We start from the raw sequence: 57,671 nt of genomic DNA, 5'->3' as shown, positions 1-57,671 counted from the left end.
TGCGGAAAATTCTTCCCTTATCTTAAGCATCATCAAATCATTACCAGGAAGCATTTATTGGAAAGACAAAAATGGAGTTTATTTAGGCGGTAATGATGCGATGCTGGAAATGACCGGGATGAAATCCATAATTGGAAAAACAGATTTTGAAATGCCTTGGGCTGCCTCTGCAGAAACAATTCGTAATAATGATTTAAGGGTAATGGCACTTAATTCTCCATTGGAGTTGGAAGAAATTGGGACCATAGCGACTGGAGAACAAGTGGTCGTATTAACCCGTAAAACGCCCCTACACGATGAAAAAGGCAATGTCGCGGGCATTATTGGCATATCATTAAATATAACCAATCGGAAAAAACAAGAGGCAGATCTCTGTTCAAGCCAAGAAAAAACACAATCCACCTTAGAAAACATTTTGGCCAATATGCCTGGGCACGTTTATTGGAAAGACAAAAACGGAGTGTATTTAGGATGCAATAACCTACAAGCTCAAAGTGCGGGGTTTCAATTTGGCTATGAAATCGTAGGAAAAACCGATTTTGATTTACCTTGGGGTAAGAATCAAGCCGAATTATTTCGCCAAAATGATCTTCATATCATGCAAACTGGTGAAACTGAAATTATTGAAGAAAAAGCGCTAGTAGCGGGTAAAGATGCCATTTTTTTAAGTCATAAATCGCCAATGCGCAATAGAAAAGGGGAAATTACCGGAGTATTAGGGATTTCCATTGACATCACCGACAGAAAAAAAATTGAAGCGGAGCTCAAGATTGCAAAAGAAAAAGCAGAAGCAGCCAGTCTGGCAAAAACAGAGTTTCTTGAGAATATGCGTCACGACATTCGCACACCACTCACCGGCATCGTTGGATTTGCAGACATCATCAAATCTGAAGCAGAAAATCCTCGTATTAAGGAATACTCGGAGAATCTGGTCGCATCAGGCCATGCCCTGCTTGATTTTATGGATGATGTACTTGAAGCGATTCATGTAAGTTCTGGTGAAATACCCAAAGTAAGGAAAAAATTTGTTTTACAAAAAATAGCGCAACATGTGATTGAGCTGAATAAAGCCAAAGCATCCTCTAAACGTCTGACTTTATCTCTGGAATTTGATCCCGATATTCCCAGATTCTTTATCGGAGATCCTATTCGCATCCATAGAATTTTACTGGAACTGATTTCTAATTCATTGAATTTTACAGATGTTGGGTTTGTGAAACTAACAGCCAAACTGGCGAAACGAGAAAACCGTGACGTGGTTATCAAATTTGTCGTGGAAGATAGTGGCATGGGAATTCCCCAAGACAAGCAACAGGAAATTTTTCTGCAATTCAAGCGCTTAACACCTTCGTATAAAGGAATTTATAAAGGAGCAGGTTTAGGCCTTGCTGTAATCAAACAGTTTATTGATGAATTAGATGGAGAAATATATGTCGAGAGTACTGTTGCCAAAGGAACAACGTTCACTTGTATCATTCCCTTAAAAACCGCACTTTTGGAAGACGAAACCGGCATTGATAAAGATTTTGGACTCAATATATCAAGTCTTGAACAAAACACTGCAACGAACATCCCTTCTCCAGACTCATCGATAAAATCATTCAAACATCGTATCTTGCTCGTTGAAGACAATACTGTGGCGCAAACCATAGCAAAAGCGATGTTGAATCAGTGCGCCTGCCAAGTCGATCTGGCGGTTGATGGACAATCTGCTTTACAACTTTGGAAGAAAAACAGGTACGATTTGATTTTTATGGATATTGGTTTACCTGATTTGGATGGTTATCAAGTAACTCACTACATTCGTGTACATGAAGTTGCCAAAAAATATCATACCCCTATCATCGCGCTTACCGCCCATGTGGGGGATGAAAACAAACAACGATGTATTGAATCAGGTATCAATGCCGTGATCAGTAAACCGCTAACTCAAGAAAAATGTTGTGATATTTTGAACTCGTTTATTCCTTCCATACAAAAAGAAAAAGGAATCCCCCCTATCCAAGGTGTTTTTGATTTACCTACAGCAGAAGAACAGCTTTTTGATCTTTCTAAATTCCCGCTGTTTGATGTTGAAGAAGGAATTAAAACTACGGGTACAGAAGATACACTCTATGACATACTTAACCTCATGATCAATCACTCTCTTGTGGAAGATATTGCTCTGCTAAAAAAAGCACATGATCAAGGCGACTGGGAACAAACCCAAAAACTGACACATAAAATTAAGGGAGGCGTAGTGTACGTTGGTGCCACTCGGATAAAAACAGCATGCCAATATCTTGAAAACTATTGGAAATCAGGACAACGTGATTTACTGGAACAATTGTATCAGCAAGTTCTTAGAGTAATTGATGAAACGACATCTGAAATTAAAAAATGGATCAAAGTTAAAACACCTCATTAATCCGATATTTTGTAGCCTGGGTGCAGCAAAGCGGAACCCGGGGTTTTCTGGAAATAAATGAATTCTTGATCCCGGGTTCCGCTTTGCTGCACCCAGGCTACGCCACTACGCCACCGATTCACTTATCTGAGCAATTTCTTGGAGCATACTCAAATTCTCTCCTGTTGTTTTCGCAGGATACTTCTTAAATCGGAGTGCAACCGGTCTTAAATAGTTTGGATAGTGAGGTTTTATTAAATATTCATAAGTAGCCGCCATCGCTTTGTTTCGACCACTGGGATAAACTTCGAAATCATATGCCTTTTCTGTCCACAGACACATCACAGAACATTCTTCAATCAAATAATCAAGACAAAGCCGAAATGCCCGTTCAGAGTCTACATCTTCTCTAGAAAATCGACTCAGATATCGTGTTAAAAAATCATCAATGTTGGCATGAATTGCATGACGAAACGATTCATTGGAAGCATATTCCTTTTGAACACGTACATGACTGTTAATGTAATTCTGACTGTTGTACCAATCATCCCAACGCATGATCTCAAAAGGGATGGTTAATTGATTGTAAGCCATTTCATTTCGCTTTAACCAATCATCACCTTCTTTGACAGCGAGTTGATGTAATTCATCCGAAGTCGCATGATTCATAATGCCCATTGTATGACGTTGCACACTATCATCAACAAGGATGGTACACTGTTGAAATGAGGCATTAATCAGTTTAATAACCGCTGCAAATTTTTCACCCTCATGAATGGATTGTCCAACACTAATTGGCATAAGGCATGAGGATTGAGGAAACAATTTTCTTTCCTCTACTGGGTTTTCTCTAAAGGAAGCTTTTACAATCCTGTTATCAACTAGACTCATCTTCCTAACCTCCTTTGCGTCGCTCACCACTATTTTTGCATAAAAAGAAGTCATATTTTATTTTATTAAAATCATCCTGTCCATTAATAAATCATTGCATCATCATTGTCATATTACTGTACGTTAACCCTCTATGATGCTATAAAATTCTTATGGCGCTTTAAATTAAGGTACTTTCTGATGAGCACTATTCAACGCTTTATCAAGGCCCAACAAGGCCAAGAAATGTATACTTCATTCCTGCAGGCTTATAATGAGCTCAAAGCAGGACGCAAACAAAGTCATTGGATATGGTATATCTTTCCTCAACTCAAACTGATTGGATTCAGTTCAACAGCCCAATATTTTGGGATTGTTGATTTCAAAGAAGCATGCGACTATTTGCAAAACGAAGAACTTTTTCAAAATTATTACGCGATCGCAAAACTAGTAGAACAACAAATAAAAAGAAAAATTCCTGTTGAGACTCTCATGAGTGGACAAATTGATGCCAAGAAACTGGTCTCAAGCCTGACCTTATTTCGAGCTTCGGCTTCATTTCTTTTGCATCAAGGGGATAACTCTCAGGATTTTGCCGCACTCGTAAATTGCTGTGATCAGATTCTTGTGGAGACTTCAAAACAAGGTTATGTTCCCTGCACGCTAACTCTTGAATTTTTAGCATCAGAAAAATGAATTATTAAATTTCATAACTTTTAGGGTCTGTTGTTCAAAGCAGTGTATGATTGCTCCCAAGTCAATAATTTACATATTGGGAATCTATAATGAGAAGGCTCGGCTGTATTTTTTTTCTATTCCTCAACCAAATCGCAAACGCGGATAATCTCACTCCAGTAGAAAAAAATATAACTCAATACACTACGACCAAATCTCAAGAGCAACTTTCCTTATTGGAGCAATTAGTTAATATCAACAGCGGCGCGACAAACCTTAAAGGAATTAATCAAGTAGGGAACATTCTACGCAAAAAATTTGATCAACTTGGCTTTAAAACCTATTGGGTTAATGAACCACCCGCGCTGCATCGAGCAGGAACCTTGATTGCGCAACACAGTGGAAATAAAGGCAAAAAACTACTTTTAATTGGACATCTGGATACTGTATTTCCTGCAAAAAGCCCGTTTCAACATTTTGAACATAAAGGTTCGGTTGCAACAGGTCCAGGAGTTATCGATGATAAAGGGGGTATAGTTGTTATTCTCTATGCATTAAAAGCGTTGCACGAAGCAAAAGCGCTAGATAATGCGAATATAACAGTTATCCTAACCGGTGATGAAGAAGATTCTGGGAAGCCTACCTCAATTTCAAGAAAGCCTTTAATTGATGCAGCAAAAAAATGTGATGTTGCCTTAGATTTTGAGTGGTCAATTACACCAGATACCGCAACCGTTGCGCGCAGAGGCATAGCCCACTGGACATTGGAAGCCCACGGCAATGAGGCACATTCATCAGAGATTTTTCAAAAAAAAGCAGGTTATGGTGCTGTTTTTGAGTTAACACGGATCTTAAATACGATGCGTACCCAGCTGAGTAAAGAACAATTTTTAACATTTAGTCCCGGACTAATTTTAGGTGGCACCACGATTAACAATAAAAATAACAGCCAAGGAGAGGCCTTTGGCAAAGGAAATGTCATTGCCAAAAGTGCCTTAGCAAACGGAGACTTACGCTTTATTACCGAAGATCAAAAAAATGACGCCGAGAAAAAAATAACCGACATTGTTGCCAATCATCTGCCTGGAACTACAGCCTCCATCAAATTCCAAGATGGGATTCCAAGCATGCCACCTACTGTCACTAATGAATCACTATTAAGACAATACAGCATGGTCAGTGAAAACCTAGGACAAGGAATGGTACTTCCTCTTGATCCAGGAATCAGAGGTGCAGGTGATATTTCCCATATTGCTTCCATAGTCAATGGGGCCTTGGCTGGTTTAGGTCCTGTAGGTACAGGGGCACATTCGGTGAGTGAAACGTTAGACATTCCTTCACTTACAACTCAAACTCAACGCGCAGCTTTATTGATTTATCGGTTAATCAATAAATCAAAATGAAGTGAATTTTGATGTGTTATTGACAAGGTATAAACGATTTAAGTGGTATATACTTATGTAAACTATGATCCATCTTCGAGAAACTTATGCAATCAAAAATAGATGAAGAAAAGAAAGCTGCAAAAGAACGATATGAAGAACTGTTAGCAGCATTGGCTGTGACGAATAAGGCACACCCCAACTTATTATTTGAAATTCAGCCTAATAAAATTTTTTTTGAAAAAATGTATGATAAAGGCAAGGTTACGCCACTACATGTTGATTTTGTATCTAAAAAATCGGGCGCCAAATTTTCGGTAGAGAATAAATTTTATCCCGATAGTTGGGTCATCAAAATACCAGAAAATGCAACCAAAGAAGAAATGAATTGTATAAGGGATGTGACTCTCGAAGCAATTGCTCATCCTACAAATGCAGCTCCTGGTTATACACCTAAACTTGTTGCGTTTTTCCCTGATAATACTCCAGAACAAGAAATCATTGAATTTGTTAAAGCAGCCGAAGAAAAAGGAATAGGAGTAAATTTATTCATTGGCAAAAGGGAAGAATTTGACAAAATAAGTGAGGCTCATGAAAAAAAGACAAAAGAGATTATTGCGTCAGGAAATCTCGATAAACTTCCAGGGTGGGATGGTTATATGAACAAAATTCAACGAAGTGATGGAGGAAAGAAAGGTGAGGAATTTCTAAGCAAATATCACTCTGAACCTACAAGCGCATTGAGTAATAATTAAAATTTATTATTCTCCCAATTTGAGTAGCTCTTAATATAGACACTATAATATGATCAAGAGCTTCCTTTTAATTCGGCAATCGTTCCCGCCAAAATGGGTAGATAGTTATTTAGCTTCCTTAAAATTCTAATTGCTATTTAAATTGAAGGATTTTTTTTAAACATTTTAATATACATTTTTATGGATTGGCTCAACTTGATTCCTTATATTCATCGCAGTTCTTACTTAAAATTACCCCCTAATTTTTATGAAGTGATCGCTCCAACTCCGATCGCAAATCCTTATTTCGTCAAATACAACCATGAATTAGCTGCTTTTCTTTGTGCTCCAGATTCCTTTTCCGCTCATGAAGAAGAGCTCTTATCTTTTTATGCGGGAAACTCTGTTCCCTCGCACCTTAAAAGTATTGCCTTAGCTTATGCAGGGCATCAATTCGGATACTATGTTCCTCTTTTAGGGGATGGTCGCGCTGTATTACTTGGCGAAATACGTAGTCACGATGGAGCACGATGGGATATTCAGCTCAAAGGTTCTGGAAAAACAATGTTTTCCCGGATGGGCGATGGTAGAGCACCGCTTTCTGCTGTATTAAGAGAATACCTAATCAGCGAAGCGATGTATGGGCTAAACATTCCAACCACCCGTTGTTTGGCCGCAATTGCAAGTAAAGAAACAATTTATCGACAAAATGGACCTGTCCCTTTAGGTGTATTAACTCGGGTTGCATCCAGTAGTTTACGAGTGGGTTCGTTTGAATATGCTGTGGCGCAAAAAGAGAACCACTTACTAAAATCTCTAGCGAATTATGCTCTTGAAAGACACTATCCTGAACTTTTATCCTGCGAAAGTCCTTATCTTGAATTATTTAAAAAGGTTGTGGACCGCCAGGCACATCTTATTGCTGAATGGATGGGTGTAGGTTTTATTCATGGAGTCATGAATACGGATAATATGACGATCTCCGGCGAAACGATTGATTATGGACCCTGTGCGTTTATGGATGAATTTGATTTTGGTACCGTATTTAGCTCCATTGATGTCGCTGGCCGTTATGCATTTGGAAATCAAGCCTCTATCGCTAAATGGAATTTAGCGCAGTTTGGTAAGACTTTATTGCCTTTATTTGAAGAAGACAAAGCACCACAACAATTGCAAGAAATTCTCGACTCATTTAACGCGCTTTTTTCTCAATACTGGAACAAAAAAATAAGAGAAAAATTAGGTTTGCCCGATGCAAATACGAACTCCACGGAACTTATTAAAAATTTCTTTGGATTATTACAAGAACATAAACCGGATTTTACAAATACCTTTCGTCTTATGAGTCAATCCATTGATTGTGGACGCTCTCAGAACGATTTAGTCAAAGCCTTAGGAAATCAGCCTTATAGTGAGCAGTGGGTTTCTGACTGGTTAAATTGCCTGAAACAACAAAACGTTGATCTCCTGACAATAAAAACTAAAATGAATCAGGTGAATCCCGCTTATATCCCAAGAAATCACTTAGTTGAAAATGCAATTAACGCATTTATTGAAGACAATGACAGTACCTTATTGGATGCTCTTTTGGCAGTATTAAAAAACCCTTTTCAGCAACAAAAAAATACCGAGAACTTACAGTGTTTGCCGTTGCCTCACGAACGAGTACATCAAACGTTTTGCGGAACATAAGTGGGGGACGGTCCGGGACGGACTCTGCTAATTATTAGTCAACTTGTTCAAACACATTGGTATCCGTCCCCATTGGTATACTTGCGTATGATTCAATAGATTGCCGGGCTTTTTAGCCCGGACCACGAATCAACAACTTAAATGACTTTCTGGTAAAGAACCTCTTTTAGCAAAGCCCCGCCCTCATAAAACTCTTCTAACTTGGTTGAACTTGTGGCTTCAAAACCTAAAGCATCATAGAATTTGCGTGCTTGAATGTTGTCTTCAAATACCCACAAAAGTATCTTTTTGTATCCTTGGTTCGCGAGTTCAGAAATTGCAGCCATACATAATTGAGTACCCAAACCTATTCGCCAATAATCCGGGTGCAAATAAATTGCACTGATTTCGCCCATTGTTTGGTCTGCGTTAAAATCACGAAAAGGACAAATACTCGCAAAACCTATGATTTGATTGTTTACTTCGATGACTAGCACTTTAACTTCCTGGTTTATCAAATCATACCATTGCTGAGTTCGCTCTTTTAAAGATAAGTTTTGTAATATAATTTCTGGAATGAAATCTCGATACATTTTTTGCCAGGAACAGATATGGATCTGTGCTATAGCCTCCGCATCTTCTAATGTCGCTGTTCTGATATTAGGTGTAGGATAATTTTTAATCATAATAACAAACCTTTAACGTGATTCATTTCAATAACTATTCACGTTTTTAAAATTCAATATTTAGATAATGCATTGCTAATATGCTATGTTAGAATAGAAAAATTGTCACGAAAAAGGATTAAGCCATGAAGAAAAACAAACAAAAAGAACAAATTATCATGGGTGCTTTAGCCTTATTTATTGCATCAATAGCCGCTGCAGACACACTAACAAGTGATGTCGCTACCGCTGATGGAGCTTCAATAGGAAAAGTCACTTTTGAAGACAGCAAATATGGTTTGCTGATTAAACCTCAATTAACGGGGCTTCCTGCAGGCATTCACGGTTTTCATATCCATCAACATCCTGACTGCGGTGATCATGCTAAAAATGCAGGCGCTCATTTAGACCCAGCAAACACCAATAAGCATCTTGGCCCATATGGCGAAGGTCATTTGGGTGATTTGCCTGTACTCGTTGTTGACAGTAATGGAATGGCAAATATTCCCACACTGGCACCCCGTTTAAAAACTACAGATATTAAGGGACATGCCATTATGGTTCATGCAGGTGGGGATAATTATAGTGATAATCCTCCCTTGGGTGGCGGTGGCGATCGTATTGCTTGTGGAAAAATTCCTTCATAGGAACAAGGTCCGTTTACATACCTGGAATCCGGGTCCAGACTTAGTCTAATCCGGATTAAGACTATCCCTTTCAAAAGCCAACTAATTTTTTAATCGAAGTATTTTCTTTTTTTTTATTAATTGGCATGATACGCCCCTAAAAAATAATAAAAAAGGATAATGTGTCATGGCCAGTTTTTTTTCAAAAGTAGAATCACATTGGAGTGCTCACTCCAGCCTAAGAGATAAATACAGTAGGTTAATTCCGATTCCAAATCCATCCTATTTTCGCCCTATTCATGAGCTAAGTGAGTTCACCGACTTACTCGTTCGTCCACTCCATAACCCCATTTGGTTAGGCGTAAATGCATTGTTGCTCTTTTTGAAAGCTTTTCTTTATTTGGCGGCTACTTTATTACTCCTTGTACCAGCTTTGTTATTAGCCGTTTTTGCCCCCGGGTCTGTGGCCAGTTCGAGTACGTGTTCCTCATTTAAATCATGTGCAGCCCATACGGTCGTCGATGCTACTATGGGAATTATTGCAACTTGTGCCGCTGTTGCAGCAATTGTTTTTAATCCAATATATTTACTGACTCGATGCCTAAGCAGTGTTGTGGAGCATCTCAATAACGTAACTGAAGAATGTTGTGGTTTATCCATTGCCCGATTTTAATTAGGCAAGATGCTTTGTAATTTTTGTAGCCTGGGTGTAGCGAAGCGAAATCCGGGATTAAGAAGCGTATAAAACTCCGGGTTTCGCTTCGCTACACCCAGGCTACAAATTTATTAAAGAATCCCCCTTTAAGACGATTGACTGTATCTTCCAATTAATTCAGTCTGCTCAATAATATGATTTTGCATCGCGGTTTCTATCTCTTTTTTCGTCGCATCTTCGCCTAAATTTAAAAAGGTATCTAAAGCATAAAGCTTGAAAAAATAACGGTGAGTACCACTTGGGGGGCAAGGACCACCATAGCCAGTTTTATTCCAACTATTTCGTGCACTAATTGCTTGGGATGGAATGCCAGATCCTGTTTTAAGTTCATGACAATTAGAAGGTAAATTAAGTAAAATCCAGTGCACCCATAATCCCATTGGTGCATCAGGATCATCCATAATCAAAACAAAAGATTGGGTATTCTTTGGTGCATTTTTCCACACTAATGGGGGTGAATGGTTAGCACCATTACAAGTATATTCTTGAGGAATATAAGCATTATGGGTGAATGCAGGACTCTCAAGTATCATGGCACACTCCTTATGCGAAAGATTTAATTGCAATTTAGACTAATTTTGCTCAAAAATACAGAAATATATTTAGTCTCCAGAATTAGAACTTTAATTTTCTACTTAAAATCTGCCATAGCATGACAAAATCCCCCATTAAGCTGTATAGCGGATAATGAAATGTTGCCGGTTTATTTTTTTCATAGGCATAATGCCCAATCCAAGCAAACCCATATCCCGTTACCAGCATCAGAATAAGCCATAACCAATGCCAGGTAATAAGGAAAAAAAGGAAACACAAGCAGGCCAGAGAAGTTCCAATAACATGCAGACGGCGGCACATTATTGTTTTATGCTCATTGAGATAAAAAGGATAGAACTCATCAAAGTTCGCAAATTTCTTATCGTTCATAACTGTATGGAAAATAACCCTAATTTTTAAAGTATAGTTTAAAAGCTCATTCAGATGTTATTATTATAATAAAGATGCTTTTTTATTCATCAACGTGGCGCATTGCAAATAATGAACGAAATCGATATAGAGCAATTAAAAAAATTACTGGATGAAGCGACAAAATGTATTGAATCATCAAAAAATCTTCTCCATGAAGTACTGAGCGCTCCTACAGAAGAAGACTCTTCTATGGAAGATACCATTTATTCAATCCAATTAGTTCTCCAGTATCGTTTAAGTTGTCAGGATGCTCTGGCTATTCTGCTAAGCATTGATCAAAACGTGCTTTTCCTTTTAGGCATTCAACCCCGACATTCACCTAAAATGAACTTTGATCGACTTGCATTTGCTTTAGGGAATGAAGATTTGAAGCAATTACTCCATGCGCTTTCTCTACTTGTTAATTCCTTATTAAAGATCGCCCACCGATATCAAAAAGACCATTTAACTTTTGAGTTAAATCACCAAAGAAAACACCTCAAGCAGAATATGCTAATTAAAGGAATGCAAAAACTGATTTCGCAACACAATCACTTTTTAAATTTGATAAAGAAACTTGAAGAAAATGTAACACTGCTTCTAGAATATCAGTCCATTGGTCCCATTTTTGATCATATAGCCGCACTTAGGGGACCAATTTCTCAATTTTACCAAGCGATACTGAATGGTATTGGTGAGGCCAAACTACTTTATGAAAAAATTAATAAAACTGAGTTGGTAGAACAAAAAGTAGAACTTCTTTTAAAGCAGGCTGAAGAAGTTCTCAATATAATGCCTTCCATTTATAAACCTCACCCTTCTTACATTGTACCGCAACCAAGCAAGATTTCTTCTGAACAATTGGAGCAACGTGCCACTGCGAAACGTTTACGCCCTTTTTTCTAGTGCCTATGGGGACGGTCCGGGACGAACCCCATTGGGGACGGTCCGGGACGGACCCCATTAATTATTAGTCAACTTGTTCAAAACACATTGGGGTCCGTCCCGGACCGTCCCCATGAAGCTATAAATAACAACCCACTCCATCATAACCAATGACATGGCATGATTTGTAAGCACTTTGATCCAATCGATAGCTTACAGAACCATAATGGGCAGTAATCGTTCCATTTTTATCTTGCTCTATGTATGGCTTCTGGAAGCTCTCTACAACATCACAATTGGTATGATTTTGTATCCAAATACTATCTTCTGAAACAATGCGCGTTTTACTAGGAGCCAGTGTGTTCTTTCCGCAATCTTTAATTGCCAAACGTTCTATTTTGGGGGCAGAAAAGACGAGATCATAGCCTGCCGCAGCTGCTTTAACTGCGTTTTCAGCATCCAGAATGCCATGCCCACAAGGCTTTTTACCCACGCACGATTTATTTGGATCAGTGCTTAATCCAAAATCATGTGTTGTTGTATACAGTATTTGTTCCACTTGTTCTGAACTGAGTACTTTTTCACTCGCGGCAAAAATTAATCCAGCAACACCAGCAACATGTGGCGTAGCCATGCTGGTTCCTTGATAAAAATCAAAACCCGAGCCATTATAGCCACCACCAGGATTTACTGTAGATAAAATTCCTCCCCAAATGCCATAGCGCTTGTCCCCACCCGGGGCAGCTAAGGTAACACTTGGACCATAGTTGGAAAAATAGGACCTAAGTCCTTCGGGGCCTGTGGACGCGACTTTAATGGTTCCATTACAGATTGCAGGCGCATTAAAATGCTCCCAAACGTTGTCATTTCCCGCAGCAACTGCCAATACCGCACCTTTCTTGCGCGCAAAAAAGACTGCCTCCTGTAAAGCCTGGTCACAATAATCAATTTCGTCTTTAGGCCCTCTATCCACGCCAAAGCTCATATTCAATATTTTTGCTGGATGAATATTAGTCGGAATTCCAGGAACTTCGCCACCTACAGCCCAATAAATGGCATTAATGACGGAACTTTCATAAAACATGCCATTAGCCGCGGGGATTTTTAAAGGAAGAATTTTTAGATCTTCGCCCATACCGTTCATGACGCTTCCATAACCCGCAATGGTTCCAGCAACATGAGTGCCATGGTAAGAGCGGGTTTCATCGATTAAGTTATTATTATTTCCTGCAAAATTCCAACCCCATAAATTACCGGCATTATCTTTAACCAAGTTATTGATCAAACTATCATTTAAAGCAATTCCAGTATCTAAAACAGCAACTACTATTGGCTTTTTAGAAAAGCCCGTAGTATAAGCCCAAGCCCCATCTCTAAATCCGGGCTTAGATTCCAACATAATTCCTGCAGGACGAGTAAATTCATCCCATTGGCTTTCATGGGATAATAAATCACCTGTACCTAGAATTTCAGGATCAGGAACTGGCTTAAAGTAACTCACCCTGTCTTTAACTGCATATAAAACTTGAGGATTTGTGCGTAGACGTTCCAAAATCAGGGATGTTTCATCCTCATCATTTCCTTTTGCCAAGGAGCTGTTTGTTGCATCTAAAATCAATAAAAAAGCACCATTTGCCATTGGATTAAATTCTTTTACGGGTAATTGGGTCACTTGTTTTATTTGTGACTTTAAAGATGAAATGCTGGTTATTTGTTCTTTATATTTGATTATCACTCGAACTGTATTTTGCTCTGGTGAAGCGAAAACGCTATGAACTATAGATAAAAGACCTAAACCTAAAATCCCTGATTTAAACATGCGAAAATCTCCTTATAAAATACATCGCAATTCAGTATGCTATAAGATATAGGGCAAAACAAGATTAAACTTATCCCAAAATGTTACACTCCTATACGTAATGTATTAATCTTAAAAAATGGCGGTTGAAATTCCTGAGATGCTCTATATACTGAATCTATCTATTTGTTTGTGTTAAAAAATTTTTCATGGACTTGCGAACACTTTTTTATAAATCAGCCACACGTTGCATCCGCAAATTACAATCTTTGTTTGGTTTAATAACCCTAGGTTCTCGCGCCATTATTTTGAATCATGACAATCGAATCCTTTTGGTAAAACACACTTATCAACCGCATTGGTATTTACCAGGTGGTGGCGTAAAAAAAGGGGAGTCAGTAAAAGAAGCGTTATTGCGTGAATTAAAAGAGGAAGTCGGAATAATTCCCGCGGAAGAGCCTCACTTATTTGGGATTTATTTTCATACCTATCTGGGAGTAAATGACTATCCTGTGATCTTCATCATTAAAAATTTTACCTCTGTGGAAGCCTATTCCCACGAAATTGAGCAAATGGCCTGGTATGAGTATGATAATTTACCTGAGATGGTGAGTCCTGGAACGAAACGCAGGCTTGCTGAGTATTTTACTCAAAGTACGCAATCAGAAAGATGGTAGCGGCGTAGCCTGGGTGGGTGATAGGTTTGGCCTTGGCTCAACAAATGAGTGCAGTCATGTTGGGCACCAAGGCCCAACCTACTGTCGAATCTTGAGGAACAGCTGGATTTGAGTGCAGGTGCGAGAAATACAGCCGTTCCCTTACCGCAATCAATAACGATATTGATCTGATTTATAAGGACCATTGATCGCCACACCTAAATAGTCTGCTTGCTCCTTAGTAAGTTGTGTCAATTTTGCTCCTATTCGTCCCAGATGCAAACGAGCTACTTTTTCATCTAATACTTTAGGAAGAACGTAAACCTGTCGGTCATATTGAGCAGCATTCTTAAATAATTCAATTTGCGCCAAAATTTGGTTAGAAAAAGATGCCGACATCACAAAACTTGGGTGACCTGTAGCACAACCTAAATTGACCAAACGTCCTTCTGCTAAAAGAATGATGCGCTTACCATCAGGAAAAATGACATGATCAACTTGTGGCTTAATATTTTCCCATTGGTATTTCTTTAAACTGTGTACATCAATTTCAGAATCAAAATGACCAATGTTGCATAAAATCGCCTGATTACGCATACGCCTCATATGCTCATGAGTCACTACATGATAATTACCTGTAGCAGTAACAACGATGTCCACTTGCTCGGCAACATCATCCAGAGTTACAACACGATACCCTTCCATTGCAGCTTGAAGCGCACAAATGGGATCAATTTCTGCAATTAAAACAATCGCACCCTGGCCACGTAATGCTTGCGCACAGCCCTTACCTACATCTCCATAACCTAAAATTAGAGCAACTTTCCCTGCAATCATCACATCAGTAGCCCGTTTTATCCCATCCAGCAAGGATTCACGGCAGCCGTACATGTTATCAAATTTGGATTTAGTGACTGAATCATTCACATTTATCGCAGGGATTTTTAGATCACCGTTTCTGGCCATTTCATACAGTCGTGCAACGCCAGTAGTTGTTTCTTCAGAAACCCCTTTAATGCCTGAGAGTAACTCTGGAAACTTTTGATGTATGATTTGCGTTAAATCACCACCATCATCCAGCAATAAATTAGGAGTCCAATGATTCGGTCCAGCTAGAGTTTGCTCAACACACCACCAATATTCTTCCTCAGTTTCACCTTTCCAAGCAAAGACTGGGATACCCTTGGCAGCTATGGCTGCAGCAGCATGATCTTGAGTAGAAAATATATTACAAGAAGACCAACGAACCTCAGCACCTAAAGCAATTAACGTTTCGATGAGCACTGCGGTTTGGATGGTCATATGCAAACAACCTGCTATACGGGCACCTTTTAACGGCTTGCTTGCAGCAAACTCTTCACGCAAAGCCATTAATCCAGGCATTTCAGTTTCAGCAATCGCGATTTCCTTGCGTCCCCAAGATGCCAGCGAGATATCAGCTATTTTATAATCTTTTGTCATAGTGCTTCCTACTCCTGCTTTACTGACTAGCTCCATTAGAATCTCCTTATAAGGCTTTACGTAACTCCGTCACTTTATCCAATCGTTCCCATGGAAAATTCTCACGCCCATAATGGCCATAAGTTGCTGTTTGTCTGTAGATTGGACGAAGCAAATCATGATTTTCAATAATGCCCTGTGGCGTTAAATCAAAATGAGTATTAATTAATTCGATGATTTCACTATCTTTTAAACGACCTGTACCAAAAGTTTCAACAAAAATTGAGGTAGGTTCAGCCACACCAATTGCATAAGAAATTTGCAGTTCGCACTTATCAGCTAATCCTGCAGCAACTATGTTTTTTGCCACGTGTCGCGCCGCATAAGCTGCAGATCGATCCACTTTAGAAGGATCCTTACCAGAGAAACATCCACCCCCATGTCGCGCCATACCTCCATAAGTATCTACGATGATTTTGCGACCAGTAAGTCCACAATCTCCTAAAGGGCCACCAATAACAAAACGACCTGTTGGATTGATAAAATATCGTGTCTTGGGAGTCAACCATTCGGAAGGTAGCGTTGTTTTAATAATTTCTTCACGTACCGCCTCAACTAAATCACTATATCCAATTTCAGCTGCATGCTGTGTAGAAAACACGACGGTGTCCACTTCAACCGGTATTCCCTTTTCATACTTTAAGGTTAATTGACATTTGGCATCTGGACGTAACCAGGGTAATGCGCCTGATTTACGTAAATGAGCTTGTTTTTCCATCAAACGATGTGCATAAGCAATAGGAGCAGGCATATAGACATCAGTCTCACGACTGGCATAACCAAACATTAAACCTTGATCTCCAGCACCAAGAATTTTTGTTTCTTTATTATCCACACCCTGAGCAATATCAGGAGATTGTTTGCCTATGGCAGAAAGTACTGCGCAAGACTCCCAGTCAAATCCCATTTGCGAACTGTTATAACCTATATCTTTAACTACTTGTCTCGTAACTGCTTCCACGTCCACCCAGGCTTTGGTAGTAATTTCCCCACCAACTAACACCATACCCGTTTTAACGAACACCTCACACGCAACACGCGCAGCGGGATCTTGCATTAAAATAGCATCTAAAATGGCATCAGAAATTTGATCCGCGATTTTGTCAGGATGTCCTTCAGAAACCGATTCTGAAGTAAAGACGTGACTTTCATTCATTAGTTAATCCTCTTTATAATTTATATATCCTATTTCATCAATTGTATAAATTCATTAAATATTATTTCTATATCATGGGGGCCAGGGCTGGCTTCAGGATGTCCTTGAAAGCCAAATGCTGGTTTTTCCTTATGTCTGATACCTTGTAAGGTATTATCAAATAAAGAACGATGCGTGATCGCGAGACAATCAGGCAAACTCTCTTCATCCACAGAAAATCCATGGTTCTGACTGGTTATAAATACACGTTTTTTTCCTTCAGTTTCAATTACTGGATGATTTGCTCCATGATGACCAAATTTCATTTTTTTGGTCACTCCGCCACAGGCTAAAGCTAAAATCTGAAAACCCAGGCAAATGCCAAATAGAGGAATATTATGTGCCAAAAACTCTTGGGTGGCGCGAATGGCATAATCACAAGCCTGTGGATCCCCTGGGCCATTTGATAAAAATACCCCATCAGGATTCAGTGCTAAAACTTCTGCCGCTGATGTTTTCGCTGGAACTAAGGTTAAGTGACACCCTTTGTCATGTAAAATTCGTAAAATATTGTGCTTTACCCCAAAATCATAAGCAACAACGTGGAATTGTTGAGGCTGCGAGCCTTTTCCCCATTCCCCTTGGCCATCATGCCATCGTTCCATTGTTTTTCTAGAAACTTCTAAAGCCAAATCAACGCCTTGCAATCCAGAAAAGGAGCGTGCTTTTGCTAAAACCAACTCAGGGTTCTCGACATGAGTACTGATGCAAGCACCCAAAGCACCATGCTCTCGCAGACGTAAGGTCAAATCTCGAGTATCAATTCCGGCAATGGCTACTACACCATTTTTTTTGAGCCAATCAGGAAGAGACTGCTCAGCACGATAATTACTATGGATAATTGAAGAGTTACGAAGCACCAAACCCGCTGCCCAAATTTTATTTGATTCCATATCCTCATGAGTGCATCCAGTATTCCCTACATGAGCTGTTGTTAACGTAATAATTTGTCGTGCATAAGAGGGATCCGTGAGCATTTCCTGATAACCGGTTAAAGAAGTATTAAAAACCAACTCGCCGACACAATCGCCTGTTGCTCCTACCGAAATACCTTCGTAAATGGTGCCATCGGCTAATACTAAAATTGCTGGTTGGTTCATCATGGATCTACTCTACTTAGTTATTCAATGTGTTTTTTTAGGCTTGGCGAATCTGTAGCCTGGGTGCAGCGAAGCGTAACCCGGAGAACTTTTTTCAGAAAACCCGGGTTCCACTTTGCTTCACCCAGGCTACAAAACGATTACAAATCCTTTAGCCATTAAGCACAAAAAATGCACATTTGGGTAAATTTGAGCAATTGTAACTTACTTGGCTCAAAATTTCATGTCTTCAAAGAATTTTTTCACACCTGCAAACCACGAATTGGAGCGCGGAGAATGTTTTCCTTTAGCATTTTCCAGTGATTCCTGAAATTTAGTTAATAATTCTTTTTGCTCTCGTGATAAATTCACAGGGGTTTCTACTACTACCTTACATAATAAATCACCCTGACCATGCCCACGAACGGATTTCATTCCCTTCCCTCTTAAACGAAACACTTTACCGGTTTGTGTTTCTTCAGGGATCTTTAAAGTAACTCGTCCTTCAAGAGTTGGTACTTCTATAGAGCCACCCATGGCTGCGATAATAAAACTTATAGGGACTTCACAATGCAAGTCATTTTCATAGCGTTCGAATATGGCATGTTTTTTTACACTGACCTGTACATAAAGATCGCCTGGGCCACCTCCATGCATGCCGGCCTCTCCTTCTCCGCTTAAACGAACTCGATCGCCGTTATCCACCCCAGCAGGAATTTTGACTGTAAGTTTTTTGCTTTCACGTACCCGGCCTTGACCATGACAATCTGGGCAAGGATCGGAAATAATTGTTCCTTCACCATGGCAACTAGGGCAAGTTTGCTGAATGGAGAAAAAGCCTTGTTGGATTCTGACTTGTCCCATCCCATTACAGGTTTCACATGATTTTGGTTGTGTTCCTTTTTTAGCACCACTGCCACTACATGTAGAACACGCACCATGTCTGGGAACAGTAATTTGTACTTCTTTACCAAGAGCAGCCTCTTCAAGCGTTAATTGGACGTTGAATTGCAAATCAGCACCGCGTTGACCACGAGATTGTCGTCCTGCGCCGCGTCCGCCCGAAAAAATATTTTCAAAAATATCCTCAAAAACATCGCCAAAACCACCAAAACCACCAAAACCTCCAGGCCCTCCTCTCATGGAAGGATCAACACCCGCATGTCCATATTGATCATAGGCCGCACGCTTTTGTGGGTCAGAAAGAATGCTGTAAGCGTATTGAACTTCTTTAAATTTTTCTTCAGCAGCAGAATCGTCAGGATTACGATCAGGATGATACTTCATTGCCAATCTTCGATATGCTTTTTTAATTTCGGCATCACTTGCAGTTCGACTTACTTCTAAAAGTTCATAATAATCCCGCTGTTCCATAACTACTCACATATTAAAATTAAAAAGGACAATGTAGCCTGGGTGCAGCGAAGCGGAACCCGGGATTTCTGAAGATGAACGAACTTCTTAATCCCGGGTTCCGCTTCGCTGCACCCAGGCTACAAAGCACCTAGGCAACTAAGTCACGATATAACCCATTATTTCTTATCGTCTTTAACTTCCTCGAATTCAGCATCCACAACACCCTCATCCGCTTTAGCCGATTCTTGAGCTTGAGCTTGTTCTTGCTGCGCCTGACCTTGTCCTGCTTGACCTTCAGATGCTTTTTTAGCATAAACTCGTTCGGCCATTTTTGAGGAAACATCGCTTAGCACTTTTAACTTGTCTTCAATTTGTGCTTTGTCGTTGCCTTGGATTGCTTCTTTTAATTCAGCAACGGCTTTTTCTATACCTTGTTTCTCATCTTCAGAAAGCTCGGCTGCTAAATCTTTCATAGACTTTTCACAGCTGTGGATCAAACTGTCTGCCTGGTTGCGTAGCTCTGCCATTTCCTTAAACTTCTTATCTTCTTCGGCATGAGACTTGGCATCTTTAACCATTGCTTCCACTTCTTCATCACTCAAACCACTGGATGCTTTAATCACAATTGATTGTGCCTTACCTGTAGCCTTATCTTTAGCAGAAACATTAAGAATACCATTCGCATCAATATCAAAGGTTACTTCAATTTGCGGTACGCCACGTGGTGCAGGAGGAATATCACCCAAATCGAATCGACCTAAAGATTTATTCGCTGAGGCCTGCTCTCTTTCACCTTGCAATACATGCACAGTAACTGCTGTTTGATTATCATCTGCTGTAGAGAATACTTGATTGGCTTTAGTTGGGATTGTGGTATTTTTCTCGATGAGCTTTGTCATTACCCCACCCATAGTTTCGATACCTAAAGACAAAGGAGTTACGTCAAGGAGCAGAATATCTTTCACTTCACCAGATAAAACTGCAGCTTGAATGGCAGCACCAACAGCAACTGCTTCATCAGGGTTAACGTCTTTCCGTGGTTCTTTACCAAAAAATTCTTCTACTGTTTTTTGTACCAAAGGCATACGGGTTTGACCACCCACCAAAATGACTTCATTAATTTGTGATACAGTCAATCCAGCATCTTTCAACGCGATTTTACAAGGCTCAACAGTACGCTCAACCAGTTTCTCAACTAAAGACTCCAGTTTGGCGCGAGTCAATTTAATATTTAAATGTTTTGGTCCTGTCGCATCAGCTGTAATATAAGGCAGGTTAACATCTGTTTGTTGTGCTGAGGAAAGTTCTATTTTCGCTTTTTCAGCTGCATCTTTCAGGCGTTGTAATGCCAATGGATCATTATGTAAATCAATACCATTATCTTTTTTGAATTCAGAAGCCAGATAATCAATTAAAGCCAAGTCGAAGTCTTCTCCTCCCAAGAATGTATCACCATTCGTTGCGAGTACTTCAAATTGGTGTTCTCCATCAACTTCTGCAATTTCAATAATTGAGATATCAAAAGTACCACCACCCAGGTCATATACAGCAATAACTGAATCACCGCGCTTTTTATCCATTCCGTAGGCAAGCGCTGCAGCAGTAGGCTCGTTAATGATACGTTTTACTTCAAGACCTGCAATACGACCCGCATCTTTGGTTGCCTGACGTTGAGAATCGTTGAAATAAGCAGGTACAGTAATTACCGCCTCTTTCACTTCTTCACCAAGATAGTCTTCTGCAGTTTTTTTCATCTTACGTAATACTTCAGCCGAAATTTGTGGTGGCGCTTTATCTTGGCTTTTAACACGAACCCAGGCATCACCATTGTCTGCTTTAATGATTTTGTAAGGAACCATTTTGATATCTTTTTGCACAACCGCATCATCAAAACGACGACCAATTAATCGCTTAATGGCGAATAAAGTATTATCTGGGTTGGTTACTGCTTGACGTTTTGCGGATTGTCCAACCAATACCTCGCCGTCATCTGTATAAGCAACAATTGAAGGTGTAGTGCGGTGACCTTCACTGTTTTCAATTACTTTAGGTTTATCACCTTCCATTACCGCAACACATGAGTTGGTGGTACCTAAGTCGATTCCTATGATTTTAGCCATTCTATTCTTGCTCCAAATTTAGTAATTTCTAATGCAATGATTCATATATGGGGCATAACCTGTCAATTTCAACCCATAAATCTCACATTTTTATTTTTTTGATACGACAACTCGCGCCGGTCTAATCACTCGATCACTCAATTTATATCCTTTTTGGAATACCGCGAGCACCGTATTAGGTTCAGCATCAGGCGCATCTTGCATCGACATGGCTTCGTGAAGTTGTGGATCAAAGGGGGCGCCAGTTGGATCAATTTGCTGCACCTCAAATTTCTTCAATACATCCATAAAAAGCTTCAAAGTTAATTCTAAACCTTCTTTCATCGATGCATCTTCTGCTTTAACAGCCAATTGTAAAGCCTGCTCTAGACTGTCGATTACCGGTAGCAAATCAGAAATCAATTTTTCAACGCCATAACGATGAGCATTAGCTACCTCGCGCTCGGTACGACGACGTACGTTATCCAACTCCGCTTGAGCACGAACTGCTTTTTCCCAATTTTCATGAGCTTGCTGCTCTGCAAGAGTTAGTTTCTCACTCAATTCAATATAACTTGGATGATCTAAGGAGGGTTCAGGGTGTGCTATTTCTTCAGGTAAGTCCAAAACTTCTTCATGTCCCTCACTTGTCTCTTTAGATTGATGTTCTTCATTTTGATGTTGTTCTTTAAACTGATGCCAATTTTTTTTATCTTGTTTACTCATGAAAATTACTCCTTTCCACAGCCTAGCAATGTGAAAACCAGAGATGGGGGCAGCTCATAATATTTCAAGTCCTTAAATTTTTTTATTTACACATGGATGCGTAAACCAAAATGATAATTACAACGATAATAAGCGATTAGCTTGCAGTATGTGTTCATTTATTCCATACTTAGACTCAAAAAAGTTACATGGGTTTTTTATGCAAAAATGGTCGCCTACCTCTTGGCTCCAATATTCTTATTTACAAGCTGCAACTTACGCTGATGACGAACAGTTAAATAAAATTGTAGAACAATTGAGTCTTTTACCTCCGCTAGTTACCAGTAGCGAAGTAAAAAATTTGAAAAAAGAAATTGCACGTGCCGGACGTGGAGAAGCGTTTATTCTTCAAGGTGGTGACTGTGCTGAATCATTTAATGATTGCCGATCAGAAATCATCAGCAATAAATTAAAAATCATCTTACAAATGAGTTTAATTTTGTTGCATGGTTTGAGAAAACCCATTATTCGTGTGGGACGAATCGCTGGGCAATATGCAAAGCCACGTTCTTCAGATTATGAAACAATCGAGGGCGTTACTTTACCTAGTTATCGCGGTGATCTGGTTAACTCTCCAGAGTTTACTCTAGAAGCACGCGAACCTAACCCTAAATTATTGTTGCAAGCCTACAACTGTTCAGCCATCACCTTAAATTTCATTCGTAGTTTGCTCGACAGTGGTTTTGCTAGCCTTAACCATCCCCAACAGTGGGATTTAGGTTTTGTTGAACATTCAAAGCAAAAAGAAGAGTACCAAACGTTGGTTAAATCAATCGCTGATGCTTTAGACTTTTTAGATACTATTGGTGGAATACAATCTAGTAATCTGGCCAAAGTAGATTTTTATACCTCTCACGAAGCATTGCATTTGCACTATGAGCAAGCATTGACCCGTCAAATGGAAGACGGCTTATGGTATAACCTCTCTACTCATCTACCCTGGATTGGTATGCGTACGGCACAAATTGACAGCGCTCATTTGGAGTTTTTAAGGGGTGTAGAAAATCCTATTGGTATTAAAGTTGGACCAGGAGCTACTACAGAGTGGTTGGAAGAAGTATTACACAGAGCCAATCCTAAGCGTGAAGAAGGACGTCTTCTGTTATTCACGCGTCTAGGAGCAAAACACATCGATAAGTTACTGCCCCCGCTTATCGAAACGGTGAGAAAAACAGGAATTCCAGTGACCTGGTCTTGTGATCCCATGCATGGCAATACAGAGACAACATTAGATGGTATTAAGACCCGTCATTTTGATAACATCCTTTTAGAGCTGAAACAAGCTTTGGAAATTCATCGCAATATGGGCAGTTATCTAGGCGGCGTTCATTTTGAGCTAACAGGTGATAACGTCACTGAGTGTATTGGTGGTGCTCGCGGTTTATCAGCAGATGATTTAAAAAAAGCGTATCATAGCCTGGTTGATCCTCGACTAAACTATGAGCAATCAATAGAAATGGCCATTCAATTGAGTCGACAATTTAGGAACGAATAACTCTAGATGAATCGTGGAAAGTTTCGTTCCTACAAATTATATCGTTCTTGTTACTAATTATAAATTGGTTTAGCCCAGTCATCTTCCTCACAAGTGGTGCTCACCTTAGTTCTGTAGATATAAGAGGTATCAATCGCTTTCGTATAAAGATGTTCTTCAAATAAGTTCTCAGATGAACTCAGAATAAGCTCGTTGAGCAAATCTACTTTTGATGTTATACGATTCGCTTGTAAAAAATTCTCTACAAATTCCGGGTAGTGCTCAAATAGTTCTGAAAGGCTTTTATTAAAAGGATTATCACTACCACTGAATTGAGTATAAAATTTTAAATAGGCTTCAGTATAAGCACGTAAGGCAGTTTTCTCTTCTTTCTCATCTACTTCCTGAGTGTATTTTTTTCTTAAAAGTGAAACTAATTGGCCATAAAGCGTATCAAACGCTATTATTGCTTCCTGATTATCGGCAGATATTTTGAGATAAAAGGGGTTAACGAATTCTTTATTGTGAATCGTTATTTTTTTTATACTGCAAAAGGGTACAACTAACGCTATGTGCTCTTTTTCTCGTTCCATTCGAGCGGGGAAATTGAGCTGATTTTTATGATAAGTTGCATGAACATCGACAATATAATTAGAAAATAAAATAGGGTCGATGGTAATAAAGCTTCCACTTCCCCAATTTAATGCAACTTGAGAATCTTCTGACATACTCACCATATGAAAATCATTAGATAAGTTTGTTAATTTGTGCAATCTTATTTGCTCCATATCAATTACTTCAGGGAAGCTCTGACAAAAAACCCCTGTAAGTAGGGTCGGCATGAGAAAAATTACTGCGGGAAGATGATCATCGCCTCGATATAATGATTCGATTGCAGAGGAAGTTTTTACAACATTTGAAAACTGTACACCTGAAAACGATTTTATCGTGTTACTTGGAAAAAATGCTGGATATTTACTTTGCATAAGCTGTTTGATGGCAGGACAATATTGATCAATAATATACCATATTGATCAAAAAATTAAAACAACCATGAGTAAGCAATGTTTTTTGCTTACAAAACATAGAGCAATACCTCATTTATCATCCTCACTCAAAAAACTTCTTTTAAATTCATCATTTATTTCCACTAGTATTATTTTTATTTCTCATAGAAAATTGTTCTACCCTTAATGAGCATTTCCTTGACATGTAACTATTGCAATAAAGCAGGATCAATCCCGTAGTTTTCTGCCAAGATTAAATAAGTACTGCTGAGCGAATCAAAAGCGATGGAAAGTTGAATGTTTGTGTCACGTTGGCAAGCAAGGGCTCACCTGCAAAAAGCGCGGCGACTAATGCCGCAGCAGGTGAATACTCCAACTGTGAAACGCCAAAACAATCAGTAATAATAATCCAAGTAAAATCCCAAGGATTCCCATGAATTAAACTCCCTCAAGCAATACATCAAGATCAAGTGATGAACGTTGGCCGAGGTCATGCGTATGCTCCGTCAGAAAGGCTTCAGCAGCTCTTCGTCCTTCATCGCGTAGCATGAGCAAAAAGTCCCATTCTGCATTGAGCTTGGAGGAGTAACCAAGCTCGATCATCATGTCGCTGCTAACTCGGTGTATTCTCATGCCTGCCCATTTTGCGCCTTCGGAATCACCTGGATGTACTAATTGCCGTAATAAAGCAATCATGCGAAGTTCCTTAAGTAACACAGCATTGAATGAAACTTCATTCAGGCGGTTGAGGATATCTCGTGCAGACCGAGGAAAACCTGGTCTTGTTACTGGATTAATTTGCACTAAAATCGTATCTTGCGATTTACATTCTCGAACAAGCGGTGTAATTGTGGGATTTCCTGAATACCCACCGTCCCAATAGTGTTCTCCATCGATCTCAACTGCCTTGAAAATAATGGGTAGGCATGCCGATGCAAGAAGTACCTCAGGAGTAATTTCGTTATTACGAAATACTCTTCCTCTGCCAGTACTCACGTTGGTCGCAGTAACGAATAATTTAATTGAACTTTGTGGCAATCGTTTGAAATCAATGAGTTCCGCTAAAATATTGTGGAGAGGATTAACCCCAAATGGGTCAAGATCGTATGGGGAAAACAATCGAGACAAAACGTCCATGGTAATGAAAAAAGGAGAATGATCAAGCGACCATTGTCCAAGCATAATATCAAGTGGACTGCGTTGTAAGGGACTAAAGCGTGCTGCATCAGAAACACTCTTCCAGAACAATTCGAGCGAATTGCGAGCCCCTTGAGAACCACCTTTGATGTATCCATCAGCCAAAACTACAGCATTCATAGCACCTGCAGATGTACCCGAAATACCGTCAATTCGTAGCTTTTTTTCTTCTAAAAGACGGTCCAATACGCCCCATGTAAAAGCACCATGAGCACCACCCCCTTGTAGCGCTAAATCGATAAGAATTTCATCAGCTGTTTTTTTTGAGTGCGTCATAATGAGTGACATCCGTTTCTTTGGTTATAAGTAGTGAAATTTCCCCTCTCCCTCTTGTGGGAAAGGGGATTTCTTTTCAGGACTGCTCAAGCATTAAAAGTCATTTGATTGCAAACCATTATCACATAAACTGTTCCGTTGAACATAGAGTGGGGCAAAAAAATTCGGATCAGAATTTGGTTTTTACTCCACCGCCGTTGGCTCTCCCCACCCCATTATCCTTGGCTACATCGTTCAATCAACCCAAATGACTCATGAATTTGGCACTAGGTCTCATTCAATATGCAAGAAATTATATAAATCGAATCATCTACTTAAGAAACATAATGATCAAATATATTACTTAATGATTGCTTAATAATTCAGTTGTGTAATATAATTCCGCATCAATTAATATTTAAACAATTTGACATGGCTAACATAAAAGTACACGTTTTAAATTTTCATGGAATTTTCTCTCATATTGAAATCGTGCTCGAAAATACATCCACTGATCCTCATACTTATTATGGTGTTAATCGATGGGAGGGACCAAAGGAAAAATGGAGCTCTTATCCCAAACAAAACATAGAAGAAGCTAGCTCGGTCTATAGCTTTGATATTGAGGCAAATCCTGATGACATTGTTAAGAGATGGAAAGAGTATTGGCATAGAACATGGAAAGATGCCGGTATTTTAACTCAAAACTGTGCCGTAGCAGCACAGTGGTTTTTGACAGAATTTGCAGGCATTCCTAAACCTAGTTTATCCAATGTGAGTTGGAACCACCTTGCTTTTGGTATTGTTTGGCCCAGTTTTATCCCATGTCCTATAACCCTTCCGGGGCGGATCATGTCTAATGCTAAATTTCATATTGAAGCGAAGACTCACCCTGAAGTAGCAGAACAATACACACGCTTATTTTTATATACAAGCATGGCTCTCGCAACACTTTTTTTTGCAGCATCAGTTTTTGCACTTGTTGTTGCCGCTACAGTTCTAACTGGTGGCATTGCAGGAGTTGTCATAGCGGGATGTGCTGCTGTAGGCATTGCAAGTACCTATGCCTTTTTTAAAGCACATAATGTATTATCAGCACAAAATATAGCAGCTGAATCGAAGAAAACAGATGAGCAATTCCCAATAATGCAAGATGAACCGGGTTTCGCTAAGGCTTAATGACCTTTAATGGACCTCTATCGAGGCACACTTTTTTATGCAATCGCTGAACCAGATACCGTTGCGCCTCGAATAATGGCCATGCGGTAAGAAATCGGCGTTTGCTTAAATAGAGATTATATTTTAATTTTTGTATAATGTATAAATGAGGACGACCTCATCCATCAAGGTTTCAATTCTGGACGACCAGACCATTACATTGGAGACTTGTATGGACTGGTTATTTTTGTTTTTTGCCGGAATCCTAGAGATTGTATGGGCTTACTTTATGAAACAATCTATAGGCTTCACAAAAATCATTCCCTCAACTCTTACAATCCTCGCCATGGCCGCTAGTTTTACACTTTTATCTATCTCAATGAAAAGCATTCCTTTAGGAACAGCATATATTATCTGGACAGGAATAGGCGCTGTAGGAGCTTTTTTATTAGGTGTTTTTTTTATGGGAGAAGCAGCAAATGCAGTAAGATTTACTGCTGCACTACTAATTATTTCAGGATTGATATTGATAAAGTTATCATCTTAATTAAATAAGCTGGATACCGATTCTAAAAATCGCTCGTTATATAAGGACATGAATATGAAATTAGCTCGTTTAATGAGTCAAATAGGTTTAGGTTTAACTACTTTTTGTTTGATTGCTGCGACTCATGCTGACATCCCGTTATGGAGTTTTAGCCCTGATACAGGTTTCCCCCCTCAATTGAAGGTAAGTTCAATAGGAACTGCTACTGTAAAATACAAGATAACTAATAACTCAAAAAAAGCGCACCAATTAGTCATCAAGTCCATAACCGGTATTAATCAAGCAGAACCGTGTTTGGTTGGACCGAAGGGCAAAGGAAATGACACGTGCTCGCTCACCTTAACTGTCGAAGGCAGCGCATTATCCACAAATGGTTTATCAGGTGGTCCTAGCCTCTGTCAGGCCAATCCCGATGGGACACCAAACCTCAATCAATGTTATCAGCCGGGCAAGGAGGATAGTTTATCGATTACTTTAATCAAAATAAAATCTCCGATTAATGGTTTGATTAATATGGGAGATATTTCCTTTTATAATAATCCCCATATTTTACCTGTAAATGATCCCTCAATAATAGAGCCTTATGGCGCTTCGTTTACTGCAATGGTGATTAATGTAACATGGGAGCAACTACAACCCAATGGACCAGGGTCTTTAGTGGAAAATAATGCAATTGATCAAGCCTTGGAAGCAATCCAATCTTATAATCAAGCTCATCCAAAAACTCTACTTACCGCAAAACTTAGGGTTTGGGGTGGATTTACTGCACCTCTTTGGGCAAAAGCGATAAATGGCGGCCCTATTTCTATTGATGCTACGAATAATGGAAAGCACCAGCAGGGAACCATTGGTTTATTCTGGACCACTGAATACATTTCTGCTTGGAGAAATTTACAATCATTGTTGGCTGCACGCTATAATTCTAATCCGCTCATTAGCGAAGTTGCTATTACTTCTTGTGCTTCAGAAACGGATGAACCTTTTGTTTCCTGGCTAGACTCACCCACAATTAGCAACCTTCAAAGTTTTGGATATACAGACGCACAACAAGAAGCATGTTTGAGTGGTGCAATTGATGATTACATTGCGTGGACTAACACTATGGTGGATTATACATTTAGCTTGTTTCATGAAACAGATGGTGGCAAAATCCAACAAGATCCTGCTTTTACGATTCAGGTGATGCAGCAATGCCAGGCATCCTTCAAGTGTATATTAAGTAATCATGCCTTAAATTCACCTTTGCCTTCCGCAGATTCTTTTGTCTATGCAGAAATACAAAATCTTTATTCCATAAACCCCAAAACAACGTTTGTTGATTTTCAAACAGCATCCCCCATGTCACCATTAAATTGGTGCAGTGCTATTGTTAATGGGACAACTTATCATGCCAGATCAATTGAACTGTGGCCTGACTTTGGTGGATTTACAACGCTCTCATCTAATGCGGTCGCTAATTTAGCTGATGCATTTAAAAATGGTACGCCACCTAATCCTGCTCTTTGTCCTTAGAAGGAGACTACCAAAAGCCGGGGCGTTGCTCAAAAACTTAATGGCAGTGCGTCCCGGAGTGTCTAGAAATAATTTTTCTACTTTTAATTATCTCAGTCGAGGGTTTCCCTCTCGATTTACTTAATCATAGCAATAAATTGATCAATTTCACTTTCTTTAGTATCAAAAGAAGTCATTAATCGCACTTCGGATAGAGATTCATTCCAATAATAAAAAGAAAAATGCTGCTGCAATTTATTAATTAACTCGCCTGGCATGATGGCAAAAATAGCATTTGCCTGCACTGTTTGCGTTAATGTGACGGAGGATATTGTCTTTAATTTATTTGCAAAATAAGCGGCCATCTTGTTTGCATGTGTGGCATTGCGTTTCCATAAATCATTAGAAAATAAGGCATGAAATTGTGCCGATATAAAACGCATCTTTGAAGCAAGTTGCATCCCTTGTTTTCGGATATATAAAAAATCATCGGCTAGTTTTTTATTAAAAAACACCACTGCTTCACCTAACATCAAGCCATTTTTCGTCCCGCCAAATGATAAAACATCAACGCCAATTTCTTTAGTAAAAGTGCGTAACTCTTTTTGCAAGCTCACGGCTGCATTAGCAATTCGAGCACCATCCATATGTAAATATAAATGATGTTGGTGCGCAAAATCGGCAATCGCTTTAATTTCATCAACTGAATACACTGTGCCACACTCTGTACTTTGACTAATCGAAATCACACCTGGCTGAACGTGGTGTTGATCACCTACGCGATGCAAATATTTTTCTAATTCAGCAACCGACAATTTGCCATTTTTCGTAGGCATCAATAATAATTTTGAACCCGAAAATTTTTCTGGCGCACCACATTCATCAACTTGAATATGAGCTGTCTCAGGACAAATCACCGCATGGAAACTACGATTCATCGCAGATAACGATAATACATTTGCTGCTGTGCCATTAAACACAAAGAAAACCTCAATATCATCACCCAATTGTTCACGAAATTTTAGTATCGCTTTTGCTGTGAACTCATCATTTCCATAAGCAACCGCAGGGCCTTGGTTCGCATCATGAATGGCTTGCAAAATTTCTGGATGAATACCAGCATAATTATCGCTGGCGAAATTTATCTTTGACATAATGATCTCTTCTTTTGAATTTTTTGTAATGAAGTTGCATCATTATAGCGTTAAAAAAAGCGACACAGCAAAAGACAAAGACTATAAATACTTCGTCGGGCCCGACCTTGTTGAGGCAAAGGCTCCAAAAGGAGCCTATATGAGCTTTGAAGCAAGCTTAGTATTTTGTCCTTAATCCCATCCTGTGCTTAAGCTGGATGTTTTGGTAGTAGTTTGACTTTCTGCCTCATCATGAGGCTTAAAAAAAGATGTTGTAGCTCTTCTTAGCTTCCTTGTCTCACTATCTTTTATCTCTTCTGGGAGCATAAAGGAATTATTTTTTTTAAGAACAGGCCTACTCTGATCTGCTGTTTTTCTTCTGAAGAATCGTTCCAATAGGTTAGGTGTTTTTTCTTTGATTGGCATTTGCTGCATCGTAGGCCGATGGGTTAGACGCGGGGATGGGGGTGGGCTGTATGCTGATGGTTCTGAAATGGTTTCAGTTCGCTCTCGGCTTGTATTATTATCAAGCAGTAGTTCGCTCTTCTCAGATTGATCATATAATTTTATGCTGTCCTTTTTGGTATCGCATAAAATCAATAAGTCTTTACACTTTTTCTTGATAACTTTATTTTCTATAGTACTTAACAATTTTATCGTACTTAAATATTCTGGGAAATTAACAATATTAATGCGTTGTGTCAGATTATTTTTAATATCCTCTAATATTCCTCTTGCTATACCTTCAATTACCAATTTACCCTGCGGTGAAGTATCATCCATTAATTTAGTAACAAAAACCCGCAGCACATTTTGTAGTTTTTTTTCATTCTGCTCTTCACCAAGATTTCGGTAGCCTTTTCCTTGTCTTGCACTATTAATGTTAGCTGCTAAATTACCTATGGCCTCTTCTTTCTTTTTTGACTCTTTCATTTGTCCCATTTGGGTGCTTTGAGTTTCTAAGCTCCTTTCCAGAGTTCTCATCTCATCATTAAAATCAAAATAGATCGTTCCACGTTCTGGATTATGCTCTGAGCCTAAAAAATGTTCGAGAGTATTCCAGGAATTATTAATTATCGTAGCAAACACAGCTATTTTAGCAGTCAAGAGGTTTCTTCTTACTAATTGTTCTGCACGCTCAGATTCAGTGGATGCACGTGCGAAATCATCAGTAACTTTATTGCCTTGTTTGCTTAGCCAACTTTGTTGTATTCTATAAATAATGGTACTGGCGATTTGATCATGTACCTTTTGGATTTCTTTGCTTATCTCTTCTTCTGCGGCCCCGTCATTTTCGGACTTAACCCTCTTTACTATTAATTGAACTTGCTGTTCCCAGAAGCTACGCCATGCTTCACTCTCTTCAATAGGCTCAAAAAAATGTTTGTAAAATGTTGCTTTGGTATGACTTAGGTTCGTTTCATTTACCCGAGGCTTCCATTGATCGAAGTGTTCGCCAAAGGATTCGAGTACTTCGTCCACACATAGTATTTCTAATAGCTCTTTAGGTTCTTTTATCTGAACATTTCCCAGCGACGGTGTAAAAAATAACCTTCCATTTACTTTATTTAACAATTCACCTACATCTTTACCACCTACTGGTGCGTTTTTCAGGGCATCCAATACGCTCTCTAAATATTCGACTATCATCCCAGCAGCATTTTTCATTACAAGCCCCTCGCTTTTTGTTCATGTTGTTATATAGTTGGCGCCATAGTATCATTTTATTTCAGCAAAAGGCAGCTGCCCTGAATATAATCAAGTGTTTCCACTATATAAAATGAATTTGAAGAAGAGTATCTGAAATGCGGGCGTCTTGAGAGCATAGTTTTTTGCGGGTACAGTACGAAAGTTGCTCGCGTGACCGAACTATTGTTATCCATTATTAACCATTACTGATTTTAATACTTTGCTTGTGTCTTGATTGTTTAATAGTTCATATAAGCATTGTTGCGCATCGTAACGTATAAAGGTATCTACACATCTCATGCCTACTTTCTCTAATAAATAGCACGATCTAGAATTAGCTTCTTGAGTAATAGCAATTATTTTCCCAATATTTAAATGTACAAAGCCATAATTCAGACTTGCAGTTATCGCTTCATAAGCAAATCCTTGTCCCCACCACTTCGGAAAAAACATATATGAAATTTCTATTCCTTCATCTGAATGATGAAGCCCACAAATGCCAATTATTTGTGTCGTATTTTTTCTAAGAACAGTACATAGACCAAATCCCGTACTATGCCAATGATTCTGTATGGAATTAATTCGTTCATTAATAATATTATCATTAACGACTCCACCAAGGTGCTTTCGTACAGTCTCATTTTTCCATAAGTTTGCAAGGGATAAAAAATCCAATTGATTCGGTTTTCTGAGCATTAATCTTGCTGTTTCAATAGATATAAAATGATGCATGTCACTCACACCGCAGCCTGAGCAAAGCGAAACTCAGGCTACAACTGATATTAATTTTGATGATAATAGGGGCTAAATTCATGAACTGCCTCAATCATCGCCGCGACATGCTCAGGCGGGACGTCAGGAGTAACACCGTGACCGAGGTTGAACACATGTCCTGAGCCGGATCCAAAGGATGCCAATACCTTTTTCACTTGCTCTTGGATACATTGTCTTGAGGTTAATAATACTGAGGGGTCAAGATTTCCTTGTAATGCAACCTTATCACCGACTCTTCTTCGTGCCTCTCCTATATCACAGGTCCAATCGATTCCTAATGCATCACACCCCGAAATAAGCATTTTTTCTAGCCATTGTCCGCCCCCTTTAGTAAATAAAATAACAGGGATTTCAGGATAATTGACTTTTATTTGGTGTACGATGTTTTGCATATACTGGAGAGAAAAATTTTGATAATTCTCTGGGGTTAAAATTCCACCCCATGTATCAAAAAGCATGACTGAATTAACACCCGCTTTGATTTGCTCCATCAGATAATTTGCAACTGATGTTGCTAACTTATTCAGCAAAACATGTGCAGCCTCACTTTCAGTGTAGATTAAATGTAAAATACGTTTAAATTCTCTCGTACTTCTCCCTTCAACCATATAACACGCTAAAGTCCATGGACTGCCTGCAAAACCGATTAGAGGAAGCTCTTTGGGCATTTCTTGGCGGATTAAGCGTACAGCGTTCATTACATAAGCCAAAGAGTCTGGTTCCGGAATTTGCAAGTTGGCAATTGTTTGGATATCTTGTACCGGATGTCGAAAACAAGGTCCTTCACCTTCGGCAAAATATAAACCAAGCCCCATCGCATCAGGAATTGTCAAAATATCAGAAAATAAAATGGCTGCATCCAGTGCATAACGGCGCAAAGGCTGTAATGTCACCTCACAAGCAAGCTCGGGATTCTTGCAAAGGCTTAAAAAATCACCTGCCTGTTCTCTAGTCTTGCGATATTCTGGAAGATAACGCCCAGCTTGACGCATCATCCATACTGGGGTTCGTTCCACAGGTTGTCGTCTTAAAGCGCGTAGGAACAAAGATTGATTCAAATCATACATCATATTATCCCAACATAATCAAAATGCTTTAATGCTAACATATTTACACTCTAAGTAATGCAAGAATTGTAGTTGAATTGACTCGGAACGGACTTGGAAACATAATCTGTACCATTTTATTATCAATTAGAGTTGATTATGGGATTAGTTAAAAATTTGTCACAATCGATTGGAGCAGGATACCCTAAGAACACAGGCAGATTAAAACAAGTGCTTGGGAATTCTGAAACACCCCCAATAAAAGTTGCTTTTACGGGCGATTCTACGGTAGATAACGGACGCTGGGTAGATGGAAGCAAATCTTATGGAGAGAAATCAAATACAGTAACTCATCAAACCGCAGAAGCGCTAGCTCATACACCAGGATCTTACTTTATAGGTAATTTTGCTGTTGATGGCGCGACTACCGATGATTTATTGTCTTATTGTTCGTTGGGTAAAGTTCTAACCGATGAAGACCATATACGCTCTAATTCTGTACATCAGCTCAAGGCAGTTACGGCATGGAAACCAGATGTTGTCGTGTTAAGCGTAGGGGGGAATAATTATAGAGAAGCTCTAGCGGATACTTTAATGGAGGAAATGAATTATCCCCAACTTCTTTTAAGAATTACTCCAGAAGATGCAAAACCAGCCATTCACTTAGCGTTTGAACAAGTAAAAGCAAATATACTAAAAGATTACAAAAAAATTATCGATGAATTAATTGACAAGAATCCTCAACTTAGTCGTATTGTTCTCTTGTCGCAATATTATCCTTCGATTACACAATTAACTCCTTATTTTATTTATACCGGATTTTCGCACTTAGCACGGGCTGAAGGAAAAGGACGCGCTCCTTTTGCTGTAGTTGAAGAAACCATGAATGAGCTTTATAGGGATATCCTAGCCTATGCAGCGACTCAAGAAAAAGAGATAGTTTTTGTTGATACAACCTCTTCATTAAATCCTTTAGGTGGAAAACATGCTTTTCAGATTGAACCCAATGAACAAGGCTCTGGGATCATGGGGCGATTAATTGCCAGCGCGATTGAGTATCAATTTCCAGGGACTAAATCCGAACACGATGAACAATTCATTCCTAGAATTTATTTGAGCGCCGATGAGAAGCAGATCCAAGCGCAGGTTTTAAATAAAAAAGATATAGAAGCATTTCGCGTCAAAAGTATAGGACAATTTATAAGTGACAATCGATATCGCCATTTACGATTATTATTTTCTCCCTCTTCCAGCTTAACCGTACGTTTTGAAAGCGCTTATCATGCAATTACAGGAAAACAATTTGATGATGAATATACAGGCTTACCTGCTTTTGGCTTGTTGGATCTGACTTTAGTACCCGTTATGGCTACTTATTTATGGCGTGTAGCAGTAAATGAAAACGTTCATACCTCACTTAGAGCAATAGCGGGTAGCGTGGCTGCACCTATTTTATTAAGTAAGACGGTTCTTGGCTTATCATTAATGCTGGCACTTTCATTACCGCTACTGGGATACGATAAAGCAGTGCACTGTATTGCAAAACAGAATACTGAAGGTCAAGAAGAGAATTCTGAGTCTAATAAACTAGAGGTGTAAATGATTGTAGCTTGGGTGAAGCGCAGCGGAACCCGGGTTTATATGTAAAAATCCCGGGTTCCGCTGCGCTTTACCCAGACTAGAATACTGCAAATGCATCTGGTTTTAACACTCTATACACAATGATAATTATTTAGATAAAATCACAGGTAAATCACTTTTGGACTAGGAACATCATTGGATACCTTAAATATCAAAGCCCTTAATGTAAATACCAAAATTGGTGTTTATGCATGGGAGCAATGCATTAATCAACAATTATTAATTGATATCAGTATTGATACTAATTTCAGTGACTGTCAGGAAGATTTGACCAAGACCATAGACTATGAAGCGCTATGTAAAAGTGTCACCCTTTATGTAGAATCAAAATCATTTCAACTCATTGAAACCGTTGCCAATGAAGTTGCAGATTTAATTAAAAAACAATTTAAAGTGTCTCAAATTACAGTGGGGATTAGCAAACCTCGCGCAATCAAAAATGCAGAAAACATTCAGGTTGTTGTGCGACGTTGAAAAACGTCTTGGGGAACCCTTCATAGCCAACGATCACAACATCAATTGTAGCCTGGGTGAAGCGCAGCGGAACCCAGGTTCTGAGAGCATGATTCTTTATCCGAATCCCGGGTTACGGCTTCGCCTTCACCCAGGCTACACAAAAAAACCTATCCACCACTAGTAATCATGCCATTTAGACGTTCATTTTTGGCCAAAGTTACCTGAGCCTGTTGCGCAAGTACCCGATTAGAATATGGACCTACTACCACCCGGAACCAATTACCTTTTACAGGATGGCTTACCGGAATTATGTATGCGCCAAACCCTTTTAGAATCAATGAGCCTTTCATTTGTTCTGCATCTTTACGTGCTTTAAAAGAAGCCACTTGCACTAAAAATTTTCCTCTTGCAGTTGAAGAAGCATCAGATTTTGGTGGTGTTTGTGGTGCTTTAGCAACATTTTGTTTCACTGGTGCCGCTGTTGAGGGTGCCGTATTTGAAATACTACCTGATGCAGTTTTTAGGGTTGCTGCAGATACTGCCGTAGCCGAGGTTGCAGATGCAGGAGTATTTGATGAAGTGGGTTGAGCTGAAGCTGTAGGGTTAGCATTTGATTGTGAATTAGGAACTTTTTCATTAGTCAGTAGCGTGTAAAATTCAAATTTTGGTTTAGGTGGAATTGCTGCTTGTTGTGCTTCCGATTTGGCAGGTTCCTTTTTTATTTCATGATGAGCCAAAACCTGGGTATTTACCCAGCTGCTTAACTTGTCAAAATCAAAAAAAGAAGCGGTCAAATAACCTAATAGAAAAGCAAAAGTAATTACTAGAAACTGGTGCGGTGTACTACCGCGCGACCGTGAAGAACGCCTATTACCATATTCTTTTGTCATCACATACTCTCAGGAGCTGATACGCCCAATAAGTCCAAACCATTCTTTAATACCTGTCGCACCGCTTCGAGCAAACAAAGACGAGCACATCGCAATTGCTCTTGTTCACACAATAGTGGAACAGCATTATAATAACTATGCAAGCCATTGGCTACTTCACGTAAATAATAAGCCACTTGATGTGGTTCACAATGGGCAGCTGCTAATTCTACAATCTCGGGATAACGACCAATTAAAGAAATCAGATGAGTTTCATGAGATTGCTCTAACAAATCAATATGTTTTAGACCAAGTGCCTTATCCCAAGATAAACCTCTTTCCTTTAATTGTCTTAACACCGAGCATATTCTTGCATGAGCATACTGTATATAATAAATCGGATTATCACTGGACTCTGACTTTGCTAAGTCTAAATCGAAATCCATATGTTGTTCTGACTTACGGGCCACGTAAAAGAAACGCGCCGCATCATTACCTACCTCATGACGCAACTCTCTTAAGGTAACAAAAGAACCACTGCGTGTAGACATTTGTACGCGCTCAGAACCACGATATAAAATAGCAAATTGCACCAGTAAAACATCAAGCGCACTTTCATCATGTCCCAAAGCACCTACCACCGCACGTAAGCGAGTGATGTAACCATGATGATCTGCACCAAAAATATCAATTACTCGATCATAACCCCTATCATATTTATTCCAATGATAAGCCACATCGGACGCAAAATAAGTAGTATGGCCATTAGCACGCACCAGCACGCGATCTTTTTCATCACCAAAATCAGTAGCTCTAAACCAGAGTGCGCCTTCTTTTTCAAAAGTATGACCGCTGTCCTTAAGCGCTTGAATACCTTTTTGAATGGAACCATCTTCAAAGAGAGACTGCTCGGAAAACCAACTATCGTACTTCACGCCAAATTCGGCGAGGTCATCCTTAATATCATCAAGAACAGTATTTAATGCATGTTGATGAAACAGAGCAAAGACATCCATACCCAATAGTTGTTTTGCACGAGCAACCAAAGCATCAATATAAACCTCTTTGTCTCCACCATGAGGCTCATCAAGTGGTAAACCTTCAATTACAGTAGTCCATGGATGCACGTATTCTTTACCGTGCTCTGCCAAAAATTCTTGAGCTATTTCGGAAACATAATCCCCTTTATACGCATTAGCAGGAATCACAACAGCTTCACCAGCAAGCTCCAGATAGCGCAGCCACACACTGACAGCAAGAATGTTCATTTGCCGTCCAGCATCATTCACATAATATTCTAAAGTAACATCGTAACCCGCAGCCTTTAAAACATTTCCTAAAGTGGCTCCAAAAGCAGCCCCTCTTCCATGCCCTACATGCAAAGGACCTGTTGGGTTAGCAGAAACAAACTCAATTAATACTTTTTGATTTTGGCCAATAGTACTTCGTCCAAAACGCTCACCTTTATCTAATATTTCACCAATAATTTGTGAACGAGAACTGTTGCGTATAAAAAAATTAATAAACCCTGCCCCAGCAATTTCTACTTTTTCCACGGCAGGATCAACCGGCATAGCCTGAACTAAAAGTTCTGCTATTTTGCGTGGTGCCTGACGACATGGTTTTGCTAAAACTAAGGCCAAATTACTGGCATAATCACCATGAGCGGAGTCTTTTGTACGATCAACCTTAATCTCAATATCTAAACCTGAGGGTATTTCGCCCGATTTTTGTAATGACATTAAAGCGTGTTTTAAAAGCTGCTCGACAGTATGTTTCATGCTACTCAGTTTTCCATCAAAAAATGATGTTATTATGCGCTTTTTTGCACCATATGAAAAGGTTCGTATGGCACAATTTGCTGTCTTGCTAAAAAACCGCAAATTGTTACTGTCCCGCTTATGAGTTACACTTAAATATCAATTCCTTCAATATCAGTAATAGCGTGTTATCTAAACCATGTGAATCGCTAACCGGAATCGGACCAACGCTTGCAGCAAAACTTTCTAAATGCGGCATCCATTCTGTGCGTGATTTGCTGTTCCACTTGCCGTATCGCTACCAAGACAGGACCCGAGTCACACCCATCCAAGATTTACGACCCAATGATTGGAGCGTCATTGCTGGACGCGTGTGTAAAACAGAAATTAAACCCGGTAAACGAGCAATGCTGCATTGTTATGTTGAAGATAAAACAGGAATAATAAAACTTCAGTTTTTTCATTTTAATAAAAATCAAATCAATAACCTAAAGAACAGCACAATGATTCATGCTTTTGGTGAAGTACGCGAATTCAATAATACTCTGACCATGACCCATCCTGAATATCAATTACTTGATCATGAAGAGGAATGCCAGGTCAATGAAACGCTCACACCAATTTACCCAAGTACACAAGGTTTAACACAAACGCGGTTAAGACAATTGGTGAATGTCGCATTAAAAAGTTGCGAACAGGAACTTCAACAATTGGAATGGATGGGTAACGAGCAATTGCGAGCCTATAATTTTTTGGCTTTGGGTGAGGCGATTCAATTATTGCATAATCCCCCTCCAGATATCTCAGTACAATCTCTTGAACAAGGTCAACATCCTGCACTGAAACGATTAGTTTTCGATGAATTGTTAGCGCAACGCCTTAGCATGCAATTTGCAAGGAAATCAAGAAATGCACTCCATGCCGTCGCATTACCTACTGATCAAAACTTAACACAACGATTTTTAGACTCACTTCCATTTAAGCTCACGAATGCACAACAAAGAGTAGCACAAGAAATCAGCCAAGATTTAATGCAAACGAAACCGATGTTGCGCTTGGTACAAGGAGATGTGGGCGCAGGAAAAACCATCATTGCTGCTCTTGCAGCATTACAAGCGATTGCAAATGGACAACAAGTTGCCTTTATGGCACCAACAGATTTACTGAGCGAGCAACATACTAACAATCTAATCCGTTGGCTAGAACCTTTAGGCATTAAAATATTAAGACTAAGCGGAAAAATGAAACTTAGTGAACGGCGCAGTGCATTTGCTGCGCTTGCAGATCATAGTTGTCAGTTGATTATTGGTACTCATGCCTTATTTCAAGAGGCCGTTAATTTTGCTCGTTTAGGTTTAGTCATTATTGATGAACAACATCGATTTGGTGTTGAGCAACGATTGCTCTTGCAACAAAAAGGACAACAAGAACAACTTATCCCGCATCAATTATTAATGACCGCCACTCCTATCCCAAGAACATTATCGATGACCCACTTAGCCCATTTGGATGTCTCGATTATCGATGAGTTACCTCCTGGACGCATACCCATTGCTACGGCTGTATTGAACCAGAATAAGCGGGAAGCGGTTATTGAACGATTGGAAGTTGCTATAGCGAGTGGACGACAAATTTATTGGGTTTGTACCCTTATTGAAGAATCAGAAAAATTACAATGTATGGCAGCTACTGAAACAGCACGTGCATTACAAGAACAACTTCCGAGTGCACGCGTAGGACTTGTTCATGGACGGATGAAACCCATAGAAAAAGAAGCGACGATGGCTGCTTTTAAATGCGGTGAAATCAATTTGCTCGTAGCGACAACGGTCATTGAAGTTGGAGTAGATGTTCCAAATGCCAGTCTGATGATTATTGAAAATGCCGAACGTTTGGGTTTATCCCAACTCCATCAATTACGTGGCCGTGTAGGAAGAGGTAGTGCTCAGTCTCATTGCATTTTGCTTTATCAATCCCCTCTCTCACAACAAGGCACGGAACGATTAAAAATTATGCGTGCAACCAATGATGGATTCATTATTGCAGAGAAGGACATGGAATTAAGAGGAGCAGGTGAAGTGCTGGGAATTAGGCAAACCGGTTATCGACAATTTAAAATTGCTGATATTCAGCGGGATCGCGATCTACTTCCTCTTTTACCCCCTATTGCAAAACAACTTATAGAAGACTCACCGCAAACTGCTTACGATTTGACTCAACGGTGGTTCGGTAATTTTGAGCAATTTTTGCAAGGATAAAAATATTTTTAAAAATACTCAAGTCAAGACTGTTTTTTATTTTTTTCTTTGTTAATATGGTGGTCAGATCTTCTAATTCTTTAAAGCATCCATTGTGGATAACTTCTTTTAATCCGCTTTATATTCCAAATCAAATTCTTACATAACATCTCAAAAAAACCTTATTACAAAAGGCTTATCAATAATTCAATACCCTATCGTAAAAAAAATATTTATCCACAAAATCTGTGGATAATTCTGTGAACATGATGTAAAACACCTTATAAAATCAGCTCAATTGAGGCGTGCTCCAGAACTTTCCAAAGTGTTACTAAAGTTTGACTGTAGGGTTTTCTTCCAATTTTATTTTTCTATTCATCTCGCACATATTTGACCAAATTTAAATCATTAAAAAATGAAGAGAGCAACACTAAAATTTTCTTTTTACAAATACCCAAGTCAAGACTGTTTTTTATTTTTTTCTTTGTTAAGATAGTTAGGCACATTTCTTATTATTTCAAAATAAATCCTGTGGATAACTTTCCTAATCAAATCGATTAATTAAAACTCAAACCGCTTTATAGACCGCAAAAACCCTTATTCCATAAGACTTATTTCTTAGTTGCTCTTTTATGATCTAAAAATCATTTATCCACAAAATCTGTGGATAATCCTGTGCACATGATGTAAAACACCTTGTAAAATCAGTCTGTTTTGCATCTGCTTCATAACTTTCCAAAGTGTTCCAGAGATTTGGGTTTAAACGACTTCTTAATTTATAATTCTTAGTTAGTTCATAAATCAGGAAATTTTTTAAGCATCTTAATATTCTATTTATTAAGAGATAAAATTTTTTAAAAAAATACCAAGTCAAGACTGTTTTTAATTTTTTTCTTTGTTAAGATAGTCAGGCACGTTTCTTATTCTTTCAAAACATATCTTGTGGATAACTCTTCTAATCATATCAAGTAAATAAAACTCAGACTTTTTTATAGTTCTCAAAACTCTTATTCTAAAAGACTTATCTCTTATTAACCCTTGATGTCCAAAAAATATTTATCCACAAAATCTGTGGATAATCCTGTGCACAAGATGCGTAACATCTTGTGGAATCCGTTATAAAATTTACACTAGTCTTAAAATACATTAGGGCCAGTTTACAATTCTACTATCTTGGCCCAAATGACATGATTTTATGCGCTCCAATACTCACATACTTCGTGTATGCTGCGTTTCGATGCTCTAAAATCATGTCATTTGGGCTCAACCTAGCGAATTGTAAACAGGCCCTATATATTTCAATTTAATGTATAAAATAATTCTCAAGCATGTTTAAATAGACCCGATAGACAACTGAAATTGGGATTCTAAAAAACCAAATTCTTACTTCGTCTTACCTAGATCATATTAATTAAAAAAACAACATGACCCAACACGACAGATACTGGCAAGCAAAAAAAGTAACCCTTTTGGGTGCTGTTTCAAATGCACTATTGGGCATCATAAAACTCATCGGCGGATACTTTTTTCATTCTCACGCTCTTGTTGCAGATGGGGTTCACTCCCTATCGGATCTCATAACAGACGCCATGGTATTATTTGCTTCTAAATACGGAAGTCTTGATGCCGACGCCAGTCATCCTTATGGGCATCAACGTATCGAAACAGCTGCGACCTTATTGTTATCTCTATTACTTATTTTTGCGGGTATTGGTATCGCCTGGGATTCAATATATGACTTGCTGCATTCTAATTATCGCATGCCAGATTGGTTAACACTTCCAATCATTTGCATTTCCATCATGAGCAATGAAATTTTATTTCACTATACATTGTATATTGGTAAACGCATTAATTCTAAATTGATTACTGCCAACGCTTGGCATCATCGTTCGGACGCAGCCTCTTCTCTTGTAGTATTAGTTGGTTTAATTGGCAGCATTGTAGGTTATAGTTATCTTGACGCTGCCGCTGCGATTATAGTTGGTTTGATGATTGTTAAGATGGGTTGGGATTATGCCTGGAATAGTGTTAAAGAGTTGGTAGACACTGCAGTCAGCCCGGAATTATTAACTCGAATTGAAGAAGTAATCCAAAATGTGGATGGGGTTGAAAAAATTCATCAATTACGAAGTCGCTCTATGGGGGAAAATGTATTAATTGATGTACATATTTTAGTTTCACCTAAGATATCGGTATCTGAAGGACATTATATTGCACAACACGTACACCATGCGCTTACTGATCAAATAGAAAGTGTGAATGATGTGATTGTCCATGTTGATCCTGAGGATGACGAGCGTTCTTGTCCTTCTTTGCATTTACCCAGCCGAAAGGTTTTACACGAACTGCTTTCAAATGAGGTCCATATTGATTTTCCTCAAATTCTATTTTGGAATTTACATTATCTGGATGGAACGATAGGGATCGATATAGTCTGTGATGAAACATTCACTAAATGGCAAGAATTGCACGACCGAGTGATTTTAGCATTAAAACTACAATCTGATATTGTAGAAGTTCGCTTATTTAGCTTGCATGAGACCATGTATCACAACTAAACTATGTGGTTTGGCTTGTAGCATAGTGGTAACTGTAGCCTGGGTGAAGCGCAGCGAACCCGGGTTTGAGAAGTTTTATTCAAGTCCACAACCCCAGGGTTCTGCTACGCTTCACCCAGGCTACAATTTAGAATAAATAACAGGATAAACAATGGTATCAGCTACCAGTTTAAAAATATTTTTTGCGTTTTCTATTTTTATTGTCATTTTACTCGCGGGCTGGTATCCCTTTAGAAAACGTATTAAAGATGATCAACATATTGATTTACCTGTCGGCGAAACCTTGGCTACGGGTGTTTTTTTGGGAGCAGGCCTATTGCATATGCTTCCAGATGCAAATTCTTTATTTAAAAAGATGGGGTACAACTATCCTTTTGCCTTTATTATTACTGGTGCCGTATTTCTGATTTTTCTCTGGTTTGAACATTTGGGCAAGGAACTTTATCACCATAATACGAAGCACCCTGCTTTTGCTATTTTAGCCTGGGGAATGCTCTCTGTTCATTCTATAATGTTGGGTGCCGCCTTAGGACTTGCTCATTATAACTCTATGATTATTATGATTTTTCTTGCAATTATTACACATAAATGGGCAGAAAGTTTTGCCATAGCAGTTCAATTGAATAAAAGCTCAATGAGTATGAACACCAGCCTGCTCTTTTTCATTTTATTCAGTTTAATGACGCCACTTGGTATCTACTTGGGGTGGTATTTTGGTCATGGTGTAGAAACCAAATCTCTATTTGATCCCATTTTAATTGCTGCTTCAGCAGGAACATTCCTTTATCTGGGAACGCTTCACGGCTTAGAACGCTGCGTTATGGTCGAACGTTGCTGCAATCTCAAAGATTTTAGCTTTGTAATTATAGGTTTTTCACTTATGGCTTTGGTCGCTGCATATGTCTAAGTTTTTACAACAAAAACCCATCATTCTTGCTTCAAACTCATCCATAAGATTCAAATTGCTCCAATCTCTTGGCATTGAATTTTCCGTAGTTCCTTCTCATTGTGATGAAGACGCAATTAAAGCGTCCTTCAAATCAGAAAACACGCTTGACTTAGGCTATGCGCTTGCTGCAAGTAAAGCCTTAGAGGTGAGTCAGCACCATCCAGACCATTTTATTATTGCAGCAGATCAACTTTGTTTGTTTGGCCAAGTCGTACTGAATAAGCCCTTGAACCATCCTACTGCAGTAAAACAGTTACGTTTATTAAGTGGCAAAGAACACCTGCAAATTGCCTGCGTTTGCATTGCCAAAAACAATGAAGTGCTTTGGCAACATCATGAAACAGCTTACTTAACGCTGCATCATTTAAGCGAAGCAACTCTAGAAGCCTATTTGCAAAGTGAAAAACCTTATCAAAGTTGTGGTAGTTACCAATATGAAAACCAAGGTAAATGGTTATTTAAAGAAGTTCAGGGAAATGAAGATACTATTTTAGGCTTACCATTATTTCCTCTAACCCAAGCTTTACTAAAACTTGGGGCAGTGAGTTTCTAGCTCTTGTAGCCTGGGTGCAGCGAAGCGGAACCCGGGAGCGTGCATTGATCCTATCCCGGGTTCCGCTTCGCTGCACCCGGGCTACAAGCAATTATTCCAGAATATATAAATCATCTACTTATGATTTATTTTTATTATTACGAGCATTTTGCTATGATTCGTTACCACATCATGCATTGAGATAATGAAAATGGAAGGTAAAATCGAAGGTTCTCTTGCCCCAACGCAGAATCCGTTAAGTTTGTTCGAATTTAAAACTAAATTCACAAGCCATATGCAAAAATGTGCAATTTCTAAATTAAATTTTGAAAATAGAATTGGCTCCCCAGAATTAAAAAATAATCATGATGCACTTATTGAACTGCATGAACAGATGATTGCAACGATTAATGAACACGTAGCAATTTATCAAGAGCAATTTAAAGAAGCAGAGCATTATGAACATGATAAGGACGAATTACAGCGCCGCGTTACTACCCAAATTGACAGACAAAACAAATACCTGGAAAAACTACAGTTACAATTGCCTCAAATACACTCTTTAAAATTTCTATTCTCTTTAAATCCAAGTGAATTATTTCAGGAAGCAATAAAAAATAAACATTCTGTTTTACTTATTACCCAAACTCCAGAATTAATTGCAAAAATTGCCAATTATCAAATAACACATATTACGCATCAAGATCGTGAAATTGTGCACTCCCTAGCCTCAATTTTAGCGACACGTGAATACACTTTTGAAACACCCAATATTTTTGCTGCCTTAAAACAACAAGTTCAAGACGAAGCAGATACACAATTTATTGCAGCAAAGGAAAATGAAGCAATCAATCATTTGTTGCTCCAAATTAAGAGGTACCTTGATAAAAAAATAGACAAAGCCCTGGAAGGAAATTCAAATCCCTGGGCCCTAGGATATTTTGGTTCAAACCATAAAGTAAACCGTGGTGATAAAAAAGTGCCTGTACCACAAGGTGTTTACGAATTGAAAGGACACTTAGACCAACTCGGTACACTTACTCCAATTGAAGTTTTGACCAAAATGCAAAATACATTGCATATCAAAAATGTAGAAAACAAGGATGAATCCTTATTTAAGCAGTTTAAACGTTTGATAAGTTACCTTTTTGGATACTCTCAATCACAAGAGACAACGAAAGAATATGAATTTCTTGAACAAGTCACAGCGGGAAAACAATCTATCCCTTGACAAAGCAGGCGCATATCAAAACAATACCTCAACATTTGAGTGGTAGAAATTATCGCTTGTGCAGATTAACCAATTTAATCGTAACCAGGACTCAACATGCAAATTACAAAAATTCAAGCCCGTGAAATTTTAGACTCTCGCGGTAATCCTACTGTTGAAGCAGACGTTATTTTAAAAAATGGAACTCTGGGAAGAGCGAGTGTTCCCTCTGGGGCATCCACAGGAAGCCGTGAAGCGTGTGAATTACGCGATAATGATCCAAAACGTTATAATGGCAAAGGCGTGCAACACGCTGTTGCTCATGTTAATCATGAAATTAATCAAGCGCTACATCTTTTTTCTGTTGAAGATCAGGATGCATTGGATCATAAATTATGCCAATTAGACGCCACAGAAAATAAATCACATCTTGGGGCCAATGCCATTCTTGCTGTTTCACTTGCTGCTGCTCGGGCTCGCGCAAATGAACACCAGATGCCGCTGTATGCCGCATTAAACCAAGGTGAAAAAATGAGCATGCCCGTACCCATGATGAATATCTTAAACGGTGGTGCTCATGCAGATAACAATGTAGATATCCAAGAATTCATGATTATGCCTGTAGGCGCTACTGATTTTCCAACTGCATTGCAAATAGGTGCTGAGATTTTTCATGGATTAAAATCCGTTTTAAAAAAACAAGGATTAAACACTGCAGTTGGCGATGAAGGTGGTTTTGCACCCAATATTAAATCGAACCGCCAAGCTCTAGACCTCCTGTGCGAGGCAATTGAAAAGGTTGGATATAAGTTAGGCGATGAAATCGTTCTTGCTCTAGATGTTGCCGCTTCCGAATTATATGATCAAGGCATGTACCACATGGCGTCTGAAAATCAAAAATTTACTGCGCCGCAACTCATTGATTATTATGATAATCTTATCAAGAGCTATCCTATTGTCAGCATCGAAGACGGTCTGGATGAAAAGGATTGGGGGGGCTGGAAACAATTAACCGCTCAATTAGGAGGAACAATTCAATTGGTCGGTGATGATGTGTTCGTTACTAATCCAAAAATTCTCCAAGAAGGGATTACCCAAAAAGTAGCGAATGCCATACTCATTAAAGTGAACCAGATTGGTACCTTAAGTGAAACGCGACAAACAATTCAATTAGCACATCAAAATGGGTATCGTTGTGTCATGTCCCATCGCTCAGGTGAAACAGAAGATACCTTTATCGCAGACCTTGCTGTTGCTACTGGCTGTGGTCAAATTAAAACCGGTTCGCTATGCCGTACCGATCGTATTGCAAAATACAATCAACTGTTACGTATCAATGAAATGGCCGCATTACCTTATGCGGGAAAAGCCGTATTGAAAAAATAGATGTATGACATAGGTAGCCTGGGTGCAGCGCAGCGGAACCCGGGATCGGCACTATTACATTCCCCGGGTTCCGCTGCGCTGCACCCAAGCTACGATTTCTATACAATTTCCTAATCCTCTGAAAAATGAATATTTGTGTTGTACTTTGTGCGATTAAGACAGAAACTGCTGCGAAATACTTTAATATTTGCTTCATTTGCAAATACCCTGCGTGCAAATTCATTGTAATGATTCATATCCGCAACATGAATCACGAGCAAATAATCGGTATCACCTGAAACAAAATAGCATTGCTTCACTTCTTCTTGTTCCGCCATTTTGCGCTCAAAATGAGCGAGCAAATCCTCTCTTTGCTTTTCCAAAGTAATATTTGCAAAAACAATGAGCCCACGTCCAGCTTTAAAAGGATCGACCAGAGAAACATCATGAACAATTATGCCTTCATCACGTAATCGTTTTACACGACGAAAACAAGGAGGAGCAGAAATTCCTACTTTGTCAGCAAGAGCCAAATTGGTAATTTGATTGTCTTTCTGCAATAAATTTAAAATTTTTCTATCGATTTTATCTAAATGTATCGGTTCAGCTCTATTTTCTAGTGCATTTTTTTCTCCAAATTTTTTCATATATTACCCATAAATCAAAATTAACCATTATAAAATGAAACAAAACATCATTAAACTAAAAATTTATTTATTTTTATTTCATGCTACATTCACTTCCCCATCAAAAGACCTAAAAGGAACCTGTTATGATAAGAACGGCGCAGATTGATGAAATTAAAATCTTAAACCAACTCATTGAGCATTCAGCACGTGAATTGAGCCAAGAAGACTATACCCATCAAGAAATTGAAGGTGCAATTCGCTCAATTTTTGGCGTGGATAAAGAACTCATTATGGATCAAACCTATTATGTAGTAGTAAAGGAGGGTACTGTCGTTGCCTGCGGTGGATGGAGTAAACGAAAAACCCTATTTGGCGGGGATCAATGCAACACACGGGAAGAAGGATTTTTAAATCCGCGAACAGACTATGCCAAAATAAGGGCTTTTTTTGTCCATCCAAACCATGCTCGACAAGGATTCGGAAAAAAGCTTCTACAATATTGTGAGCAACGCGCTTTATCCCATGGATTTACAAAAATGGAAATGATGGCAACTTTACCTGGTGTAAAACTGTATCAGGCGTGTGGCTATCAAATTGAGCAGCCAGAATATTTTGCTCTCCCAGATGGGAAAAAGTTTAAAATGTTAAAAATGTTAAAACATTTTTAAGACTTAAAACCTGTAGCCTGGGTGCAGCGTAGCGGAATTCGGGATGTTCTCTTCTGATAAACCCGGGTTCCGCTACGCTGCACCCAGGCTACATTCTGCATTCATAAGACCAGTTATTTTTTAGAATGATAATCGGGAATTTCCTTTGGATAACAGCCTCTTATAGTCCTAAAAAAATCAAGAATTTTAGGAAAATCACTATCAATATCCCCTGAAGGTTGGAACTTTTCATGAATTCGAAGTTCCTTGGATGCATAATCAGGCCCCACCATCACTATGGGCAAACCAGCTTGGCATGCAATATGATAAAACCCTTCTTTCCATCGCGTTACAGGACCACGCGTCCCTTCTGGAGTAATAGCCAGTTTAAATTCATCACGAGAACGAAATATATCTACTACTTGTTCTACAGTCTTACTTTTTTTGGAGCGATCGACTGGTGCCCCTCCTAATGCCCTTAGCAACAAACCTAAAGGAAAAAAGAACAATTGATTTTTTGCTAAAAAGTTAATTTTAACTCCTACTGAAAAGCGAGCAAATAAGCCCACTAAAAAATCCCAATTGCTTGTATGAGGAGCCACAACAACCAAATATTTTTTATCTTGTGGTAGTGCGCCGACAACTTTCCAACCAAACAGTTTTAAAATAAAACGTCCTAATTTCTTCATAATCAAAATCTATAATTATTTCTTTTAGTATATACAAATTATCATGTTGATTCACCTCCATCGCATGATGAATCTAATGCACCTGGATAAGTCTAAAGCAATCATAATAAAAAAAATGAATAAAACTCTCTGGAGCACAATATTTATACTAAAATGATACATATATAGGTGGAGCTATGGAGTGCCAAATGAATAAACAAGATCCTGCACTTAACTTTTCCAACCCACGTTTACTGGCAGCTGTTTATTATGGATTGCTGTCCGTTGTCGGAACGATACTCATCGATGCGCTTCTCACAACCCTTGGCATAGAGGAACTTGTCCCTCTTTTTAAGGCAATTATCTTGGGGATGATTGTCGCTTCTATAACTGGGGCTATATTTGGGAAAAGTATTGTTCACTGCCCTAGACCCTACAAACGTAAAACCTTTTTATTGGGTTTTATTATGGTGTTGGTCTCCTTACCTTTTTTTGATCTGGGTTTGGTGCTCTCCATGGACACATCAAACAACCAAGCGCTTCCAATAAACAATTTTCATGATTTCGTGTATGCGTACTTCATTGTCCTTGGTTACAGCTATATTCTTTTTGGGTTTTTACTTGCTATTGCATCAGGTTTCGCTTCGATCTTTTTACGTGGCCACTTCGTTTATCAAATTTTACGAACCGATAGACGAGAAAGCCATAGTTTGCCACGATATGTAGGCGCCTCTGATAGAACAAAACCTAAGCCCAAACCTGCACCCAAAAAACCAGCAACCAAACCCCGGACTTTGCAGCGCAAAAAAACTTAAGTAAAATCTCTTCCCTATCAAACCTCACAATTGTAGCTTGGGTGCTTTGTAGCCTCTGGGTGCAGCGCAGCGGAACCCGGGTTTCTATGCATAAATAAAATGTTTAATCCCGGGTTCCGCTGCGCTGCACCCAGGCTACAATGAATTACAATTAATCTGGATTTTTATGCCAACACATACTTTCACGGATAAAGAACATCTTTTTCTTCTTTTAGCGCAAAAAGCCACTGTCCTCACCCCCAATAACCGACTCAGTGAGACAATTCTTCAGCATTATTTTGCCCAATGTAAGAAGCAAACCGTAGATAAGCCTACATGCATGCCTTTTCGTGTTGCTCTAACCAAAGCCTATGAACAAATCAACTTTATTAATCCTCATGGAACCCATCCCATTTTATTAAACAACGCTCAATGTCAGTTTTTATGGCGTAAAATAATTCAAGCAGAATCCAATATCACCTACAGCGATGGACTTCTTCAATCGGTAATCAGTGCTTGGGAGCGTTGCCAACAATGGCAAATTAATCCGCAAGACTCAGCCTTTCATCACACAGCACAAACGCGACAATTTCAACGCTGGTGGCAATTATTTGATAAACAATTGAAACAACAAAATTTTATTACTGAATATGAATTAATACCCTATTTACTCCATGCCAATAGTTCTTTATTTTCCCAAAATGTTGTGTGGGTTTGTTTCGATGATTTTACTCCTCAACAAGTGCTTTTGCAGGAATACTTAGCTCAAAAGGGTTTCCTTCAATATCAGTATGATTTACAAGAAAAATTGTCGAAAACTGAACTATTAGCTGCACAACATAATAAAGAAGAATATGAACAGCTCATAGCATGGTTGCATTTAAAAATAAAAGAAGGAAATCAACATATCGGTGTGGTTGTACCGAATTTAGAGCAAGAATCTCATTCATTACAAAGAATCTTATCACATCATTTTGAGACGACCCATTTTAATATTTCCTTGGGTCAATCTCTGAGTAACTTCCCTTTGGTGGCCCATGCTTTATGCTGGCTTAACTTGGATGGCACGCATCTCAATTCACAACAGGTAAACTTGCTGCTGCAGTCACCTTACATTAGTGGTTCTAAAGACGAATTCATCGCACGTTCTGAGTATTTACAAGAAGCAACCCTACTCACTAATCATTCGATTCCCTTAAATCCTTTAATCGAGGAATTACGTGATCATGCCCCAAAACTTGCTAATTTATTGAGCAACATTACTCCTTATCCTGAACAAGCCACCGTACACGAATGGATACACCTATTTCAAAAGCGTCTGAATATTTTAGGATTTCCCGGAGACTATAATCTCAACTCGGAGAATTATCAGTGTCTTAATCGCTTTGTCGCTGTCTTTGATGAGCTGAGGCAATTCGCTTTACTTAAACCCAACTTCACAAAATCGGATGTGCTGGAGGTAGTTCAGCATCTTGTCAAAAACACAATTTTTCAAGCGCAAAAAACGAATGCACCGATTCAAATTTGTGGCTTACTTGAGGCATCAGGATGTGAGTTCGACAGTTTATGGATCATGGGTTTAACGGATCAATGTTTGCCGCAAAAGGTACATTTATCTGCTTTTATCCCGCCACAGTTACAGCGTGAGTTATGTATGCCTCATAGCTTGCCAACTCGTGAACTGCAGTTTGCCCAACAAATTCTACAACGATTACAAAGAAGTGCTGACTCCATTGTATTCAGCTACGCCCAGCTGCAGGCTGATACCCCCAATTTACCTTGCTCCTTAATCACCAATTTCCCAAATTTTGAACTGCTACCAACACAGTATGAATCAAGAAAACAATCTGAGTTAATGATTATGGAGGAGTGTTTTAATGTTCCATTATTAGCCGAAGAACACATTCATGGAGGCACAGCAATCCTTTCGAATCAAGCCAAATGTCCCTTTAAAGCGTTTGCTGAACACAGACTTCGCGCCAAAACATCCTTACAAACAACAGATGGTTTGGATAATAAAAAACGAGGGCAACTCATTCATCAAGTAATGGAACTGTTATGGCAAAAATTGGAAACTCAGCACAATTTACTTCATTTAGCGCCTAATATTCTGGAACAATACATTGAGGAAGCCATTCATGCCGCTTTAGTTCCACTAAAAAAACAACTTTGCGAATCATTTTCTGATTCAATTCAAGAAGTCGAATACACACGGTTAAAACGACTGGTACAAACTTGTCTGGAATGGGAAAAACAAAGACCTCCCTTTGCAGTCGCGGCTGTTGAGCAATCGTATACAATTAATTTAGCTGGTCTTGATTTTCAAGTACGGGTCGATCGTCTGGATGAGGTTGAAGATAAAAAATGGGTTATTGATTATAAAAGCAGCCTTCCTGCCAGCAAACCTTGGAATGAAGAGAGACCTAGAGAATCACAGTTATTACTTTATGCGCTACTGGATAAGCAAATTAATGCACTATTACTCCTACAAGTAAAAACTGGAAAAATAAGCTCCATGGGGCTTAGTGAGGAAAAGCTAAATATTACTGGGATTACCTCTTTAAAAAAAGAAGAATCATGGACGGAGTATAGGACGGTTTGGCAAAGACAACTAACTGCTTTGGCAAAAGAATTTCAAGAGGGCCACTGCGCCCCTCAACCAACTCATTTAACTATTTGCCAACATTGTGATTTTCAAAATTTGTGTCGATTTCACGTAGAAGAATAGTCCCACGTCATCCCGAATGCAACGAGGGCCTCCATGATGTGGAGCGGTGTTATGATGGGAGATCCCTCGTTGCACTCGGGATGACAAGAACATAGAAACAAAGCCTAAAAAATACGGTTATCATTATGTCGAACTCACACTAATTATGATATAAGACACTTAGACCATTTAAGTAAATTGGAATGGTTATAACCCATGGTTTCCGACAATAATAATAAGAGATGAATCATGCCTGTTAATCATAGTATATTTGAGCCACGTCTAAACACCTGTAACAAAGAATTACAAGCCCTATTTGATGGCCTAGAAATCGGCGAAAAATTACAGCAAAAAATAGATGCTGTAAAAAATTATTATAATCTTTCTTATACCAAAGCAATTTCAGCAAAAAAAGTCGAAGACATTGTACAAAGTTACGAATTATTTATAAGAGAATTAACCAATGTAAAAAACGGGAAACTGAAGCCCAAAGAGGCATTAGATAAAATTGGAAGTGCCTGTGAGTCAAGAAAAATTAGTGTTTTATTCCATAATCTCGCCAAGGCTTGCGAATTAATGTTCTATGCAGCAACCGCATTTTCTCTGTGGGCAGGAATTTTTGGGATCGCCCTACCTGTACTGATTGTCCAACCTGTTTTAGGTGTTGCAGTAGGAATAACCGTTGTTGGTGGTATGCTTGCTGCGGCATATAAGGCTTTGTCGTGCTTTACAGAGTTTAGATCAATCAGTCGTCATGATGCTGAATATACTAATGAGAAAGATTTGATTTCTTACTTCTTTAAACCCCCAGTACAACCAAAAGAAACCCTTAATCCAATCGATAAGAATGCTGGCCTAGAGTTCTCTTGTTGTTAATAGTTAATAATATTTTAGTGCAATGACGTCAACTTAAGAGAAAATTGTAGCCTGGGTGAAGGCGTAGCCGTAACCCGGGATCGAGGTTCGAATCAGGATTAGATGCCGGGTTACGGCTACGCCTTCACCCAGGCTACACCCTATATTTCTCTTGTTGTTTCGCCATATTCATACAATGTCCCAAAATTCTGACTCTATATGGTCCAAGTATTAAGACGTTGCAATTGCGAAATTTAAGCAGATGTTTAATAATGACAAAATCACTGGACAAGGGAGTGAACATGTCACTCAAACGAACTAAAACACGAATTCTATGCTGTGGCTTAATCACATGTTTACTAAGTAGTTGTTTTCATCCACCTTATAATAATTTTAAACCAGTACACCCTATGCCCAGGAGAGTTGCTACCGGGGCAGTTGTCGGAACTGCTGTGGGTGCGGCGGCAACTGGACATGTGGCTGGCGCACTGGCAGGTACCGTGGTAGGGGGTGCTATGGGCGTTGCAGTAGGTTTTTACAAAGCCAGTCGACGCAGCATCATCAAAGAATTGAATAAAGAAAATATCCAGTATGTACAGTACGGGGATACTATGACCTTAATTGTACCCGTTGATAAGTATTTTATGTTTGAAAGCCCCCGCCTTAATGAAATTTGTTATCCTGGTTTGGAAAATATTATCAGGTTATTGAAGTTTTACCCATTGAGTCCAGTTTATGTTGCGGGATTCTCAGATGATGTAGGTACGGATCACCATAAAAAATTAATGTCTCAAGCACAGGCAGAAACTATGATGACATTTTTATGGGCTAATAATATTCCAGCCCAACTTCTTAAAGCAGAGGGTTATGGTGATAAAAATGATGTAGGTGATAATAAATTGATTCATGGTAGTGCATTTAATCGACGCATTGAGATTCAATGGTTCAATAGTTATGGTACTAAGACTTGTGCAAATTGCCCTGCTCCAGTACCATCACCTGTAGTTTATGCAACCAAGTAAGGCAAAATTAATGCGTTCAAGATTTATCGGGGGAGTTCTTTTAATCGTTGGTACTTCTATAGGCGGGGGTATGCTGGCCCTGCCTGTTGCCAATGCAGCTACCGGGTTTTGGCAATCGTCAATTTTTCTATTCCTGTGCTGGGTATTTATGACTTTAGGGGCATTTTTTATCCTTGAAGCAAATCTGTATTTACCTCGAGGAAAACATATGGTTTCTATGGCACAAGCTACTTTAGGTAATTATGGCTTGCTTGCTGCCTGGATAAGCTATCTCTTTTTGCTTTATACCTTACTGTCCGCCTATATATCTGGCGGAGCTGACGTCTTAAATAGCCTTCTTTTTAAAATAGGGTTGCATTTGACTGATTGGCAGGCCAGTTTATTATTTACGCTTATTTTTGGTCTGGTCGTTTATGGTGGAATTCGATATGTGGATTATGTTAATCGTGGGTTGATGTTTGGCAAATTAGCTGTTTATTTTTTGTTAGTACTCCTCATTGCTCCGCACATAGAAATAGAACATTTGCGCCATGGTGATATGCGATATATCGGCAGTGCGATCATGATTTTAATTACCTCTTTTGGATTTGCCATCATTGTGCCTAATCTGAGGGACTATTTTGATGATGATGTGAAACAGCTGAAAAAGGTTATTTTTATAGGCTCATTAATCCCTCTAATCTGTTATTTGGCTTGGGATGCTGTGATTATGGGAGCCCTTCCTTCTGAAGGAAGTCAAAACCTTGAGAGCTTAATGCATAACCCACATACAACGAGTGCTTTGGCAAGCATGCTCTCGAACAAAGTACAAAATACAACCATAAGCGCTCTCTTTAATTTCTTCACCTCCATCTGTATGCTTACTGCATTTCTTGGTGTTTCCTTATGCTTATACAGTTTTCTTGCAGATGGTTTAAAGTTACGCGAACGAGGGGGGCATGGCCTTGGGTTGTTTGTACTTACTTTTGCTCCGCCACTGCTTATAGTAATTTATTACCCCGGTGCGTACATTCATGCTTTAGGTTATGCAGGCATCTTTTGTATCATACTGCTACTACTTTTACCTGCTCTAATGTGTTATTTTGGTAGAAGAAAACATCATTCTGTCTATATCGTTCCAGGCGGTAAATGGACTCAAATCGCAGTAATTGCTGTTTCGATTGGGCTATTAACCCATGAATTTTGGAATTTGGCTAGATAAATCTGGTGAGACCCCTCATCCGCCCTTATGGGCACCTTATCCCCCGCTGGGAGAAGGGATGTTTTCTTAACTTAAATTAAGAGAGAATACCCTCTCCCTCCTGTGGGAGAGGGTAATTTAACAGGCAATGATACGATTGACTTAAAATGGATAACAAAGTATCATATTGAATTATTTTTATACTATTTTGGATGGTATCTCATGATCAATTCAAAACTAATAGGTGGAATATTACTTATAGTAGGAACTTCAATAGGTGGAGGGATGCTTGCCTTACCTGTGTCTACGGCGGAAGTAGGTTTTAGCAATTCAATTTTCTTCCTATTCTTTTGCTGGCTGATCATGACGGCAGGAGCATTATTACTCTTGGAAGTTAATCTACGTCTTCCAGCTGGCAGTAACATGATTTCAATGGCAAAATCCACGCTAGGTTTGCCCGGTCAAATTGTGGCTTGGATCACGTACTTGTTTTTGCTATACACCCTCCTCTCAGCTTATATTTCCGGTGGTAGCGACGTATTCAATAGCTTATTGCATAAAATGAATATTGATTTACCCAACAGTGCTACCGCAATCTTATTTACAATTTTATTCAGTTTGATTGTTTACAAAGGAATACGCTCTGTAGATTACGTTAATCGTGGTTTAATGTTCGGAAAATTAGGCATTTACGTTTTATTAGTTGCAATTATTAGTCCTCATGCCTCTACACTGGGTTTAACTGATGGTTCAGCCCGTGCTTTTACAGGCACTTTAATGATTTTAATTACCTCATTCGGTTATGCCTCGATCATCCCCAGTTTACGCGACTATTTCGGGGATGACATACGAAACCTAAGGCGAGTTATCCTATTCGGCTCGCTTATCCCCCTTGTTTGTTACATTGTTTGGGATGCAGTCATTATGGGTGTTGTCTCTCGTGAAGGAGAAAATGGACTGCTCGCACTGATGAGCTCAGAACATGCTACCAGTGGATTAACTGAAGCGTTAAGCCAATCCGTTCAAAATCAATGGATTAGCGGTTTCTTTGGCTTTTTCACTTCCATATGTATGCTCACTGCATTTTTAGGAGTCTCTTTGGGATTATTTGATTTTCTGGCAGATGGATTAAAACTGAAAAAATCGGGTAACCAAGGAAAATATATTTTGATCTTAACGTTTCTTCCTCCACTCGCAGTGGTTTTATTAAATCCAGGGATTTATCTGCATGCGTTAAGCTATGCCGGCATCTGTTGTGTCATTTTATTGTTGTTATTGCCCGCAATCATGGCATGGCGAGGACGTCAGACATTAGTCACAACAGAAAGTCATTTGGTTCCTGGGGGTAATTCCAGTCTTGCATTAATTGGTTTTATTGCTACAGGCTTACTCGTCATTGCGATTATGTATTAATGCGGTCACTTAAGTAGCGTGATATGCCCATCTTGACGTTCATTGTATCCTGGGTGCAGCGTAGCGGAACCCGGGAACCACGTTATCCCGAACATAGATTCCTGATTTTTAAGAAGTTTCCCCGGGTTCCGCTACGCTGCACCCAGGATACAATCATTCTTATGCATATTCTTTAGCTATAATTGAAATAGATGTTCTGTTCAATAAAAACACAAGGAGGTTATTATGTTATATTGGGCCCTCATATTTTTTATTATTGCAATCATTGCTGCAGCATTTGGTTTTGGTGGAATTGCAGTAGCGGCAGCAGGAATTGCGAAAATTTTATTCTTTTTATTTCTTGTTATCTTTGTCATATTTCTTGTAATGGGGCTACTTGCTCGACGTCCACCTCCCCCATTAT

Annotated in this window: 50 protein-coding genes (1 of these 50 only partly in view); 29 read left to right on the top strand and 21 right to left on the bottom strand. The window is 39.1% G+C overall.

Translation table 11 applies throughout. The annotated features are described in order from the left end of the window. Positions 1-2,407 carry the 3' portion of a PAS domain-containing sensor histidine kinase gene (locus tag Lstg_RS08905; protein WP_058477316.1) on the top strand. It extends 68 nt beyond the left edge of the window, so the window shows 2,407 of its 2,475 coding nt (coding positions 69-2,475); the start codon falls outside the window, past its left edge; the stop codon is at positions 2,405-2,407. Positions 2,408-2,512: 105 nt separating this feature from the next. Here Lstg_RS08905 and Lstg_RS08900 read toward each other — a convergent pair whose 3' ends face one another. Then, positions 2,513-3,277, bottom strand: coding sequence for a tRNA-dependent cyclodipeptide synthase (locus Lstg_RS08900; RefSeq protein ID WP_058477315.1), 765 nt, complete (start codon positions 3,275-3,277; stop codon positions 2,513-2,515). A gap of 180 nt (positions 3,278-3,457) precedes the next feature. On the opposite strand from Lstg_RS08900, the gene Lstg_RS08895 reads away from it, so the two are divergent. The 4 genes from Lstg_RS08895 (at position 3,458) to Lstg_RS08880 (ending at position 7,739) form a co-directional block, all read left to right on the top strand. Next, complete coding sequence (locus tag Lstg_RS08895; RefSeq protein WP_058477314.1) at positions 3,458-3,952, top strand: DUF1810 family protein; 495 nt, start codon at positions 3,458-3,460, stop codon at positions 3,950-3,952. A gap of 89 nt (positions 3,953-4,041) precedes the next feature. Beyond that, positions 4,042-5,334 (top strand): M20/M25/M40 family metallo-hydrolase, encoded by a 1,293-nt coding sequence (locus Lstg_RS08890; protein WP_058477313.1) that lies wholly within the window; start codon positions 4,042-4,044, stop codon positions 5,332-5,334. Between the two features lie 86 nt (positions 5,335-5,420). Next, on the top strand, positions 5,421-6,068 hold the full coding sequence (locus tag Lstg_RS08885) for a hypothetical protein (RefSeq protein ID WP_058477312.1): 648 nt from the start codon (positions 5,421-5,423) through the stop codon (positions 6,066-6,068). Positions 6,069-6,248: 180 nt separating this feature from the next. Then, entirely contained in the window at positions 6,249-7,739 is a 1,491-nt protein-coding gene (locus Lstg_RS08880; RefSeq protein ID WP_058477311.1) for a protein adenylyltransferase SelO, read from the top strand. Between the two features lie 137 nt (positions 7,740-7,876). Here the strand turns inward: Lstg_RS08880 and Lstg_RS08875 are convergent, their stop codons facing one another. Further along, the gene (locus Lstg_RS08875) at positions 7,877-8,404 is read right to left on the bottom strand and encodes a GNAT family N-acetyltransferase (RefSeq protein ID WP_058477310.1); all 528 of its coding nucleotides are present in this window, start codon (positions 8,402-8,404) and stop codon (positions 7,877-7,879) included. Between the two features lie 125 nt (positions 8,405-8,529). Here Lstg_RS08875 and Lstg_RS08870 point away from each other — a divergent pair, with 125 nt between their 5' ends. Both Lstg_RS08870 and Lstg_RS08865 read left to right on the top strand, forming a co-directional pair. Next, the gene (locus Lstg_RS08870; protein ID WP_058477309.1) at positions 8,530-9,030 is read left to right on the top strand and encodes a superoxide dismutase family protein; all 501 of its coding nucleotides are present in this window, start codon (positions 8,530-8,532) and stop codon (positions 9,028-9,030) included. A gap of 166 nt (positions 9,031-9,196) precedes the next feature. Continuing rightward, positions 9,197-9,682, top strand: a complete 486-nt coding sequence (locus Lstg_RS08865; protein WP_058477308.1) for a hypothetical protein — start codon at positions 9,197-9,199, stop codon at positions 9,680-9,682. Positions 9,683-9,810: 128 nt separating this feature from the next. Here the strand turns inward: Lstg_RS08865 and Lstg_RS08860 are convergent, their stop codons facing one another. After that, positions 9,811-10,257, bottom strand: a complete 447-nt coding sequence (locus Lstg_RS08860; protein ID WP_058477307.1) for a YbhB/YbcL family Raf kinase inhibitor-like protein — start codon at positions 10,255-10,257, stop codon at positions 9,811-9,813. An 82-nt stretch (positions 10,258-10,339) separates the two neighbouring features. Beyond that, on the bottom strand, positions 10,340-10,648 hold the full coding sequence (locus Lstg_RS08855) for an Mpo1-like protein (protein WP_058477306.1): 309 nt from the start codon (positions 10,646-10,648) through the stop codon (positions 10,340-10,342). 111 nt (positions 10,649-10,759) lie between these two features. Between Lstg_RS08855 and Lstg_RS08850 the strand changes: the two genes are divergently transcribed. Beyond that, the gene (locus Lstg_RS08850) at positions 10,760-11,575 is read left to right on the top strand and encodes a hypothetical protein (protein ID WP_058477305.1); all 816 of its coding nucleotides are present in this window, start codon (positions 10,760-10,762) and stop codon (positions 11,573-11,575) included. Positions 11,576-11,693: 118 nt separating this feature from the next. Here the strand turns inward: Lstg_RS08850 and Lstg_RS08845 are convergent, their stop codons facing one another. Beyond that, complete coding sequence (locus Lstg_RS08845) at positions 11,694-13,373, bottom strand: S8 family serine peptidase (RefSeq protein WP_058477304.1); 1,680 nt, start codon at positions 13,371-13,373, stop codon at positions 11,694-11,696. Between the two features lie 188 nt (positions 13,374-13,561). Here Lstg_RS08845 and Lstg_RS08840 point away from each other — a divergent pair, with 188 nt between their 5' ends. After that, positions 13,562-14,029 carry an NUDIX domain-containing protein gene (locus Lstg_RS08840; RefSeq protein WP_058477303.1) on the top strand — a complete coding sequence of 156 codons (468 nt, stop codon included), beginning with the start codon at positions 13,562-13,564 and terminating at the stop codon, positions 14,027-14,029. Between the two features lie 150 nt (positions 14,030-14,179). Here the strand turns inward: Lstg_RS08840 and ahcY are convergent, their stop codons facing one another. The 6 genes from ahcY to grpE all read right to left on the bottom strand — a co-directional run bounded on the left by ahcY (position 14,180) and on the right by grpE (position 21,963). Then, positions 14,180-15,505 carry an adenosylhomocysteinase gene (ahcY, locus tag Lstg_RS08835; protein WP_058477302.1) on the bottom strand — a complete coding sequence of 442 codons (1,326 nt, stop codon included), beginning with the start codon at positions 15,503-15,505 and terminating at the stop codon, positions 14,180-14,182. Positions 15,506-15,515: 10 nt separating this feature from the next. Further along, positions 15,516-16,664 (bottom strand): methionine adenosyltransferase, encoded by a 1,149-nt coding sequence (metK, locus tag Lstg_RS08830; protein WP_058477301.1) that lies wholly within the window; start codon positions 16,662-16,664, stop codon positions 15,516-15,518. A gap of 29 nt (positions 16,665-16,693) precedes the next feature. Continuing rightward, the gene (gene carA / locus Lstg_RS08825) at positions 16,694-17,806 is read right to left on the bottom strand and encodes a glutamine-hydrolyzing carbamoyl-phosphate synthase small subunit (protein ID WP_058477300.1); all 1,113 of its coding nucleotides are present in this window, start codon (positions 17,804-17,806) and stop codon (positions 16,694-16,696) included. A gap of 210 nt (positions 17,807-18,016) precedes the next feature. Continuing rightward, positions 18,017-19,156, bottom strand: a complete 1,140-nt coding sequence (gene dnaJ / locus Lstg_RS08820) for a molecular chaperone DnaJ (RefSeq protein ID WP_058477299.1) — start codon at positions 19,154-19,156, stop codon at positions 18,017-18,019. A gap of 158 nt (positions 19,157-19,314) precedes the next feature. After that, the gene (gene dnaK / locus Lstg_RS08815) at positions 19,315-21,258 is read right to left on the bottom strand and encodes a molecular chaperone DnaK (protein WP_058477298.1); all 1,944 of its coding nucleotides are present in this window, start codon (positions 21,256-21,258) and stop codon (positions 19,315-19,317) included. 90 nt (positions 21,259-21,348) lie between these two features. After that, complete coding sequence (grpE, locus tag Lstg_RS08810; RefSeq protein ID WP_058477297.1) at positions 21,349-21,963, bottom strand: nucleotide exchange factor GrpE; 615 nt, start codon at positions 21,961-21,963, stop codon at positions 21,349-21,351. Positions 21,964-22,162: 199 nt separating this feature from the next. Between grpE and Lstg_RS08805 the strand changes: the two genes are divergently transcribed. Beyond that, entirely contained in the window at positions 22,163-23,497 is a 1,335-nt protein-coding gene (locus Lstg_RS08805; RefSeq protein ID WP_058477296.1) for a 3-deoxy-7-phosphoheptulonate synthase class II, read from the top strand. Between the two features lie 53 nt (positions 23,498-23,550). On the opposite strand, the gene lart1 is transcribed toward Lstg_RS08805, so the two are convergent. Both lart1 and Lstg_RS08795 read right to left on the bottom strand, forming a co-directional pair. After that, positions 23,551-24,462 (bottom strand): NAD(+)--arginine ADP-ribosyltransferase Lart1, encoded by a 912-nt coding sequence (lart1, locus tag Lstg_RS08800; protein WP_058477295.1) that lies wholly within the window; start codon positions 24,460-24,462, stop codon positions 23,551-23,553. A 459-nt stretch (positions 24,463-24,921) separates the two neighbouring features. Further along, on the bottom strand, positions 24,922-25,956 hold the full coding sequence (locus tag Lstg_RS08795; protein ID WP_058477677.1) for a patatin-like phospholipase family protein: 1,035 nt from the start codon (positions 25,954-25,956) through the stop codon (positions 24,922-24,924). 411 nt (positions 25,957-26,367) lie between these two features. On the opposite strand from Lstg_RS08795, the gene Lstg_RS08790 reads away from it, so the two are divergent. The 3 genes from Lstg_RS08790 to Lstg_RS08780 all read left to right on the top strand — a co-directional run bounded on the left by Lstg_RS08790 (position 26,368) and on the right by Lstg_RS08780 (position 29,152). Further along, on the top strand, positions 26,368-27,114 hold the full coding sequence (locus tag Lstg_RS08790; protein ID WP_058477294.1) for a hypothetical protein: 747 nt from the start codon (positions 26,368-26,370) through the stop codon (positions 27,112-27,114). Between the two features lie 211 nt (positions 27,115-27,325). Continuing rightward, positions 27,326-27,640 carry a DMT family transporter gene (locus tag Lstg_RS08785; protein WP_058477293.1) on the top strand — a complete coding sequence of 105 codons (315 nt, stop codon included), beginning with the start codon at positions 27,326-27,328 and terminating at the stop codon, positions 27,638-27,640. Positions 27,641-27,694: 54 nt separating this feature from the next. Next, positions 27,695-29,152, top strand: a complete 1,458-nt coding sequence (locus Lstg_RS08780; RefSeq protein ID WP_058477292.1) for a hypothetical protein — start codon at positions 27,695-27,697, stop codon at positions 29,150-29,152. Between the two features lie 116 nt (positions 29,153-29,268). On the opposite strand, the gene Lstg_RS08775 is transcribed toward Lstg_RS08780, so the two are convergent. The 4 genes from Lstg_RS08775 to hemE form a co-directional block, all read right to left on the bottom strand. Next, on the bottom strand, positions 29,269-30,285 hold the full coding sequence (locus Lstg_RS08775; protein WP_058477291.1) for a threonine aldolase family protein: 1,017 nt from the start codon (positions 30,283-30,285) through the stop codon (positions 29,269-29,271). 171 nt (positions 30,286-30,456) lie between these two features. Beyond that, positions 30,457-31,932 carry a hypothetical protein gene (locus tag Lstg_RS08770; RefSeq protein WP_058477290.1) on the bottom strand — a complete coding sequence of 492 codons (1,476 nt, stop codon included), beginning with the start codon at positions 31,930-31,932 and terminating at the stop codon, positions 30,457-30,459. A gap of 207 nt (positions 31,933-32,139) precedes the next feature. Next, the gene (locus tag Lstg_RS08765) at positions 32,140-32,685 is read right to left on the bottom strand and encodes a GNAT family N-acetyltransferase (RefSeq protein WP_058477289.1); all 546 of its coding nucleotides are present in this window, start codon (positions 32,683-32,685) and stop codon (positions 32,140-32,142) included. Positions 32,686-32,735: 50 nt separating this feature from the next. Next, entirely contained in the window at positions 32,736-33,794 is a 1,059-nt protein-coding gene (hemE, locus tag Lstg_RS08760) for a uroporphyrinogen decarboxylase (protein WP_058477288.1), read from the bottom strand. 138 nt (positions 33,795-33,932) lie between these two features. Between hemE and Lstg_RS08755 the strand changes: the two genes are divergently transcribed. Beyond that, on the top strand, positions 33,933-35,372 hold the full coding sequence (locus Lstg_RS08755) for an SGNH/GDSL hydrolase family protein (RefSeq protein ID WP_058477287.1): 1,440 nt from the start codon (positions 33,933-33,935) through the stop codon (positions 35,370-35,372). Between the two features lie 177 nt (positions 35,373-35,549). Next, positions 35,550-35,888, top strand: coding sequence for a dihydroneopterin aldolase (gene folB, locus Lstg_RS08750; protein ID WP_058477286.1), 339 nt, complete (start codon positions 35,550-35,552; stop codon positions 35,886-35,888). 149 nt (positions 35,889-36,037) lie between these two features. Here folB and Lstg_RS08745 read toward each other — a convergent pair whose 3' ends face one another. Both Lstg_RS08745 and argS read right to left on the bottom strand, forming a co-directional pair. Then, positions 36,038-36,760, bottom strand: coding sequence for an SPOR domain-containing protein (locus Lstg_RS08745; RefSeq protein ID WP_058477285.1), 723 nt, complete (start codon positions 36,758-36,760; stop codon positions 36,038-36,040). Continuing rightward, positions 36,760-38,520 carry an arginine--tRNA ligase gene (gene argS / locus Lstg_RS08740; RefSeq protein WP_058477284.1) on the bottom strand — a complete coding sequence of 587 codons (1,761 nt, stop codon included), beginning with the start codon at positions 38,518-38,520 and terminating at the stop codon, positions 36,760-36,762. Before argS ends, Lstg_RS08745 begins: the two co-directional genes overlap by 1 nt. Positions 38,521-38,684: 164 nt before the next feature. Here argS and recG point away from each other — a divergent pair, with 164 nt between their 5' ends. The 6 genes from recG (at position 38,685) to eno (ending at position 47,374) form a co-directional block, all read left to right on the top strand. After that, complete coding sequence (gene recG / locus Lstg_RS08735) at positions 38,685-40,757, top strand: ATP-dependent DNA helicase RecG (protein ID WP_058477283.1); 2,073 nt, start codon at positions 38,685-38,687, stop codon at positions 40,755-40,757. A gap of 1,403 nt (positions 40,758-42,160) precedes the next feature. Continuing rightward, positions 42,161-43,297: a cation diffusion facilitator family transporter gene (locus Lstg_RS08730; protein WP_058477282.1), complete on the top strand. Its 1,137-nt coding sequence runs from the start codon at positions 42,161-42,163 to the stop codon at positions 43,295-43,297. A 151-nt stretch (positions 43,298-43,448) separates the two neighbouring features. Further along, positions 43,449-44,204, top strand: a complete 756-nt coding sequence (locus Lstg_RS08725) for a ZIP family metal transporter (RefSeq protein WP_058477281.1) — start codon at positions 43,449-43,451, stop codon at positions 44,202-44,204. Further along, positions 44,197-44,799, top strand: a complete 603-nt coding sequence (locus tag Lstg_RS08720; protein WP_058477280.1) for a Maf family protein — start codon at positions 44,197-44,199, stop codon at positions 44,797-44,799. Before Lstg_RS08725 ends, Lstg_RS08720 begins: the two co-directional genes overlap by 8 nt. A gap of 190 nt (positions 44,800-44,989) precedes the next feature. Continuing rightward, the gene (locus tag Lstg_RS08715; RefSeq protein ID WP_058477279.1) at positions 44,990-46,009 is read left to right on the top strand and encodes a hypothetical protein; all 1,020 of its coding nucleotides are present in this window, start codon (positions 44,990-44,992) and stop codon (positions 46,007-46,009) included. A gap of 96 nt (positions 46,010-46,105) precedes the next feature. Beyond that, the gene (gene eno / locus Lstg_RS08710) at positions 46,106-47,374 is read left to right on the top strand and encodes a phosphopyruvate hydratase (protein WP_058477278.1); all 1,269 of its coding nucleotides are present in this window, start codon (positions 46,106-46,108) and stop codon (positions 47,372-47,374) included. 110 nt (positions 47,375-47,484) lie between these two features. On the opposite strand, the gene Lstg_RS08705 is transcribed toward eno, so the two are convergent. Continuing rightward, positions 47,485-48,000 carry an Lrp/AsnC family transcriptional regulator gene (locus Lstg_RS08705; protein ID WP_058477277.1) on the bottom strand — a complete coding sequence of 172 codons (516 nt, stop codon included), beginning with the start codon at positions 47,998-48,000 and terminating at the stop codon, positions 47,485-47,487. Between the two features lie 125 nt (positions 48,001-48,125). On the opposite strand from Lstg_RS08705, the gene Lstg_RS08700 reads away from it, so the two are divergent. Continuing rightward, a complete protein-coding gene (locus Lstg_RS08700) occupies positions 48,126-48,650 on the top strand; it encodes a GNAT family N-acetyltransferase (protein WP_058477276.1) in 525 nt (174 codons plus the stop codon). A 113-nt stretch (positions 48,651-48,763) separates the two neighbouring features. Here Lstg_RS08700 and Lstg_RS08695 read toward each other — a convergent pair whose 3' ends face one another. Then, a complete protein-coding gene (locus Lstg_RS08695; RefSeq protein ID WP_058477275.1) occupies positions 48,764-49,318 on the bottom strand; it encodes a 1-acyl-sn-glycerol-3-phosphate acyltransferase in 555 nt (184 codons plus the stop codon). A gap of 188 nt (positions 49,319-49,506) precedes the next feature. Here Lstg_RS08695 and Lstg_RS08690 point away from each other — a divergent pair, with 188 nt between their 5' ends. The 7 genes from Lstg_RS08690 to Lstg_RS08660 all read left to right on the top strand — a co-directional run. Continuing rightward, positions 49,507-50,112, top strand: coding sequence for a hypothetical protein (locus Lstg_RS08690; RefSeq protein WP_058477274.1), 606 nt, complete (start codon positions 49,507-49,509; stop codon positions 50,110-50,112). 166 nt (positions 50,113-50,278) lie between these two features. After that, a complete protein-coding gene (locus Lstg_RS08685) occupies positions 50,279-52,819 on the top strand; it encodes a PD-(D/E)XK nuclease family protein (protein WP_058477273.1) in 2,541 nt (846 codons plus the stop codon). 228 nt (positions 52,820-53,047) lie between these two features. Continuing rightward, entirely contained in the window at positions 53,048-53,674 is a 627-nt protein-coding gene (locus Lstg_RS08680) for a DUF5638 domain-containing protein (RefSeq protein ID WP_058477272.1), read from the top strand. A 281-nt stretch (positions 53,675-53,955) separates the two neighbouring features. Further along, entirely contained in the window at positions 53,956-54,675 is a 720-nt protein-coding gene (cmpA, locus tag Lstg_RS08675) for a C-OmpA-like family protein CmpA (RefSeq protein ID WP_058477271.1), read from the top strand. A 10-nt stretch (positions 54,676-54,685) separates the two neighbouring features. Continuing rightward, positions 54,686-55,876 carry an amino acid permease gene (locus tag Lstg_RS08670; RefSeq protein ID WP_058477270.1) on the top strand — a complete coding sequence of 397 codons (1,191 nt, stop codon included), beginning with the start codon at positions 54,686-54,688 and terminating at the stop codon, positions 55,874-55,876. 201 nt (positions 55,877-56,077) lie between these two features. Further along, positions 56,078-57,268, top strand: a complete 1,191-nt coding sequence (locus Lstg_RS08665; RefSeq protein ID WP_058477676.1) for an amino acid permease — start codon at positions 56,078-56,080, stop codon at positions 57,266-57,268. Positions 57,269-57,493: 225 nt separating this feature from the next. Continuing rightward, positions 57,494-57,671, top strand: a 178-nt coding sequence (locus tag Lstg_RS08660; RefSeq protein WP_115324538.1) for a DUF1328 family protein, incomplete at its 3' end; no start/stop codon positions are given.

The organism is Legionella steigerwaltii, assembly GCF_001468065.1.
Classification (GTDB): domain Bacteria; phylum Pseudomonadota; class Gammaproteobacteria; order Legionellales; family Legionellaceae; genus Legionella; species Legionella steigerwaltii.
The sequence above is the reverse complement of the archived record's forward strand: the minus strand, read 5'-3'. Positions and strand labels throughout refer to the sequence as shown.

Bases quoted from the DNA above. Each gene is read 5' to 3' on its own strand.
- Lstg_RS08725 (WP_058477281.1), top strand. From the start codon at position 43,449: ATGGTATCAGCTACCAGTTTAAAAATATTTTTTGCGTTTTCTATTTTT.
- Lstg_RS08670 (WP_058477270.1), top strand. From the start codon at position 54,686: ATGCGTTCAAGATTTATCGGGGGAGTTCTTTTAATCGTTGGTACTTCT.
- cmpA (WP_058477271.1), top strand. From the start codon at position 53,956: ATGTCACTCAAACGAACTAAAACACGAATTCTATGCTGTGGCTTAATC.
- dnaJ (WP_058477299.1), bottom strand. From the start codon at position 19,156: ATGGAACAGCGGGATTATTATGAACTTTTAGAAGTAAGTCGAACTGCA.
- Lstg_RS08690 (WP_058477274.1), top strand. From the start codon at position 49,507: ATGAATAAACAAGATCCTGCACTTAACTTTTCCAACCCACGTTTACTG.
- Lstg_RS08770 (WP_058477290.1), bottom strand. From the start codon at position 31,932: ATGAAAAATGCTGCTGGGATGATAGTCGAATATTTAGAGAGCGTATTG.
- Lstg_RS08855 (WP_058477306.1), bottom strand. From the start codon at position 10,648: ATGAACGATAAGAAATTTGCGAACTTTGATGAGTTCTATCCTTTTTAT.
- Lstg_RS08745 (WP_058477285.1), bottom strand. From the start codon at position 36,760: ATGACAAAAGAATATGGTAATAGGCGTTCTTCACGGTCGCGCGGTAGT.
- metK (WP_058477301.1), bottom strand. From the start codon at position 16,664: ATGAATGAAAGTCACGTCTTTACTTCAGAATCGGTTTCTGAAGGACAT.
- Lstg_RS08890 (WP_058477313.1), top strand. From the start codon at position 4,042: ATGAGAAGGCTCGGCTGTATTTTTTTTCTATTCCTCAACCAAATCGCA.
- Lstg_RS08720 (WP_058477280.1), top strand. From the start codon at position 44,197: ATGTCTAAGTTTTTACAACAAAAACCCATCATTCTTGCTTCAAACTCA.
- Lstg_RS08780 (WP_058477292.1), top strand. From the start codon at position 27,695: ATGAAATTAGCTCGTTTAATGAGTCAAATAGGTTTAGGTTTAACTACT.
- Lstg_RS08755 (WP_058477287.1), top strand. From the start codon at position 33,933: ATGGGATTAGTTAAAAATTTGTCACAATCGATTGGAGCAGGATACCCT.
- ahcY (WP_058477302.1), bottom strand. From the start codon at position 15,505: ATGGAGCTAGTCAGTAAAGCAGGAGTAGGAAGCACTATGACAAAAGAT.
- Lstg_RS08900 (WP_058477315.1), bottom strand. From the start codon at position 3,277: ATGAGTCTAGTTGATAACAGGATTGTAAAAGCTTCCTTTAGAGAAAAC.
- Lstg_RS08730 (WP_058477282.1), top strand. From the start codon at position 42,161: ATGACCCAACACGACAGATACTGGCAAGCAAAAAAAGTAACCCTTTTG.
- Lstg_RS08695 (WP_058477275.1), bottom strand. From the start codon at position 49,318: ATGAAGAAATTAGGACGTTTTATTTTAAAACTGTTTGGTTGGAAAGTT.
- dnaK (WP_058477298.1), bottom strand. From the start codon at position 21,258: ATGGCTAAAATCATAGGAATCGACTTAGGTACCACCAACTCATGTGTT.
- Lstg_RS08705 (WP_058477277.1), bottom strand. From the start codon at position 48,000: ATGAAAAAATTTGGAGAAAAAAATGCACTAGAAAATAGAGCTGAACCG.
- Lstg_RS08875 (WP_058477310.1), bottom strand. From the start codon at position 8,404: ATGATTAAAAATTATCCTACACCTAATATCAGAACAGCGACATTAGAA.
- Lstg_RS08785 (WP_058477293.1), top strand. From the start codon at position 27,326: ATGGACTGGTTATTTTTGTTTTTTGCCGGAATCCTAGAGATTGTATGG.
- Lstg_RS08680 (WP_058477272.1), top strand. From the start codon at position 53,048: ATGCCTGTTAATCATAGTATATTTGAGCCACGTCTAAACACCTGTAAC.
- Lstg_RS08850 (WP_058477305.1), top strand. From the start codon at position 10,760: ATGAACGAAATCGATATAGAGCAATTAAAAAAATTACTGGATGAAGCG.
- Lstg_RS08840 (WP_058477303.1), top strand. From the start codon at position 13,562: ATGGACTTGCGAACACTTTTTTATAAATCAGCCACACGTTGCATCCGC.
- Lstg_RS08700 (WP_058477276.1), top strand. From the start codon at position 48,126: ATGATAAGAACGGCGCAGATTGATGAAATTAAAATCTTAAACCAACTC.
- Lstg_RS08715 (WP_058477279.1), top strand. From the start codon at position 44,990: ATGGAAGGTAAAATCGAAGGTTCTCTTGCCCCAACGCAGAATCCGTTA.
- Lstg_RS08775 (WP_058477291.1), bottom strand. From the start codon at position 30,285: ATGTCAAAGATAAATTTCGCCAGCGATAATTATGCTGGTATTCATCCA.
- lart1 (WP_058477295.1), bottom strand. From the start codon at position 24,462: ATGCAAAGTAAATATCCAGCATTTTTTCCAAGTAACACGATAAAATCG.
- carA (WP_058477300.1), bottom strand. From the start codon at position 17,806: ATGATGAACCAACCAGCAATTTTAGTATTAGCCGATGGCACCATTTAC.
- Lstg_RS08860 (WP_058477307.1), bottom strand. From the start codon at position 10,257: ATGATACTTGAGAGTCCTGCATTCACCCATAATGCTTATATTCCTCAA.
- Lstg_RS08880 (WP_058477311.1), top strand. From the start codon at position 6,249: ATGGATTGGCTCAACTTGATTCCTTATATTCATCGCAGTTCTTACTTA.
- argS (WP_058477284.1), bottom strand. From the start codon at position 38,520: ATGAAACATACTGTCGAGCAGCTTTTAAAACACGCTTTAATGTCATTA.
- Lstg_RS08865 (WP_058477308.1), top strand. From the start codon at position 9,197: ATGGCCAGTTTTTTTTCAAAAGTAGAATCACATTGGAGTGCTCACTCC.
- Lstg_RS08885 (WP_058477312.1), top strand. From the start codon at position 5,421: ATGCAATCAAAAATAGATGAAGAAAAGAAAGCTGCAAAAGAACGATAT.
- Lstg_RS08795 (WP_058477677.1), bottom strand. From the start codon at position 25,956: ATGACGCACTCAAAAAAAACAGCTGATGAAATTCTTATCGATTTAGCG.
- hemE (WP_058477288.1), bottom strand. From the start codon at position 33,794: ATGTATGATTTGAATCAATCTTTGTTCCTACGCGCTTTAAGACGACAA.
- eno (WP_058477278.1), top strand. From the start codon at position 46,106: ATGCAAATTACAAAAATTCAAGCCCGTGAAATTTTAGACTCTCGCGGT.
- Lstg_RS08805 (WP_058477296.1), top strand. From the start codon at position 22,163: ATGCAAAAATGGTCGCCTACCTCTTGGCTCCAATATTCTTATTTACAA.
- Lstg_RS08685 (WP_058477273.1), top strand. From the start codon at position 50,279: ATGCCAACACATACTTTCACGGATAAAGAACATCTTTTTCTTCTTTTA.
- Lstg_RS08765 (WP_058477289.1), bottom strand. From the start codon at position 32,685: ATGCATCATTTTATATCTATTGAAACAGCAAGATTAATGCTCAGAAAA.
- Lstg_RS08845 (WP_058477304.1), bottom strand. From the start codon at position 13,373: ATGTTTAAATCAGGGATTTTAGGTTTAGGTCTTTTATCTATAGTTCAT.
- Lstg_RS08895 (WP_058477314.1), top strand. From the start codon at position 3,458: ATGAGCACTATTCAACGCTTTATCAAGGCCCAACAAGGCCAAGAAATG.
- Lstg_RS08665 (WP_058477676.1), top strand. From the start codon at position 56,078: ATGATCAATTCAAAACTAATAGGTGGAATATTACTTATAGTAGGAACT.
- Lstg_RS08870 (WP_058477309.1), top strand. From the start codon at position 8,530: ATGAAGAAAAACAAACAAAAAGAACAAATTATCATGGGTGCTTTAGCC.
- Lstg_RS08790 (WP_058477294.1), top strand. From the start codon at position 26,368: ATGGCTAACATAAAAGTACACGTTTTAAATTTTCATGGAATTTTCTCT.
- grpE (WP_058477297.1), bottom strand. From the start codon at position 21,963: ATGAGTAAACAAGATAAAAAAAATTGGCATCAGTTTAAAGAACAACAT.